Annotated in this window: 37 protein-coding genes; 11 read left to right on the top strand and 26 right to left on the bottom strand. The window is 67.3% G+C overall.

What is annotated here, in order from left to right:
- Positions 1-11: 11 nt before the first annotated feature.
- The 7 genes from FFS49_RS12745 to FFS49_RS12710 all read right to left on the bottom strand — a co-directional run bounded on the left by FFS49_RS12745 (position 12) and on the right by FFS49_RS12710 (position 16,127).
- Positions 12-1,700 carry a c-type cytochrome gene (locus tag FFS49_RS12745; protein WP_105816235.1) on the bottom strand — a complete coding sequence of 563 codons (1,689 nt, stop codon included), beginning with the start codon at positions 1,698-1,700 and terminating at the stop codon, positions 12-14.
- A complete protein-coding gene (locus FFS49_RS12740) occupies positions 1,697-2,527 on the bottom strand; it encodes a hypothetical protein (protein WP_039348198.1) in 831 nt (276 codons plus the stop codon). Before FFS49_RS12740 ends, FFS49_RS12745 begins: the two co-directional genes overlap by 4 nt.
- A 5-nt stretch (positions 2,528-2,532) precedes the next feature.
- Positions 2,533-3,372, bottom strand: a complete 840-nt coding sequence (locus FFS49_RS12735) for an outer membrane lipoprotein-sorting protein (RefSeq protein ID WP_105816234.1) — start codon at positions 3,370-3,372, stop codon at positions 2,533-2,535.
- A 63-nt stretch (positions 3,373-3,435) separates the two neighbouring features.
- Positions 3,436-3,939, bottom strand: a complete 504-nt coding sequence (locus FFS49_RS12730) for a hypothetical protein (RefSeq protein ID WP_137909907.1) — start codon at positions 3,937-3,939, stop codon at positions 3,436-3,438.
- A complete protein-coding gene (locus FFS49_RS12720; RefSeq protein WP_226285434.1) occupies positions 3,936-12,809 on the bottom strand; it encodes a choice-of-anchor Q domain-containing protein in 8,874 nt (2,957 codons plus the stop codon). Before FFS49_RS12720 ends, FFS49_RS12730 begins: the two co-directional genes overlap by 4 nt.
- Positions 12,810-12,826: 17 nt before the next feature.
- Positions 12,827-14,476 carry a multicopper oxidase family protein gene (locus FFS49_RS12715; protein ID WP_039348207.1) on the bottom strand — a complete coding sequence of 550 codons (1,650 nt, stop codon included), beginning with the start codon at positions 14,474-14,476 and terminating at the stop codon, positions 12,827-12,829.
- Positions 14,477-14,543: 67 nt separating this feature from the next.
- Positions 14,544-16,127, bottom strand: coding sequence for a multicopper oxidase family protein (locus tag FFS49_RS12710; RefSeq protein WP_039348209.1), 1,584 nt, complete (start codon positions 16,125-16,127; stop codon positions 14,544-14,546).
- Positions 16,128-16,895: 768 nt separating this feature from the next.
- Between FFS49_RS12710 and FFS49_RS12705 the strand changes: the two genes are divergently transcribed.
- From FFS49_RS12705 to FFS49_RS12685, 5 genes are all read left to right on the top strand, one after another.
- Complete coding sequence (locus FFS49_RS12705) at positions 16,896-17,720, top strand: IclR family transcriptional regulator (protein WP_039348211.1); 825 nt, start codon at positions 16,896-16,898, stop codon at positions 17,718-17,720.
- 254 nt (positions 17,721-17,974) lie between these two features.
- Positions 17,975-19,345, top strand: coding sequence for an MdtA/MuxA family multidrug efflux RND transporter periplasmic adaptor subunit (locus tag FFS49_RS12700; protein ID WP_039348213.1), 1,371 nt, complete (start codon positions 17,975-17,977; stop codon positions 19,343-19,345).
- A 15-nt stretch (positions 19,346-19,360) separates the two neighbouring features.
- The gene (locus tag FFS49_RS12695) at positions 19,361-22,480 is read left to right on the top strand and encodes an MdtB/MuxB family multidrug efflux RND transporter permease subunit (RefSeq protein ID WP_039348218.1); all 3,120 of its coding nucleotides are present in this window, start codon (positions 19,361-19,363) and stop codon (positions 22,478-22,480) included.
- A gap of 3 nt (positions 22,481-22,483) precedes the next feature.
- Positions 22,484-25,792 (top strand): efflux RND transporter permease subunit, encoded by a 3,309-nt coding sequence (locus FFS49_RS12690; RefSeq protein ID WP_105816232.1) that lies wholly within the window; start codon positions 22,484-22,486, stop codon positions 25,790-25,792.
- Between the two features lie 148 nt (positions 25,793-25,940).
- Positions 25,941-26,324 (top strand): VOC family protein, encoded by a 384-nt coding sequence (locus FFS49_RS12685; RefSeq protein WP_105816231.1) that lies wholly within the window; start codon positions 25,941-25,943, stop codon positions 26,322-26,324.
- 79 nt (positions 26,325-26,403) lie between these two features.
- Here the strand turns inward: FFS49_RS12685 and FFS49_RS12680 are convergent, their stop codons facing one another.
- Positions 26,404-27,897: an NYN domain-containing protein gene (locus FFS49_RS12680; protein WP_105816230.1), complete on the bottom strand. Its 1,494-nt coding sequence runs from the start codon at positions 27,895-27,897 to the stop codon at positions 26,404-26,406.
- 342 nt (positions 27,898-28,239) lie between these two features.
- Here FFS49_RS12680 and FFS49_RS12675 point away from each other — a divergent pair, with 342 nt between their 5' ends.
- Positions 28,240-28,869 carry an NAD(P)H-binding protein gene (locus tag FFS49_RS12675; RefSeq protein ID WP_071334176.1) on the top strand — a complete coding sequence of 210 codons (630 nt, stop codon included), beginning with the start codon at positions 28,240-28,242 and terminating at the stop codon, positions 28,867-28,869.
- A gap of 87 nt (positions 28,870-28,956) precedes the next feature.
- Here FFS49_RS12675 and FFS49_RS12670 read toward each other — a convergent pair whose 3' ends face one another.
- Positions 28,957-29,508: a peroxiredoxin gene (locus tag FFS49_RS12670; protein WP_039348233.1), complete on the bottom strand. Its 552-nt coding sequence runs from the start codon at positions 29,506-29,508 to the stop codon at positions 28,957-28,959.
- Positions 29,509-29,787: 279 nt separating this feature from the next.
- On the opposite strand from FFS49_RS12670, the gene cdpA reads away from it, so the two are divergent.
- Together cdpA and FFS49_RS12660 are read left to right on the top strand one after the other, a co-directional pair.
- A complete protein-coding gene (gene cdpA / locus FFS49_RS12665; RefSeq protein WP_194128506.1) occupies positions 29,788-31,530 on the top strand; it encodes a cyclic di-GMP phosphodiesterase CdpA in 1,743 nt (580 codons plus the stop codon).
- A 27-nt stretch (positions 31,531-31,557) separates the two neighbouring features.
- A complete protein-coding gene (locus FFS49_RS12660) occupies positions 31,558-33,057 on the top strand; it encodes an HDOD domain-containing protein (RefSeq protein WP_046545286.1) in 1,500 nt (499 codons plus the stop codon).
- 118 nt (positions 33,058-33,175) lie between these two features.
- Here FFS49_RS12660 and FFS49_RS12655 read toward each other — a convergent pair whose 3' ends face one another.
- The 16 genes from FFS49_RS12655 to hpnI all read right to left on the bottom strand — a co-directional run bounded on the left by FFS49_RS12655 (position 33,176) and on the right by hpnI (position 51,454).
- On the bottom strand, positions 33,176-33,970 hold the full coding sequence (locus FFS49_RS12655) for an ABC transporter substrate-binding protein (protein WP_039348242.1): 795 nt from the start codon (positions 33,968-33,970) through the stop codon (positions 33,176-33,178).
- A gap of 344 nt (positions 33,971-34,314) precedes the next feature.
- Positions 34,315-35,370, bottom strand: a complete 1,056-nt coding sequence (astE, locus tag FFS49_RS12645) for a succinylglutamate desuccinylase (RefSeq protein WP_105816229.1) — start codon at positions 35,368-35,370, stop codon at positions 34,315-34,317.
- The gene (gene astB, locus FFS49_RS12640; protein ID WP_105816228.1) at positions 35,354-36,694 is read right to left on the bottom strand and encodes an N-succinylarginine dihydrolase; all 1,341 of its coding nucleotides are present in this window, start codon (positions 36,692-36,694) and stop codon (positions 35,354-35,356) included. Before astB ends, astE begins: the two co-directional genes overlap by 17 nt.
- A 14-nt stretch (positions 36,695-36,708) precedes the next feature.
- Positions 36,709-38,172, bottom strand: coding sequence for a succinylglutamate-semialdehyde dehydrogenase (gene astD, locus FFS49_RS12635; protein ID WP_105816227.1), 1,464 nt, complete (start codon positions 38,170-38,172; stop codon positions 36,709-36,711).
- Positions 38,173-38,179: 7 nt separating this feature from the next.
- Positions 38,180-39,211 (bottom strand): arginine N-succinyltransferase, encoded by a 1,032-nt coding sequence (astA, locus tag FFS49_RS12630; protein ID WP_105816226.1) that lies wholly within the window; start codon positions 39,209-39,211, stop codon positions 38,180-38,182.
- The gene (gene aruF / locus FFS49_RS12625) at positions 39,208-40,275 is read right to left on the bottom strand and encodes an arginine/ornithine succinyltransferase subunit alpha (RefSeq protein WP_105816225.1); all 1,068 of its coding nucleotides are present in this window, start codon (positions 40,273-40,275) and stop codon (positions 39,208-39,210) included. Before aruF ends, astA begins: the two co-directional genes overlap by 4 nt.
- 30 nt (positions 40,276-40,305) lie before the next feature.
- Positions 40,306-41,538, bottom strand: a complete 1,233-nt coding sequence (locus tag FFS49_RS12620; RefSeq protein WP_071334170.1) for an aspartate aminotransferase family protein — start codon at positions 41,536-41,538, stop codon at positions 40,306-40,308.
- 1,020 nt (positions 41,539-42,558) lie between these two features.
- Entirely contained in the window at positions 42,559-43,602 is a 1,044-nt protein-coding gene (locus tag FFS49_RS12605) for a GlxA family transcriptional regulator (RefSeq protein ID WP_039348267.1), read from the bottom strand.
- A gap of 21 nt (positions 43,603-43,623) precedes the next feature.
- Complete coding sequence (locus tag FFS49_RS12600; RefSeq protein WP_039348269.1) at positions 43,624-44,424, bottom strand: ABC transporter ATP-binding protein; 801 nt, start codon at positions 44,422-44,424, stop codon at positions 43,624-43,626.
- 20 nt (positions 44,425-44,444) lie between these two features.
- The gene (locus FFS49_RS12595) at positions 44,445-45,158 is read right to left on the bottom strand and encodes an ABC transporter permease (protein WP_011351456.1); all 714 of its coding nucleotides are present in this window, start codon (positions 45,156-45,158) and stop codon (positions 44,445-44,447) included.
- A complete protein-coding gene (gene hisQ, locus FFS49_RS12590) occupies positions 45,155-45,844 on the bottom strand; it encodes a histidine ABC transporter permease HisQ (protein ID WP_039348273.1) in 690 nt (229 codons plus the stop codon). The genes FFS49_RS12595 and hisQ overlap by 4 nt, the downstream gene beginning before the upstream one ends.
- 276 nt (positions 45,845-46,120) lie before the next feature.
- Positions 46,121-46,678 (bottom strand): hypothetical protein, encoded by a 558-nt coding sequence (locus FFS49_RS12585; protein ID WP_011351454.1) that lies wholly within the window; start codon positions 46,676-46,678, stop codon positions 46,121-46,123.
- An 87-nt stretch (positions 46,679-46,765) separates the two neighbouring features.
- A complete protein-coding gene (locus tag FFS49_RS12580) occupies positions 46,766-47,815 on the bottom strand; it encodes a lysylphosphatidylglycerol synthase domain-containing protein (RefSeq protein WP_105816224.1) in 1,050 nt (349 codons plus the stop codon).
- Positions 47,812-48,696, bottom strand: a complete 885-nt coding sequence (gene hpnK / locus FFS49_RS12575) for a hopanoid biosynthesis-associated protein HpnK (protein ID WP_105816223.1) — start codon at positions 48,694-48,696, stop codon at positions 47,812-47,814. Before hpnK ends, FFS49_RS12580 begins: the two co-directional genes overlap by 4 nt.
- 3 nt (positions 48,697-48,699) lie before the next feature.
- The gene (gene hpnJ, locus FFS49_RS12570) at positions 48,700-50,142 is read right to left on the bottom strand and encodes a hopanoid biosynthesis associated radical SAM protein HpnJ (protein WP_306453768.1); all 1,443 of its coding nucleotides are present in this window, start codon (positions 50,140-50,142) and stop codon (positions 48,700-48,702) included.
- A gap of 136 nt (positions 50,143-50,278) precedes the next feature.
- Complete coding sequence (gene hpnI, locus FFS49_RS12565; RefSeq protein WP_039348284.1) at positions 50,279-51,454, bottom strand: bacteriohopanetetrol glucosamine biosynthesis glycosyltransferase HpnI; 1,176 nt, start codon at positions 51,452-51,454, stop codon at positions 50,279-50,281.
- A 640-nt stretch (positions 51,455-52,094) separates the two neighbouring features.
- Here hpnI and FFS49_RS12560 point away from each other — a divergent pair.
- Positions 52,095-53,093: an LLM class flavin-dependent oxidoreductase gene (locus FFS49_RS12560; RefSeq protein ID WP_137909906.1), complete on the top strand. Its 999-nt coding sequence runs from the start codon at positions 52,095-52,097 to the stop codon at positions 53,091-53,093.
- A gap of 36 nt (positions 53,094-53,129) precedes the next feature.
- On the opposite strand, the gene FFS49_RS12555 is transcribed toward FFS49_RS12560, so the two are convergent.
- The gene (locus FFS49_RS12555; protein ID WP_039348467.1) at positions 53,130-54,191 is read right to left on the bottom strand and encodes an alpha/beta hydrolase; all 1,062 of its coding nucleotides are present in this window, start codon (positions 54,189-54,191) and stop codon (positions 53,130-53,132) included.
- A 173-nt stretch (positions 54,192-54,364) separates the two neighbouring features.
- Here FFS49_RS12555 and pdxY point away from each other — a divergent pair, with 173 nt between their 5' ends.
- Both pdxY and FFS49_RS12545 read left to right on the top strand, forming a co-directional pair.
- Positions 54,365-55,225 carry a pyridoxal kinase PdxY gene (pdxY, locus tag FFS49_RS12550; protein WP_039348286.1) on the top strand — a complete coding sequence of 287 codons (861 nt, stop codon included), beginning with the start codon at positions 54,365-54,367 and terminating at the stop codon, positions 55,223-55,225.
- Between the two features lie 281 nt (positions 55,226-55,506).
- The coding region (locus FFS49_RS12545) for a phosphocholine-specific phospholipase C (RefSeq protein ID WP_249362357.1) at positions 55,507-57,671 on the top strand (2,165 nt) is incomplete at its 3' end.

Here is a 57,671-nt window from a genome sequence, read left to right as displayed (position 1 = left end):
CGCGCGACTGCTCAGGGAACGATCCAGTCTCCGTCGGCGGAGATCTTCGTGCGGTCCGGCCCGGCGAACCGGACGATATAGCCGCCCTTCGACGCGAAGCGCTGCCCGGTCGCGAGCGTCAGGCGCGGGTAGTAGCCGGTCAGGATGCGGCGTTCGAGCATGTCCTGGATGCGCTCGACGAGATACTCGCGCACGAACGCGTCGACCACGTGGCTCAGCGTCTCGGCGAGCAGGCCGCACGCGAGATAGGTATCCGCCTGCACCTGCGGCGCGACCATCGGAATCTTCCGGATCGTGAACCAGCCGAACGCGTAGTCGACGCGCACGCGCCGCCCTTCGGGCAAGTCGAACGGATAGGCAACGCGCGTGACGGCGCGCCAGCTCGTCGGGAGCGGCGTGCTGTCGAGCCCGCCGAGCAGCCCCGACATGAACACGGTGTCCACCGCCGGCGGCACATGCTCGAGCGCCGCGAGATCGGGCGGCCTCAGCCACAGCACGAGCACATCGTCGCGCGGCATCCCGCGCAACGCGTGCGCGACGCCGTCGTGCGGTGCGAGCGCATGATTCGACACCGCGATGCCGCGCGCCTTCAGCGCGGCGGCCAGCGCCTGTGCGCCACGCTCGCCGTTGTCGCCCGCGCGATAGACTTGCCTGACCGTCTTCACCGGCCGCGCGCCGACTTCGTCCAGCACGCGCTTCGCGATCAGGTCCGACTCGAGCAGCACGCCGCGCGAGAAGTACACCGAGTAGAAATCGTGCTCGGCTTCGACCGGCACCTCGACGTTCGGAAAGAGGCAGGGCACGGCCTGCGCCTCGCAGAAATCGTGAACGGGCGCCCAGTTCCTGCCGCCGAGCCCCGACACCACGGCCAGCACCGGCTGCCGGGCGAGAAACTGCGTCAACTGCGCGCGCCACGTGTCCGGCGGCCCGTTCAGTTCCCACACGTGCAGTTCCCAGCGGCGATTGACCATGAACATCATTTTTCGCGTGGAACGCAGCGGCGGCGTCGTGCCGAACGGAAACGCGTTCTTGTCCGCGAAGTAGTGCTGCAGGACGTCGAGCATGCCCGCCCGCTTCACCGGGTCCGCGTCCGGCGTGACGATCGTCGCGAAATGCAGCACCGTGTCGGTCACGCCCGACGGCGTGCGGCGATCGAGACGCTTCAGATAGCCGGTCAGCGCGGCCATGTCGGCGTCGCCGAGCGCGTATTGCGGCATCAGTCTGCCGAGCGGCCTGCCCTCCGGATCGATTCCGTCACGCACGGCGCGCGCGAGCCGTTCTTCCGTGTACGGCTCGCGATCGGCGCGCATGCCGGGAACGTACGGGATATCGAGATCCTCGGCGGTCTGCGCGCGCGGATGCACCAGGTAGCGCCACGTGATCGGCGGAATGATGTTGTTGCCTTCCTTCGAGCCCAGCCCGCTGCGCCGATGGCAATTGATGCAGGCAGCAGCGGCGCCTTGCAGGCGCACGCCGTCCTGATGCACGGCTTCGAGCGGCGCACCGGAACCGAGGATGCCACGCTGGAAGATGGCTTCTCCCGCGTCCGCGGGCACGACGGGTGCCGCCGGCTCGCCGCCGATCGCGTGGCCCGCGCTTGCGCACAACGCGGCCAGCACCAGCCACCGCGCCAGCCGCCCGCGCGAGGCCGGCGGCCACGCCGCCGCGAGGGCGCGCGCTCGCCCCCGGATGCCGTTCATGGCCGTGCCGTCGGCCGGGCTACGCCCGGCGGGGCCGCCGACACGCGCGCATCGATCGACGCCGCACGGCGTCCGCCCGGCGACACGGGCCGGCCGAAGAGCGCATCGTCGAGCGGCGGATTCAGCGACACCTTGTCGATGATCAGCGTGTCCTTGGTCGGCGAGGCTGCCGTTCCGCTCTCGATCCTGAGCGGGATTTGCAGGCCGTCGATGAGCTTGAAGTTGCCGTAGTTCACCTCCACCGTGAGCGGGCCGCTCGGCCCGCGCACCTGGCGGTCGGCCTTCACGTCCAGGAAACTCCGCCCGTCGATCCACACATGCCGTACCGCGCCGGACGGCAACTTCACCGCCAGGCGGTATGCATCGTGCCCGCCGATCGGGTCGACGCCCTCCAGCGTCACGCCGATGCCCTTCGCATCGTGGTCGAACAGCGGGCCGTCGATCACCTGCTCGTCGCGCGCGGACATCAGCTCGCCCGGCGTATACGGCCGCACGCCGGCGCTGCCGCTCGCGGCCTGTTTCCAGCCTTCGCGGCCATCGAACACGCGCACGGCCTTCTGGTTGAGCACGGTGATCTCGAAGCGCGTCTTGTTCGGGCGCTTCATCGCCAGGATGAACGGCATGCTGCGCACCGGCGCGTTCGGGCTGTCCACATGGCCCGACCAGACCATCGTCTGGACCTTGCGCCACGCGTCGAGCCCGCCTCTCGCCGCGATGTTCTTCTCGACGATCTGGTCCACGCCGAGGCCCTGCCCCGGCAATTGCTCGCACCCGCACAAGGCCGCCATCGCGCAGCCGGCGAGCACCCACGATCCGATCCGTCCCATGGCCGTCACCTCGTCCGGGTCTCGGCCGGGTGACTCGGCGCTTTCGCGAAGGTGAGCGGCGGCTTGCCGAACATCGTGTCGTCGGCCGGCTCGTTGAGCGCGACATGCTCGATCGTGATCCGGTGCGCTCCCTTGACGCCGCTCACTACGGTCTCGAGCGTGTGCGGCATGACGAGGCCGTTCTCCTTCCTGTAATCGCGATAGAACACGGCGACGCTGTGCGTCTTGCCGTCCAGCACGCGCGGCTCGCCGTCGATCTTCAGTTCGAGAAAGCTCGACGCGTCGACCCACAGGCGGCGCGTCGCGCCCTCCTTCGACGTCAGCTTCAGCACATACGCGCGATGCCCTTCCACCTGCTCCGTGCCGAGCGCCTGGATCGTGGTGCCCTTGGCCGCGTAATCGATCAGCGGCCCGTCGAGTTCGGCCGATGACGCGGCGGACTTGAGCTGCGCCGGCGTATACGGCTCGACGTCGTTGCGGCCGAGGTACGGCCTGACCAGCCAGCCCTGCGCGCCGTCGTACACCTGCAGCGCCGTTTGCTGCTCGAACTGGATCTCGAGCCGACTCTTGCGCGGACGCTTCAACGTCAGCGTAAACGGCAGCCTGACGTTCTTCGTGCCGCCCGCATCGAGCTGCCCCGTCATCCTGATCGACGACACCGCCCGCCACGCCTGCAGCCCGCCATGGGCCGCCGCATTGCGCTCGGCGATCTGCGCCGCGTCCATGTGCGACGCCGACGCCTCCTGCGCATTCCCCGCCGCCGAGGCCGCGGATGCGACCTGGCCGCAAGTCAACAAGCCGGCGGCACACGCCGCCGAAATCGACTTGAAAAGAAACCGGTTCATGACTGCTCTCCCCGCATGCAGGCCGCCCGTTGCCGATGCGCGACGGCATGCGCATGTATGTGATTACTCGACCACCAGCCCGTCGATGTGCAGCGAATCGATCAGGATGCTGACCCGTTCGCCGCGCTTGATCGGCCCTCCCTTGTTGGAAAACACCATCCAGTATTCGTGTCCGGTCTCGAGCTGACCGGTCTGGCGCAGCGCGCCGATCTGGTCCATCACCGGAATCGCGAGCATCGCGTGGCTCGTTTCGCCGTACAGGTAGACGGTCGCTTTCGTGTCGCCGAGCAGCCGCGCCTTGTCGGGATCGGTCACGCGGTAGCTGAAACGGATCAGGTTGCCGGACGCGGTGCTGCGCACGTGCAAGTTGTCGATGCCCTTCGCCATCTGGTAATAGGCCTTCGCCTGCCGCGGCAGGCTCACCGGCAGGTAAGGCGAGTGCCGGGCGGCCACGGGGCCGGCCGGCGCATCCTGCCCGGCCGCGGCCGGCTGCGGCCGGACCGCGGCGAGGCAGGCAGCGCCCGCGAGCAGCAGCATCGATGCCGCACGGACGGCCGCCCGTTTCATTGCATCGCTCCCGTGAGCGGCGCGGGCAGCGCCTGCGCCGGGGTCGGCGCCGGCAGCCGCACGGGCGGCAGCGCGCGGGTCTGCGCAGGCGTTTGCCCAGGCGTCTGCGTGCGGGCGCGCGGCGTCGTCCGGGTCGGGGCCTGCAGCAGCGCACCCGATTGCGGCCGCGCCAGCGCCGGAGACTGCGCCAACGCGCCGGCCGGCAGCGGCCGGGTCACCGGCGAAGCCAGCCGCGCCCCTGCAAGCGGCCGCCTCAGCGCTGGCGCCGTGATCGGCGGCAGCGGCGCATTACGGCTGAAGATCGCCGGGATTCCGCCGATGCCCGGGATGCCGCCGACACCCGGGATGCCACCGACGCCCGGAATTCCGCCGACACCCGGAATTCCGCCGACACCCGGAATGCCACCGACGCCCGGAATTCCACCGACGCCCGGAATTCCACCGACACCCGGAATGCCACCGCCACCCGGAATTCCGCCGACACCCGGGATGCCACCGCCGCCCGGGATGCCGCCGACACCCGGAATTCCGCCGCCTCCAGGGATAAGCGCGGCCAGGCCGGTCGGCTGGCTCCCCAATGCGAGCGGGTCGATCGGCGTACCGCCACTGAGCAGGCCGCCGAGCAGGCCGGGCGCCACGTACTCGACCGCGCCGATGTCGTAGCCGTTGCCTTGCGGCCGCGGCGTGCCGAAGAAGTCGTGGTTCGGCGCGCCGGATGCCGTGGCCGCCCCGATCGCCGGCGACGTGCCCTTGATCGAGTAGTTGCCCATCATCACGTTGTAGCCGGCACTGCCCGGCTGGAGCGCCTCGTTGAACAGCGACAGCGGCCCGTACGACATGTTGATCCACTGGTTGCCTTCATCGGGCGTGGCCGACGGCATCAGCCCGAACAACGGGTTCGGCAACACCGCGTCGGCGATCCCGGGCGGCACGGCAAAGCCGTTCCCACCGGCTTCCGGCGGCACGCGCGAGCCGTTGCAGTACTGGCTGATCGTCTGCGGGTCCGTTGCCTTGTTGGTCGCGGCGTAGCCCGCCGTGCTGGTCATGATCGAGTACTGCGGATTCATGGTCAGCCCGGACTGGTGATTGGCCGGCCCGGTGTCGCCGTACGCGCCGATGTCCCAGTAGAACGGCGGAGTCGTGCCGCCCGTCACGCAGAAGCCGGTCGATTGCCCTTTCTGGTTCAGGATCGGGTTCAGCGTGACCGCGTTCTGCACACCGGGGATGTTCGGGTTCGGCTGCGAACTCACCGAGATGTAGAACGAGCGGTTTTGCCAGAACAGGTTGTTGCTCAGCACCGGATTCGAGAACTTCGTGCAGTTCGGCGCGTTCGCGGGACAGGTGACTTGCCCCGTGAAACCCGCGGGCGGGACGAACGCCGCCATCAGGTTCTGCGTATGCGTCGTCGTCTCCAGTCCGGCCGGCTGCTGCGTCGATGTCTCGATGAAACTCGTACAGGTCGATTCCGCGCTGTTCGGGCTGCTCGTGCATCCCGGCGGCGCGACGTTCGACTGCGCCGCGGCCGGCGTATTGAAGAGCACGCCCGCCGACGCCGTCGCATCGTTCGCGATCACCGTGTTGTTGATGAAGCTGACGCGCACCGCATCCTGCAGCGACACGCCGCCGCCCGACCAGCCGGCCACGTTGTCCGCGATGATGTTGTTGATGACGCGCACCTGGTACCAGTTGTTCGGGTTCCCGAGATTGCGTTGCACGTCCGTGCCGTTGACGTTCTGCAGCCGCAGCCCGCCGCCCTTCCCGCTTTCCGCCGTATTGCCCATGATCAGGTTGCCGTCGATCACGAGATTCGGGCCGATGCCGTCGGACAGTTGCGGCGCGCAATCGACGTCGACGGTCGCGTTCTCGCAGAACGTGCCGTCGGGCGGCACCCCCTGCGCGATGATCCCGCCGCCGTACGTCGGCAACGTCGGGTTGTTGCTCTGGTTGAACAACACCACGTTGTGCGACAGGTCGCCGTTGTAGCTGAACCCGAAATGCGCGACGCCGCCGCCGTCACCGCTGCTCATGTTGCCGCAGACCCAGTTGTAGTTGAAGCGGTAGTAGTCGGCGCCCGAGCACAGGGTCACGCCGCCGGCCGAAGACGGCGTGGTCGAGTTGATCTCGTCGCCATACGACGCGTTTGCCGTGACGGCGTTGTGGTGAACGTTGACGAACGTGTTGTACATGAACGGCAACTGCGTCACGCCGTCCGCGGCGATGTTGCCGTCCGGCACTTCCACCAGGCCGACCGTGATGCCGCCCGACAGCGTGCCGGCATTGCCGGTCACGCGGTTGTTCGATACCTCCGTGTAATGGTTCCAGCCGTGCAGGAAGATCCCGCCGCCGCCCTGCGAGCTGTTGGTGACCGTGACCCCGTCGATGCGCGACGGGTTGCACAGGAAGTTGCCGTAGTTCAGGTTGTTCGGGTCCGTCGTGCAGTCGTGCGCGGTGAGCATCGTGCAGACGCCGTTCGCGGTGCAGTTCGTGCTCGGCTGCACGCCCTTGGCCAGCACCGTGATGCCGGCGCCTTCATACGCGCCCAGCAGTGACGGCTCGATCAGCAGCTCGCCCAGGTTGCCGTTCTGACTGCTGTCCCAGCCGACGGTCGGCTCGAACGGAATCGGATCCACGTGCCCCTGCATCTGCGCCGGGCACTGGTAGGCGCCTGACGGATCGTACGGGTTGTTGGTCGACGAGATCGGCTTCGTCGGGTCGTACGTGGCCGAAATCATCCCGCCGTTCAGCGACGTGCCGAACAGGCACGCGATCAGCCTGCGCCACGGATCGAGCTTGCCGGACGGATGCGTATTCGCATTGATCGTCACCGACGCGGCGCCCACGCCTTGCAGCCGCACCGGCTTCCACATCACCAGCATCTCGTTGTACGTACCCGGACCGACGACGATCATGTCGCCCGCGCTCGCATTGTTGATCGCCGTCTGCAGCGCATTGCTCGCGCCGTTCTCGCCGCTCACGTAGGTCGGCGCCTTGCCGCCGATCGTCACCGTGACCGCGTCGATCGACCGCTTGCCGTTGCCGGCCGTGATCACGAGTTCGCCGCACTGCGTCGCGGGCGCGCCCATCTGCTGGATCGTGCAGGTCGACGGCACCTTCAGCGACGGGAGCAACGGAAGGCTCAGGTCGGGCGCGAGCACCACGATCTTCGAGTCGCTCCACGACACGACCGGCGCAGTGACGCCCGCGATCGTGACCGAGCCGGTACCCTGCGACGCGCCGAAGCCGTAATGGCGCGTGACGTACTTCTGGTTGAACGGCGCCGTGGTCTGGCTCGGCCCCGTGTACGCGTGGTTCACCACCTGCTGGTCGCCCAGCGCGTTGATCGTCAGCTGCTTGCCGGGCGCGCTGACCCACGGGCCCGCACCGGTGCCGATCGCATCGCCGGTCACACTCGAGATCGCCGGCGTCGCATCCGGATACGCGCAGTCGGGCTGGTTATAGCCGTCCGCGAAGGACTGCACCGGCACCACCGGCGTATCCATGTACTGCGTCTGTCCGGGCATGAACGGAATCTCGTAACAGAACTGGCTGTATGCCGGGTTGTACAGCGGATCGGTCATCGTCTTGCCGGGGTGCAGCGGATCGGGGATCGGGCCCGGATCGTTCATGCACGTGACCATCATCGTCGGCGCATAGCCGGTCGGGTTCGGCGGGTTCACTTCCCAGGTCGAGAACGTCAGTCCGTTATAGATGCCCCATTGATCCGTATAGGTGCGCGAGGTTTCGTTGCCGGAGAAATCCTTGAACGAGATCGGCACGTTCGGCACGGCGAACTTCTCGCCGAACTGCGGCGAATACGGGTCGAACTCCGACGAGAAGTCGTCGAGCATGAAGCCCGTGTAGTGCGCCGCGACGTGCGTCGAGCTGAAAATCCAGAACTTCGCGAGCACCGATTCCTCGTCGGTCAGCATCACCTCCTTGCGGTCGCACAGATGCCGGGAAGCGCCCGCGAACGGTGCGACTTCCTTCGATCCCGGGAACAGGCTGATGTAGTCCGGCACGATGCGCAACTCGCCGACGCACGGCCAGAACCGCTCGACGCTGCCGGTGTCGCCTTCGGCATGCGGCGTCGAACCGAGGTTCGTGGTCGGGTTCTGCGGGTTGTTCTTGTTGTACGTCGAATTCACCGCGGCCTGGTCGGGCAGGATGAAGACCGCGCCGATGCCGGCGAACTGCTGCGTCACCGGAGCGATGTAGTTGTCGCCGATCAGGATGTTCTTGTCTTCCTCCTTCACCAGTTCGTAGCCCGGCGGCACGATGATTTCCACCACGTACTTGCCGGCAGGCAGCATCGGCGTGCCGTCGACGGGGTTCTTCCCGACACAGATCGTGCAGTTCGACGCGACCGGCTTGCCGTTCGCATCCGTCGCGGTCACGCTCGGGAACTTGTACATCCCGTCATACGGCGCCGGCTGGATCTGGTTGAACGCATGCATGCCGTCGTAGCACTTGTACTGCGCGTTCGCGGGCAGCTGGCGATGTTGCGGATCGAGCCAGTTGGTGCTGTTCTTCAGCGTGAAGTAGAACGGGTCGTTCGGATCCTGGCCCGGGCAGTTCATGTTCGGCGTCACGCCGTCCGCGCGGAAGCCCTGCGCCCAGTCGTCCCAGCTCGCCGTCTTGGTCGTGTCCACCAGCGTCAGGTTGGTCGTGCCGTCCGTGGCCGTGCCCTCCTGGTACAGGTTGACCGTGACGTTCGGCACGTTGGGTGTCCACTTCGTGTGGATCAGCAGCGTCGGATCGTCGAACGGCCGCGTCGACGCGTAGATCACCTCGCCGCGTATCCCGCCGTTCTCGCCCTTCGCGAACGGCGTCTTGCCGTACTCGATGAACGAGTTCTGGCCGGAGAAGCCCTGCCATGCCTCCGTGGTCACCCAGGGCGGATCGACCCGCCCGGTCGAACCGCTGCCGGTCGACGCGCAATCCGCGTCCGCACAATACCGGGCGCCCGGCACATGCAGGTTCGCCGGCAGCGGCAGGGTTTCTGCCGTGTTCGCGAAGTTCGCGGCCAGCGTCGAGTGCCCGCTGCCGGCAGAGTTGGTGCCGTCCACCGGGCCGCCCGCGTCATACACCACGTGCGTGCCGGTCGGCTTGAAGCGCGTCAGGTCGTCGTCGACCACATACCAGTTGAACAGCGGAAACACTTCGTTGAACGGCGCGTAACCATTGCCGTCGGTCGCATTGAAGTTCGAGAAGCTGCCGTCGCGGAACCGCATGTTGACCGACGCCAGCGCGATGCCGGGGTCGTCCGGATGCGAGACGCCGTCGCCGTGCAGGTCGATGAAGGTCCGCGTATAGAGGTTCGTATGCCACTGCAGCACCGCCAGGTCGCCGATGTCGACCGTCGTGCTCCCGTTGGCCGCGGGCAACTGGACCGCCTTGGCCAGCCCGTCGACGATCTGGTCGTTCCATTGATCGAACACGGTGATGCGCGTCGTGCCGCTCGGCAGCCCGCTGATCGTGAACCGCCCCTGGCTGTCGCATTTCGTGAAGCCGTAATCCTCGCTGTCCGGATCGCCGACGCTCACATAGCATTGCGAGAACGCCAGCGAATCGCGCGAACCGCTGCTGTACAGGTTCTCGTTCGGCGGGCGGCTGTAGTGCAGGTTCGTCACGCGGCCCGTGAGCGTGTTCGGGCACGGGCCGGTGTCGCATATCCCGGTCTTGGCCGCGTTGGTCCTGCGCGCGTTGATGATCTTCGGATTCGCGAAGCCGATCGACACGTGGTAGCCGGCCGGCCCGAACTCCTGGAAGTAAGCGGGGCCGCCGACCTTGATGAACGCGTCGTGCGCCTTCTGTCCGTCGAGCGTGTTGGTCTGCAGCCATTCCTCGCCGCGGCCGATACGGTCGGCCGCCGGTGTCGCGATCACGCCGTAGCGGCCCGGCATCAGGTTGGCGATGATGGCCTGGCCGACGAGCGGCGACAGCGTCTTGCCGTCCGATTCGTATTTCGGGCAGGTCGGAATCATGCCGACCAGGCCGTCGGTCGCCGTCGAGATCGGGCATGCATTGAGCCCGGTGAGCGGATCGATGGTGCCCTGCAGCGAATTCGACAGCGGCATGTTGAACATGTCGTAGGTCATCTGTCCGGTCGGGTCGCCGGTGCCGCCCGCATCGTCCCAGAGCTTGATCTCGAATCCGCCGAGGCCCGGCTCGCGCGCGGTGCCGAATCCGTCGGACCCGCCGCTGACGTCCACTTCGCCGTTCAGCGGCGCGTCGTCCTCGAACACGAACACCGACAGCTTCGCGGTCTGGTACGGCGTTTCCGTCAGCAGCACGTTGAGCTGTCCGGCCTGTCCCGCACCGGTCTGTCCGGCCTTCGCCGCCGCGATCTGCGCGGGCGCGATCGGCGCCCCCCCCATGCTGTGGCCGCACTTGCCGGTGCCCGGCGCGAAGTCCGCGCCGCTCGGGCCCGACGGGCAGTCGAGCGCGATGCTGAATTGCCGCTTGCCGTCGGGCGACACGCCGCCGCCGTTCGTGAACGTGTTGCCGGCATCGCCCGGCAGGATCGAGATGTAGTAGTGCTTGGCCGGATCGAGCGCCACGTACTTCGGATCGACCGGCGTCTGTTGCGATACGTTCGTGCCCGTGCGGCACGCGCCGTTGCCGACGTCGCACACGGTCGGCAGGTGCGTGTTGGACACCGGGTCGTACACGGTCTGCCCGGATTCACATGCGACGGTGCCGACGCAGCCCGACGCCACCACCGGCATGTAGCTCGTATGGAAGTTCGTGCCGAGGCTCGGGACCGGCAGCGGCGGGCAGTTCGCCGGCCTTCCCGTCGCGGAATTCACCTGGCAGGCCGGATCGATCTGCATCGTGCGGTCTTCCTCGATGATCCAGCGATAGTCGGTGAGCTTGACCGCCTTGTTCGGCGCAGTCGCATCCGGCGCCATGCTCGGCGCGTCCATCACGTTCACGACCAGCCCGCTGCCGGGATTGAACGTCACGGTCACCGTCCCCGCATTCGCGCTCGTCTGCATCTGCGTGTTGGTGACCTTGTACTGGAACGTCATCGTCTGCGCGGCCGCGCCGCTGCCGACCCGCGGCGTCGCCGGCACCGCGGTAAACGAGCCGTCCGGATTCAGCGTCACGGTGCCGTTCGTCGCGCTCGACGCGACGATTTGCGCGGTGAGCGGCAACCCGGCCGGATCGCTCGCGCTGGCGAGCACGCCGGGCGCGCCGACCTGGATCTGCGACGCGATGTTGCTCGCGAAACTCGCATTGCCGGCCGTCGGGACCGACAGGCACTTGTTGCTCGTGGTGCAGGCGGTCAACGTCACCTTCGCCGTGACCGGCGGCGTGCCGTTGGTCGATTGATAGACGAAGCTGTCGTTCGCCGTGCTGCTCGACAGATACGTGAACGTACCGTCCGTGTTCAACGTGAGCGTGCCGCTCGCGGGCGGCGTCTGGACCTTCACGCCGTACACGCCGGAGTCGTTCGCGATCACGCCCTTGGCCGGATCCGACACGCTCAGCGTCGTGCCCGGCACGAAGTAATAGTTCGCGCCCGCGGCGGTCGGCGTTTCGCCGATGCCGGCGGTCGCCGACGGTTGGGCGTTGTTCACCGCGATGTAGCCTTGCATCCCGCCATCGCGCATGTTGTTGGTCGACAGGCTCAACTGCCGGTCGTACACCGGCATCGCCCCCGCGGCCGGCGCGTTCAGCATCAGGTCGTAGGTCTTGCCGGCCGCCATGAACACGGCATTCTGGATGCGCGCGGCGCCGGGAATCACGTTGCCGTCCTCGGCGATCAGCGTGAAGCCGGGAACGGACGGATTGCCCGTTTGCGCGCCGACCACGGCCGGAACGTGCATGCGCAGCCCGGCATTCACCAGGCGCACGAGCACCTGCCCGGTCGACGGCGGCACCGTCGCGCTCGGCGGGAAGGCCGACGCGTTCGGGTTGGTGCGATCGAAGGCCACGCCGTTGATCAGGTAGTAGCGCGGATCGTAGTTCACCACCGGCGGATAGCAGGTGCCGAACGTGACCGACTTCGAGTCGCCGCAGCCGCCGGGCTGGCCCGACCACGCGGCGGTTTCGCTGAAGCCCTTGGTCGCGACGGCCGCGGCGACCGCGGCGTTCTGCACCGGATCGATCTCGCTCATCACGAGCGGCACGTCGGCGTCATAGCAGGACACCGAATTCGGATAGGCCTGTTTCGTCGATGCGCACGTCGAGCTGGGGACGCTCGGGCTCGTCACCACCAGCACCCCGTAGAGGCCCATCGGCCCCTGGATCGACGGGTGCGTGCCCGACTCGAGCAGGTACGTGCCGGGCTTGAGATTGGTCCACGTGAGCGTCGTGTGCGATTTCGGATCGGTCGACGGCGCCACCTCGGTCCCGAACGACTGCACGCGCGGCCCCTGCGCGGGCGGCACGAACGATGCCATCGGCGCGGTCGAGGTCGCCGTGACGGTCGGCCAGCTCGTGGCCGTCTGCGTCGGATGGACCGGGCTCGGCGTGGTCGTCGGCTTGTCGCCCAGACCGCCGCCCAGCTGGCCGACGATGACGAGCGAGGTCGGCACGGGCGCAGGCAGGTTGTTCGTCAGGTTGATCTGCAGCTGCCCGGCCGGCACGGTGACGACCACCGGCGACCAGTTCGCGCCGGCGGCCGGATTCGCCGCCGCGCAGGTCGCATTCGCGGCCGGCACCGTCGCCACGGCAGCCGGCGTGCAGCTGTAGCCCCACATCGGCACGGCCTGCCCGTCCGGCATCATCGCCGTGGACGCCTTCGCCGTCAGATTGACGACCGCTTGCGCGAAACAGGCTTCGCCTGCCGTCAGCAAGATGGATGCCGCGACCCCCGCCTTGAACAGATCAAGGAGCGTCGCCGTGAGCTTGGTGGATCTCATCGTCTTTCTCCCCACCCCTAATTGGATTCGTCGATCGGAAATACCGGAGGATCAACGAGCATCATCATCATCATTCCGCCCGGGAAGATGTTGTTCGTCGTGATCTCGCGCTCGTTATGCGAGTGCCACATGAACGCGAAGCCTGCTTCCGTCGCCGGCGGGTTCAGGATCGTGTTGCTGGGCGGCGACGTGCCGGTCGGCGCCGTCGCACGCACGGTCGCGTCCGGCCCGAGATACGGACTGCCGCCATACCAGAAACCGTTCGTCAGGATGTTCGAGTCCGGCAGCGTGACCGGGCCGCCGCTGGCGACCTTGCCGAACGGCGCCTTCTCGAGCGCCTTGCCGTGGTCCTGGCACCACTCGTAGTAGTTCGGCGCGCTGCGCGGCGCCGGCGGGTTCGACGCCGTCGTGTAGTAGCCGTTCGCGTCAGGCACGCACACCGAACCGTCGCCCGGATAGTGCGCGTAGACGTCCCAGTTCAGGCCCTTGCCGGTCCAGTAGAAGATCCCGTCCAGCGTGGTGCCCGGCGTCGTGGTGGTCGTGAACAGCAGCGGGCCGGCCGGCAGCCGCGGGTTCGCCGGGTGGCTCGGGTCGACCGGGCTGAGCAACAGGTTGCCGTCGCGCGCGAGCACGCGCACGTGATTGCCGTGCTCGTGGAACGGATGCTGCCAGCGGCCGGTGCCGATGATTCGCAGCAGCACCAGTTCGCCCGGATGCATGTGCGGGTTGCCGTTGTACGGCTGGTGCGGGTACTGCGGCGCGTAGTTCGGATCCATGTCGTCCGGCATCGAGCGGCCGTTGACCATGAAATACGCCGGATGATAAGGCTCGGTCTCGACCGTCATGCAACCGGTCGGCTTCGTGCACGACGTATTGGCCGCGACCTGCTGCTCCGCCTGTTGATGGATGCGCGGATCCATTTCGGAGAACTGAAAAAGATACTCACGGTCATAGCACGCGGCGCTGTTGTCGAATGCCGCCACTGCGTTGCGGAAATCGCGCTGGCCGAACGGCCTGCCCGAATCCGGCAGCGCCATGCAGCCCGCCGTGTTGGCTGCCGTGTTCGGCAGCACGATGATCGCGCCGTACAGCCCCATCTCGATCTGCAGGTCGCCCTGCGTGCCGCTGTAGTACGTATGCGTGCCGGGCGTCGCTGCAACGAACGTGTAGGTGACCGTCGCGCCGTGCTGCGCTTCCTGCGCCAGCAGCCCCGCCACGCCGGAGGTGCCGGTGCAGGTCTTGCCGTCCGGGCTCAGTGTGCCCGTGCACACGACGAAGCCGGGAAACAGCATCGACGTGTTGCCGGCCGCCGCCGGCAGGTTGTTGGTCAGGGTCACCGTGATGATGTCGCCCTGCCTGACGATCAGCGTCGGACCGGGAATCTGCATCGTCGGACAGGTCGCGCCGGTAATCGTCGACGGCGAGAAGACGAGCGGCGTCGCGCTGGTCGCCGCGCAGCCGTAGCCCCACGAATAGACGCTCGTGCCGTCGGGCTGGGTGATGCGCGCTTCCTGGGCCGTGAGGTTGAAGACCTTGCCGGTGATGCCCGGCGCGGCGGCGTGCGCGTGCACCGACAGCAACGCGGCGAGCGTCGCGACACCGACGCGTGCGAGCCGTCCGAGACGGGCGAGCGTCGCGGTCCAGGCATGATGAGTGATGTGTCCCACGGCTTTTCTCCTCAGGGCAGGACTTCCCGGCCGGGGCCCGCCCGATGATGCGGGCGGCCCCTGGTCATCAAAGAGTGCAATGCTTCGTGACCGGATCCACCGCGCTGCAGATGTGGACCTCGGTCATCAGGCCGCCGAAGTTCTCCTGATCGTTCGACAGGTGATCGAGGTTCGGCGTGTACAGATAGAAAATCTGGCCCGAGTGGTACTTCGTCTTGTCGCTCGCGTCGAGAATCAGGTCGAGCGACTCGCCGCCTCCGAGCGTGATCGAGTTCGTGTCGTAGGCCATGTTGTTGCCGGCCATGTCGCGCAACATGCGGGCGTTGAGCGCGATCACGTGCATCGGGATGCCGAGCGACGCCAGCGTCTGGTATTCGGTCACGTCGAGATCCGAGATCCGCAACAGCGCGCGGCCGCCGGCCGGAATGTTGACCAGCGTCGGCAGCGGTTGCGACGGATGCATCGCACTGTCGGACGCGGGCGTCGACATCGCCCCTGCGGTCACCGTGTCCGGATAGCTGCGGCCGTTCAGCAGGAAGAACTTGTCCTTCATGTCGGTGAACGGCTCGGGATTGAACGTCATGCCGACGAAGTGGAAGTTCGGATCGAAGCCATGGATCTGGATCGGATACTCGACGTCGTACGCGGTCGAGCCGTCGCCGTCGTTGTACGCGTAGAGCGACAGCGTCTCGGGCGTGGTCGCCGGAATGTTGGCGTTGGCCGCCCGCACGAGGCCGTTGTTCTGCGGCGGCAGCGGCGTCGAGCACAGGATGTCGTTGCCGCAGCGCGTGCGCAGGTCCGACTGCTGCGTCACCAGCGCCTCGTACAGCGACACGCCCTTCGGCACCCGGTCCTGGCGCGGCCGCACGTAGATCTGGCCGACCATGCCCATCTGCAGGTGCTCCGGCGGCGTGATGTGGCAGTGCCAGAAATAGGTGCCCGCATCCGGCGCGAGATAGTAGTACGTGAAGCTCGCGCCGATGTTGATCGCGACCGACGCGTCCGGCACGCCGTCATAGAACGACGACGCGTTCGGATAGCCGTGGAAGTGCACCGTATGCTTCTCGAACAGGTCCGGGCGCATGATCATCCCGACGTTCGTGAGCGTGAGGAAGAACTCGTCGTCCTCGTCGATCGCCATCATCGGCGCGGGCTGGTTGCCGTTCATCACGCCGATGTCCATGATCGGGCGCGGATCGACGTGGCCGGTCAGCGCGCCGCCGGCATCCGGATCGGGCGCGAGGCCGACCGCGCCGTTGTAGGTCGGGTCCGTCCTGGGGTCGCCGACGGTGTTGAACACCGACGCGAGCTCCGTGCCCGGCAGCCCGGCCTTCACGTCCGCGAGCCCGGACAGCGGGCCGAACGCGAACAGGTAGGTCTGCACGCCGTTGGCCATCGTCGCGTAGCCGTCGCCGCCCGAGATCTGCTGGCACTTGATCGCGCCGTTCACCGCGCCGGTCGACGTGGAATTCTGGCCGGTATAGGTCGGCTTCGTGTAAGCGGGTTCGCCGACACCGGGCGCCAGCGCGGTCGGGTGCGACGGCGTGGTGAACGGGCACTGGACCCGGAACGACTGGGCGAACGAGGGAACGGCGCACATCAGGAGCAACAGTGCCGCCACACTGCTGCAACACGCGCGGGTACTGAACATATGACCTCCATCCAAGGGGTCAACCAGCGATACGGGCTGGGCGTCATGCTGTGCTGCGGACGCGGGCCGGCGAAGTCTTCGCATCGGCCCGTATCTGGATTCTGCAGATGTGCGCGTCCGGCCGGGATGGGTCACCCCCCTACTTTTGCATAGGGGGGCTCCGGCACACGCAGGGGCAACATGCTCCGCACGGATGGACGTGCGACGTTCGGGCAGACTCGCCGGGGCACGGGAGGGATCCGATGCAACGGGCACGACGACCGGCGACGTATTGCCGGAATTTTCCCGATAGCAGAAATTAATTAAAATCGCGGGGGCAGGCGGTGGATCGTGCAGGACGCGGCAAGCGGTGCCGGCCCCGATGCAGCGAAGCGGCGGGCTTTCGATCGCGGCAAACCGGGCGGTCGCCGGAAAACGGGCAAAAAAAAGCGCCACGGAGACCGTGGCGCTAAAAAAGTTCTAGCCATTCCGAGGGCCGTGCTAGAACCTGAGAGACTGCGCGAAACATCGTTGCCGGTTAAACTCTTGAAACGATGTTTCGAAAACGTGAGACATTCTTTCCGTTTCCGCCCGACAAGTCAAGCGGTATTTGCACCGATTCATGCACTTTCTGGCAACGCTCAGTTGAGCGTTTTCCTAATAAACCAAGGGTGAACCCGTAAAATATCATCCAATGACCGGTTCACCAGCGGAACATGCATCCTTTGACAATAGTCCTACAATTCCAACAAAATTGAAATCGAGTTTCGGAATTAGAGAGAATCCCTCGTGTCGACAACTGTAACCCCTCCCGCGTCGCGGGACCGTGAATCGTCGCCCGACGAGATCACCGCCCTCGCCCGCGGCCTTGCCGTGCTGCGCCGCATCGCGGCGGCCGACGCGCCCGTCAGCAACCGCGAGCTGACCGAACTGACCGGCATCCCGAAGCCGACCGTTTCGCGCATCACCGCGACGCTCGTCAGCGCCGGCTTCCTGTTCCAGTTGCCCGACAGCGAGCGCTTCGTGCTCACCGCGTCGGTGCTCGAGCTGAGCCACGGCTTCCTGCGCAACTTCGACATCCGCGCGCGTTCGCGGCCGTTCATGATCGAGCTGGCCGAACGCACGTCGCTGTCCGTGCACCTCGCGGTACGCGACCGGCTCGACATGGTCGCGATCGACGTGATCCGTCCACGCTCGGCCGTGCTCGTCACGCGCCTCGAGATCGGCTCGCGGATGGACATCGCGCGCACCGCGGTCGGCCGCGCGTACCTCGCCGCACTCGAGGACGACGAACGCCGCCTGCTGCTCGAGTCGCTGCGCACCACGGCGGGCGACGACTGGCCGCATGTGTCCGCCCGCCTGACCCCCGCGCTGGACGATGCGATGCGCGACGGCCACGCGATCGCGATCGGCGAATGGCGCGAGGGCCTGAATGCCGTCGCGGCCGGTTTCGTCGGTCCGTCGGGCCAACGCTATTCGGTGAATTGCGGAGGCGCGTCGCACCAGTGCCCGCCCGAATGGCTCAACGAACACGTGGTACCCGCGCTGCACGAATGCATCGCGAAAATCACCCGCGAGATCGGCGGCGCACCGGCCCGTCGCATCGGCGTGTAATCGTTTCGTCATCGTACTGTCGCGTTCTGTAACGACCGTAACCCGTTGAAAGATAGACCACTGGACTGTAACGGGGACGGGACGTAGGATCATGCCCATCGTCGCGCCGCACTCGCGGTGCGCACCGCTCTTTTCCCGCGCATACCGGCGGGGGCCCGGACCGAGCCGGGCGCCCCCTCCCCGGCACCGCTCGCCCACGCGCAGCCCAGCAGTCCGATTTCCGGCCCGCCGCGCCGTCTTCCTGACAGATCACGATGGATAACGAACAAAAGCCCACGCCCCCTTCGAAAGACCCTGCGTCGCCCGCCGCGCGGCGCCCGCGCCGCACGCTGATGGCCGGCGCACTCGCGGTCGTCGTCATCGGCGGCCTGCTGTGGTGGCATCCGTGGAACCGCACGCCGGCGTCCGGCAGCAGTGCGGGCGGTGCGGGCGCAAGCGCGGCCAGTGGCGCCGGCGGCCACCGCGGCCGTGGCGGCCCCGCCGCGATGGCGAACGTTCCGCAGCCCGTGCAGGTCGCGACCGCGACCCAGGGCGAGATGCCGATCGTGCTGTCCGCGCTCGGCACCGTCACGCCGCTCGCGAACGTCACGGTCAAGACGCAGCTGTCGGGCTACCTGCAGTCGGTCGCGTTCCAGGAAGGCCAGATCGTCAAGAAGGGCGACCTGCTCGCGCAGATCGACCCGCGCCCGTACCAGGTCGCGCTCGAGAACGCCGAAGGCACGCACGCGCGCGACTCGGCGCTGCTCGCGACGGCCCGCCTCGACCTGAAGCGCTACCAGACGCTGCTGTCGCAGGACTCCATCGCGTCGCAGACCGTCGACACGCAGGCATCCCTCGTCAAGCAATACGAAGGCGCGGTGAAGACCGACCAGGCCGCGATCGATTCCGCGAAGCTGAACCTCACGTATGCGCGCATCACCGCGCCGGTGTCGGGCCGCGTCGGCCTGCGCCAGGTCGACCCCGGCAACTACGTGACGCCGGGCGATACCAACGGCCTCGTCGTGATCACGCAGCTGCAGCCGATGAGCGTGATCTTCACCACGTCGGAAGACAACCTGCCGCAGATCCTCAAGCAGGTGAACGCGGGCCAGAAGCTGTCGGTCACCGCGTACAACCGCAACAACACGGTGCCGCTCGAGACGGGTTCGCTCGCGACGCTCGACAACCAGATCGACACGAGCACGGGTACCGTCAAGCTGCGCGCGAACTTCGATAACAAGGAAGGCATGCTGTTCCCGAATCAGTTCGTGAACACGCGCCTGCTCGTCGACGTGCTGCGCAACGCGACGATCGTGCCGACCTCGGCCGTGCTGACCGGCTCGATCGGCCAGTTCGTCTACGTCGTGAAGCCCGACAACACGGTGACCGTGCGCAAGGTCACGATCGGCCCGGTCGACGGCGAACGCACCAGCATCGTCAGCGGCGTGTCGGTCGGCGAGCGCGTGGTGACCGACGGCTCCGACCGCCTGCGCGAAGGCGCGAAGATCTCGATCCCGGCCGACAAGCCGAAAGGCGCGTCGGGCGCACGCGGCGCCGGTGCGGCGTCGGGCGCATCGGGCGCCGGCGGCCATCGCGGCGAACACAGGCACGGCGCGTCGCAGGCAGCGGCCTCCGCGGCCCAGTAACGCGCGGGCCGCTCGATGAATCCATCCCGCCTCTTCATTCTCCGGCCGGTCGGCACCGCCCTCCTGATGGCGGCGATCATGCTGGCCGGTCTCGTCGCGCTGCGCTTCCTGCCGCTCGCCGCGCTGCCGGAAGTCGACTATCCGACGATCCAGGTCCAGACCTTCTACCCGGGCGCGAGCCCGGAGGTGATGACCTCGTCGGTCACCGCACCGCTCGAACGGCAGTTCGGGCAGATGCCGTCGCTGAACCAGATGTCGTCGCAGAGTTCGGCCGGCTCGTCCGTGATCACGCTGCAGTTCTCGCTCGACCTGCCGCTCGACATCGCCGAACAGGAAGTGCAGGCCGCGATCAACGCGGCCGGCAACCTGCTGCCGTCCGACCTCCCTGCCCCGCCGATCTACGCGAAGGTCAACCCGGCCGACGCACCGGTGCTGACGCTCGCCGTCAAGTCGAAGACGCTGCCGCTCACGCAGGTGCAGGATCTCGCCGACACGCGCCTCGCGATGAAGATCTCGCAGGTCGCGGGCGTCGGTCTCGTCAGCCTGTCGGGCGGCAACCGCCCGGCCGTGCGGATCCAGGCGAACCCGACCGCGCTCGCGAAGTACGGGATGAACCTCGACGACCTGCGCACGACGATCTCGAACCTGAACGTGAACACGCCGAAGGGCAACTTCGACGGCCCGACGCGCTCGTACACGATCAACGCGAACGACCAGCTGACGAGCGCCGACCAGTACAACAGCGCGGTCGTCGCGTACAAGAACGGCCGTCCGGTGATGCTGACCGACGTCGCGACGGTCGTCGCCGGCTCGGAGAACACCAAGCTCGGCGCGTGGGTGAATTCGGACCCGGCCATCATCCTGAACGTGCAGCGCCAGCCGGGCGCGAACGTGATCGCGACCGTCGATGCGATCAAGGCGCAGTTGCCGAAGCTGCAGGAAACGCTGCCGGCCGCGCTCGACGTGGAGATCGTCACCGACCGCACGACGATGATCCGCGCCGCCGTGCGCGACGTGCAGTTCGAACTGCTGCTCGCGGTCGCGCTGGTCGTGCTCGTGATGTACCTGTTCCTCGCGAACGTCTACGCGACGATCATCCCGAGCCTGTCGGTGCCGCTGTCGCTGATCGGCACGCTCGCGGTGATGTACATGGCCGGCTTCTCGCTGAACAACCTGTCGCTGATGGCGCTCACCATCGCGACCGGCTTCGTGGTCGACGACGCGATCGTGATGATCGAGAACATCGCGCGCTACGTCGAGGAAGGCGAATCGGGGCTCGAGGCCGCGCTGAAGGGCTCGAGGCAGATCGGCTTCACGATCATCTCGCTGACCGTGTCGCTGATCGCGGTGCTGATCCCGCTGCTGTTCATGGGCGACGTGGTCGGGCGCCTGTTCCACGAGTTCGCGATCACGCTCGCGGTGACGATCGTGATCTCGGCGATCGTGTCGCTCACGCTCGTGCCGATGCTGTGCGCGAAGCTGCTGCGCCATTCGCCGCCGCCCGAGAGCCATCGCTTCGAGGCGCGCGTGCACCGCGCGATCGACTGGGTGATCGCGCGCTACGCGGTCGCGCTCGAATGGGTGCTGAACCGCCAGCGCTCGACGCTCGTCGTCGCGCTGCTGACGCTCGCGCTGACCGGCCTGCTGTACGTCTACGTGCCGAAGGGCTTCTTCCCCGCGCAGGATACCGGCGTGATCCAGGCGATCACGCAGGCGCCGCAGTCGATCTCGTACGGCGCGATGGCGGAGCGCCAGCAGGCGCTCGCGGCCGAGATCCTGAAGGATCCGAACGTCGAGAGCCTCACGTCGTTCATCGGCGTCGACGGCAGCAACATCACGCTGAACAGCGGCCGGATGCTGATCAACCTGAAGGCGCGCGACGAACGCTCCGAAACCGCCGCGCAGGTCATCCGCGACCTGCAGCACCGCGTCGCGAACATCACCGGCATTTCGCTGTTCATGCAGTCGGTGCAGGACCTGACGATCGACTCGACCGTCAGCCCGACGCAGTACCAGTTCATGCTGACGAGCCCGAACTCGGAAGAGTTCGCGACCTGGGTGCCGAAGCTCGTTGCCCGGCTGCAGCAGGAGCCGTCGCTCGCCGACGTCGCGACCGACCTGCAGAGCAACGGCCAGTCCGTCTACATCGAGATCGACCGCGCGAGCGCCGCGCGCTTCGGCATCACGCCCGCGACCGTCGACAACGCGCTGTACGACGCGTTCGGCCAGCGCATCGTGTCGACGATCTTCACGCAGTCGAACCAGTACCGCGTGATTCTCGAGTCCGAGCCGAAGGACCAGCACTACGCGCAATCGCTGAACGACATCTACCTGCCGTCGGCGGGCGGCGGCCAGGTGCCGCTGACGTCGATCGCGTCGTTCCACGAGCGGCCGTCGCCGCTGCTGGTCGCGCACCTGTCGCAGTTCCCGTCGACCACCATCTCGTTCAACCTCGCGCCGGGCGCGTCGCTCGGCGAGGCGGTCAAGGCGATCGACGCAGCCGAGAAGGACATCGGGCTGCCCGCGTCGTTCCAGACGCGCTTCCAGGGCGCGGCGCTCGCGTTCCAGGCGTCGCTGTCGAACCAGCTGTTCCTGATCCTCGCCGCGGTCGTCACGATGTACATCGTGCTCGGCGTGCTGTACGAGAGCTACATCCACCCGATCACGATCCTGTCGACGCTGCCGTCGGCCGGCGTCGGCGCGCTGCTCGCGCTGATGATCACCGGGCACGACCTCGACATCATCGGGATCATCGGCATCGTGCTCTTGATCGGCATCGTGAAGAAGAACGCGATCATGATGATCGACTTCGCGCTCGAGGCCGAGCGCGTCGAAGGCAAGCCGCCGCGCGAAGCGATCTACCAGGCGTGCCTGCTGCGCTTCCGGCCGATCCTGATGACGACGCTCGCCGCGCTGCTCGGCGCGGTGCCGCTGATCGTCGGCTCCGGCGCGGGCTCCGAGCTGCGCCAGCCGCTCGGGATCGCGATCGCCGGCGGCCTGATCGTGTCGCAGGTGCTGACGCTGTTCACGACGCCCGTGATCTACCTCGGCTTCGACAGCCTCGCGCGCCGCGTGCGCGGCTGGTTCGAGCGGCACGGCCCCGGCGCCGATGCCGGCACGCACCCGGGCGCGTAAGCGATGAACCTGTCGCGCCCCTTCATCACCCGCCCCGTCGCGACGACGCTGCTCGCGATCGGCGTCGCGCTCGCGGGCCTGTTCGCGTTCGTCAAGCTGCCGGTGTCGCCGCTGCCGCAGGTCGACTTCCCGACGATCTCGGTGCAGGCGTCGCTGCCCGGCGCGAGCCCGGAAACGGTTGCGACCAGCGTGACGAGCCCGCTCGAGCGGCACCTCGGCTCGATCGCCGACGTGTCCGAAATGACGTCGACGAGCACGGTCGGCAACGCGCGGATCATCCTGCAGTTCGGGCTGAACCGCGACATCGACGGCGCCGCGCGCGACGTGCAGGCCGCGATCAACGCGGCGCGCGCCGACCTGCCCGCCGCGCTGAAGAGCAACCCGACCTACCGCAAGGTCAACCCGGCCGATTCGCCGATCATGATCGTGTCGCTGACGTCCGAAACGTCATCGGCCGCGAAGCTGTACGACGCCGCGTCGACGGTGCTGCAGCAGTCGCTGTCGCAGATCGACGGGATCGGCCAGGTGTCGGTCAGCGGCTCCGCGAACCCGGCCGTGCGCGTCGAGCTCGAGCCGCAGGCGCTATTCCACTACGGGATCGGCCTCGAGGACGTGCGCGCGGCGCTGGCCTCCGCGAACGCCAACGCGCCGAAAGGCGCGATCGAATTCGGCCCGCAGCGCTACCAGCTCTATACGAACGACCAGGCATCCCAGGCGTCGCAATACCGCGACCTCGTCGTGGCCTACCGCAACGGCTCGGCCGTGCGGCTGTCCGACCTGTCGGACGTCGTCGATTCGGTCGAGGACCTGCGCAACCTCGGCCTGTCGAACGGCAAGCGCGCGGTGCTCGTGATCCTCTACCGCTCGCCCGGCGCGAACATCATCGACACGATCGACCGCGTGCGCGCGGCACTGCCGCAGCTCACCGCGTCGCTGCCGGCCGACATCACCGTCACGCCCGTGCTCGACCGCTCGACCACGATTCGCGCGTCGCTGAAGGACACCGAGCACACGCTGCTGATCGCGGTCAGCCTCGTCGTGATGGTCGTGTTCCTGTTCCTGCGCAACTGGCGCGCGACGCTGATCCCGAGCGTCGCGGTGCCGATCTCGATCATCGGCACGTTCGGCGCGATGTACCTGCTAGGCTTCTCGATCGACAACCTGTCGCTGATGGCGCTGATCGTCGCGACCGGCTTCGTCGTCGACGACGCGATCGTCGTGCTCGAGAACATCTCGCGGCACATCGAGAACGGCAAGTCGCGCATGCAGGCCGCGTTCGACGGCGCGCGCGAGGTCGGCTTCACCGTGTTGTCGATGAGCATTTCGCTCGTCGCGGTGTTCCTGCCGATCCTGCTGATGGGCGGCATCGTCGGGCGGCTGTTCCGCGAGTTCGCGCTGACGCTGTCGCTCGCGATCGCCGTCTCGCTCGCGGTGTCGCTCACGGTCACGCCGATGATGTGCGCGCGCCTGCTGCCCGAGTCGCACGACCCGCAAAACGAAGGCCGCTTCGGGCGCTTCCTGGAACGCTGTTTCAGTCGCATGCAGCGCGGCTACGAACGCTCGCTGACGTGGGCGCTGCGCCGCCCGCTCCTGATCCTGCTCACCCTGTTCGCGACGATCGGGCTGAACGTCTACCTGTACATCGTCGTGCCGAAGGGTTTCTTCCCGCAGCAGGACACCGGGCTGATGATCGGCGGCATTCGGGCCGACCAGTCGACGTCGTTCCAGGCGATGAAGCTGAAGTTCTCCGAGATGATGCGGATCGTGCAGAGCAACCCGAACGTGAAGAGCGTCGCGGGCTTCACCGGCGGCACGCAGACCAACTCGGGCTTCATGTTCGTCACGCTGAAGGATCGCACCGAGCGCAAGCTGTCGGCCGACCAGGTGATCCAGCAACTGCGCGTCCCGCTGTCGGACGTCGCCGGCGCGAGCACGTTCCTGCAGGCGGCGCAGGACATTCGCGTCGGCGGCCGGCAGAGCAACGCGCAGTATCAGTTCACGCTGCTCGGCGATTCGAGCGCCGACCTGTACAAGTGGGGGCCGATCCTCACCGAGGCGCTGCAGAAGCGCCCCGAGCTGACCGACGTGAACTCCGACCAGCAGCAAGGCGGCATGGAGGCAATGGTGACGATCGACCGGGCGACGGCCGCACGGTTCGGCATCAAGCCCGCGCAGATCGACAATACGCTGTACGACGCATTCGGCCAGCGCCAGGTCTCGACGATCTACAACCCGCTGAACCAGTACCACGTGGTGATGGAAGTCGCGCCGAAGTACTGGCAGAGCCCCGAGATGCTGAACCAGGTGTGGATCAGCACGTCGGGCGGCAGCGCGAACGGCTCGCAGACCACCAACGCAGCGGCCGGCACCTACGTCGCGACCTCCGCCGGCACGTCGAGCGCCGGCACGGCCACGCAGAGCGCCGCGGCGATCGCGTCGGACTCCGCGCGCAACCAGGCGCTCAACGCGATCGCGTCGAGCGGCAAGTCGAGCGCGTCGTCGGGTGCGTCGGTGTCGACGTCGAAGTCGACGATGATTCCGCTGTCGGCGATCGCGACCTTCGGGCCGAGCACGACGCCGCTGTCGGTCAACCACCAGGGGCTGTTCGTCGCGACGACGATCTCGTTCAACCTGCCGCCCGGCGTGTCGCTGTCGCAGGCGACGCAGGTGATCTACCAGACGATGGCGCAGGTCGGCGTCCCGCCGACCATCGTCGGCAGCTTCCAGGGCACCGCGCAGGCGTTCCAGCAGTCGACGAACGACCAGCCGATCCTGATCCTCGCGGCGCTGCTGGCCGTCTACATCGTGCTCGGGATCCTGTACGAGAGCTACATCCACCCGATCACGATCCTGTCGACGCTGCCGTCGGCCGGCGTCGGCGCGCTGCTCGCGCTGCTGCTGTTCAAGACCGAGTTCAGCATCATCGCGCTGATCGGCGTGATCCTGCTGATCGGGATCGTGAAGAAGAACGCGATCATGATGGTCGACTTCGCGATCGACCAGACGCGCAACAACCAGAAGTCGTCGTTCGACGCGATCCACGAGGCGTGCCTGCTGCGCTTCCGCCCGATCATGATGACGACGATGGCAGCGCTGCTCGGCGCGCTGCCGCTCGCGTTCGGCAACGGCGACGGCGCCGAGCTGCGCGCGCCGCTCGGGATCGCGATCGCCGGCGGCCTGATCGTGTCGCAGGTGCTGACGCTCTATACGACGCCGGTCGTCTACCTGTACATGGACCGCTTCCGCGTATGGGCCGAGAAGCGGCGCAACCGCCGCGGGAATTCCGGCGGGCCGGCCGTCGCCGGGGAGTGACGACGGGAGGCGGCGGCTCGACGGGCCGCCGCCATGCGCGTGAGCCGCACGTGCGGCCCATTGCGAGCGGCGCGCCGGCTTGAATGCGCGTGCCAATCGACTATCGTGTGTCCATGCGCGTCGCCGCGCGCTGCCTTGAGGACACGCGATGAACGTCCAGTTGAACCACACGATCGTCTGGTGCCGCGACAAGCGCGCGTCGAGCCGCTTCCTGACCGAATTGCTGGAGTTGCCGCCGCCGACGCCGTTCGGCGCGATGCTGGTCGTCGCGCTCGGCAACGGCGTGTCGCTCGATTTTTATGAACGGTCGGGAGAGATCGCGTCGCAACATTACGCGTTCCTGATCGACGAAGCCGGCTTCGATCGCGTGCTCGCGCGCATTCGCGAGCGCGGGCTGCCCCACTGGGCCGATCCGGCGAAGCGGCAACCCGGTGACATCTATCGCCACAACGGCGGCCGCGGCGTGTACTTCGACGATCCGGATGGCCACTTCCTCGAAGTGATGACGCAGCCTTACGCGGTGAACGGCTAGTTCAACGGGCCGGCATTGCACCGGCCGGTGCCATGGCGCGGATGCCGCCCCGCTCGGCGCGGCATCCGGCCGGCCGACGTTACTCGGCAGCGTCCGCCGCCGTCTTGCGCGGACGACGTGCGCGCGGTGCGGCCTTGCGTGCCGGCTTCTTCGGCTTGGCTGCGGCCGGCGCTTGCGCAGCCGCTTCGGCATCGGCTTCAGCCGGCGCCGCGTCGTGCGACGGCTGGGCGGCGGCACGCTCGCCGCCTGCATCGCCTGCCGCCGGCCCGGCGTGCGTCGCCGCGACACGCCGCTCGCCGCCCTGCTCCGCGTCGCGATGCGCGTCGTCGGCATGCTTGCCGTGCGCGTGCTGCTCGCCGCCGTGCTTCGGCCCATGTCCGGCGTCGTCCGGCTTCCCGGCTGCCTGACGGCCTGCGCTCTTCGCGGCGGCGCCCTTCTCCGCGCCAGCCTTTTTCGCCGCGGTCTTGCGCGCGCGCTTGCGGCCATCCTTCGCGTCGCCATGCACGTCGGCCGTGTCGGCCACTTCGACCGCCTCCGCCGGCGGCATCATCGGTACCACTTCGGCAACCTCGGCCACTTCGGCCTCCGCCGCTTCGACCTGTGCGCTTTCGTGCACGACCGCTTCCGCCCGCTGCCCGCGACGTTGCGCATTGCGCCCGGCCCGCGCCGGCTCGGCCGCGCGCGCACCGTGGTGCGCGCCACCGTGGCCGCCGCTTTCACCGCCCGTCGAAACATGCTCCGCGGCCGCCGACTGGCGGGCTCGCGACACGAACGCGCCCGACTTGTCGTCACGCCCCACTTCGAGCAGGCCCCGCGCCTGCGCCTCGTCGAGCAGGTTGCCGAACGCGCGGAACCCGTAGTACGACTCGTTGAAATCCGGCTTGCGGCGCTTGATCGCGCTCTTGAGCACCGACGCCCAGATCTTGCCGACGTCGTCCCGCTCCGACGCGAGCGCATCGAACGTCTCGACCGCCAGCGCGATCGCCTCGGCCTTGCGCGCGTCGAGGTCGTGCTTGCGCGACGGCTCGTCGGGCCGCTTCGCGCCGCCGTTGCCGGCGCGCTGCTGCTGTTCGCGCTTCGCGAGCGTGCGCTGCTGCTCGCGCACCAGGTCGTCGTAGAAAATGAATTCGTCGCAGTTCGCGACCAGCAGGTCGGACGTCGATTTCTTCACGCCGACGCCGATCACCTTTTTCGCGTTCTCGCGCAGTTTCGACACCAGCGGCGAAAAATCCGAGTCGCCGCTGATGATCACGAACGTATCGACGTGCGACTTCGTGTAGCAGAGGTCGAGGGCATCCACGACGAGCCGGATGTCGGCCGAGTTCTTGCCCGACTGGCGCACGTGCGGAATCTCGATCAGCTCGAAGCTCGCCTCGTGCATCGACGCCTTGAAGCCCTTGTAGCGATCCCAGTCGCAATAAGCCTTCTTCACGACGATGCTGCCCTTCAGCAACAGGCGCTCCAGCACGGGCTTGATGTCGAACTTCTCGTACTTCGCGTCGCGCACGCCGAGCGCGACGTTCTCGAAGTCGCAGAACACGGCCATGCTGACGTTGTCCAGGGGTAATGCCATGTGTACTCCAACCAGTGGGCCGATGCGTTGTATGACGTAACGGCGAAAAATGCATCGCGCACATGATAGCCGGTCGGCGCGTCATTCCCGCATCCGTGTGAACGATTGGCGACCGGAATGTCGGTGTCGGCCGCGCGGCCGCAGATCGCGTGCCCGCGCCGGGCCGCCCTGGCCGGCGCCCGGTGCCGGTACGCCCGCAGCCGGTACGCCCGATGCCGGTACGCCCGCAGCCGGTACGCCCCTTAATACACACCCGCCGCATCGGCAAATCGACATTACACTTGAGTTATCGGTCGTCCGTCCCTATCTGGAAGGATGACGCATCGAGCAAGGAGCGGTTTCATGACGACGAAGGTACTGCTGATTGGTGCGACCGGCCGGACGGGCCAGGCCTGCGCGGATCTGCTGCTCAAGCAGCCGGAGTTCGAGGTCACGGCGCTCGTGCGCCGGCACGGCTATGCGCTGGCAGGCGCACGGGTCGTCGAGGCCGACCTGACGAACGATTTCTCGCACGCATTCCAGGGCATCTCGCACGTGATCTACGCGGCCGGCTCGGCCGAATCGGAAGGCGCGGCCGAAGAGGAGCAGGTCGACCGCGACGCGGTCGCCCGCGCGGCCGAATACGCGCTGGCTTACAACGCGCAGAAGCTGGTGGTGATCAGCTCGCTGTCCGCGTACCGGCCCGAACTCGGCCCGGACGCGCTGCGCCACTATTCGCAGATGAAACGCGAAGGCGACGATCGCGTGATCGCGTCGGGCGTCGACTACGTGATCCTGCGCCCGGGCCCGCTCACGGACGATCCGGGCGTCGGCAAGATCGCGCTCACCGACGCATGGTTCGATGGCGCCCCACCCGTGTCGCGCCAGGATGTGGCCTGGGCCGCGATCGAGGCGATCAAGCTGGGCATCTCGCGCAAGATCGTCGGCTTCGTCGGCGGCAGCGTGCCGATCGAGCAGGCATTGCGGGCCTAGCGGCCTCGCACGCGCCGCCCCGCGGCGGCCCGTCGTTCCGTACCGGCGGCCCGCACGACGGGCCGCTTTGCCGTGCGGGGCGCCCGCTTACTGCTTCGGATGCGCGTCGGCCCACGCCTTCACGGCGGCGAGCGTGTTCTCGACGTGCTTGTCGGGCGACAGGCTCGTGTATTCGTAGAGCACCTTCCCTTCCGGCGAAATCACGTAGGACACGCGGTTCGCCTTGTCGATCGCCGGCAGCTTCGCATCGTATTCCCGGATGATCTTCGCGTCCGGATCGGCCGCGACCGGGAACTTGCTCCGGCACTCGCTCACCGAGAACTTCGTCAGCGTGTCGATCTTGTCAGCCGACACGCCGATCACCGTCGCACCGTAAGCCTTGTAACGGTCGACCGCGTCCGCGAACGCATGCGCCTCGATCGTGCAGCCCTTCGTGAACGCGGCCGGGTAGAAATACAGCACGACCGGCCCCTGCTTCAGCGCGTCCGCGAGCGAGTACGTGTAAGTCTTGCCGCCCAGCGACGCCTGCGTCGTGAAATCGGGCGCCGCGGCGCCCGGCTTCAATTCCGCCTGCGCCGTCAGCGCATGGCCGGCCACCAGCGCCGCCACGGCGGCGCCCAGCAACAGTTTTCGCTTCATCTGCGTCCTCATTTCTTATAAAGTCAGCCTCAATGTAGGCCCCGCCGGCGTTCGCCTGTCGAACACCCGCGTGACCAATCCGGTCCAGCGGCAACGCCGTCCGCGGCCGGTCCGTTAAAGATTCCGCACAGTCTGCCGTTATTCCTTCCGGACAACCGGTTCCAGCCCTTCACGTCAGCGAGAAACATGGAAGCCAACAGGAAACAGACGTCACGCAAGGGCTCCTGGCGCAGCGCCTTGCATACGCTGCGCCGCTTCGCCTGGTCGGGCGGCGCGCTGATGCCCGCGCGCGCCGGCGCGCCGCGACGCGACGACTCCGTGCGCAACTGGCTGGAACAGACGGTCGGCACGGTGGATTTCCTCGCCCATGTCGACCGCGAGCTGCGCTTTCTGTACGTGTCCGACGCGAGCCTGCGCTTCATCGGCTACCACCGCGACTACCTGCACACGCTGACGCTGCGCGACCTGATCGCCGAACAGGATACCGCGACGCTCGAAGGCCTGCTTGCACGCGCCGCGCGTTCCGGCCAGGTCGAGAAGGCGACGATGTGCATCGTCAAGTCGCTCACCTATCCGCTGGACGTCGAGATCCGCGCGTTCAAGAGCCGCCACCACGGGGTCGACGGGTTCGCGATCGCGGCATTCGACGTGTCGTCGTGGCGCGCGCTCGAGGCGCGCCTGACCTACGAAATGCACCACGACCCGATGACGGGGCTCGACAACCTGTCCGCGCTCGTGCCCGCGCTGATGCGCGCGCAGCAGACCGCCGACGGGGACGGCTCCTGCGCGGCGCTGCTGCTGCTCGACCTCGACGACTACCAGCGGATCAACCGCGCGCTCGGCTACGACGCGGGCGACACGCTGCTGCGCGAGACCGCGCAGCGGTTGAAGGCGCTCGTCACGCCGAACGAGCAGCTCGCGCGCGTCGCGAGCGACAAGTTCGCGGTCGTGCTCGGCGCACCGGACCGCACGCAGGCGAGCAATGCGGCCGACGCACTCGCACGCCGGCTGCAGGCCGCGGTGCGCGAGCCCTACGTGTACCAGGGGCAGACCGTGCACCTGTCCGCGAGCATCGGCATCGCGCTCTACCCCGACGAGCGCTCGGCGCCGCATCGCGCGCAGCACCACAGCCCGCTGCTGCGCCGCGCCGACCACGCGCTCGCGCAGGCGAAGGCGTCGGGCGGCAATGCGCTCGCGTTCCACGCCCCCGTCGACGATCCGGCCGACGCCGAACGGCTGAAGCTCGAAGCCGACCTGTACGACGGCGTGCGCAACGGCGAGTTTTCGCTCCATTTCCAGCCGATCACGCGCAGCCAGTCGGGCGCAGTGGTCGGGGTCGAGGCGCTGATCCGCTGGCGCCATCCGGTGCACGGGCTCGTGCCGCCGGCGACCTTCATTCCGCTCGCCGAATCGATCGGCCTGATCAACTATCTCGGCAACTGGGTGCTCAAGGCCGCGTGCATGCAGCTCGTTGCCTGGGACCGCCAGGGGCTCGCGCTGCAGTACGTGGCGGTCAACGTGTCGCCGCAGCAGTTCCGCGACCCGCGCTTCACGCAGAGCGTGCGCGAGGCGATCGCGCTGACGGGCATCGACCCGCGCCGCATCGTGCTCGAGATCACCGAAAGCCTGCTGATGCACGATCCCGCGCAGGCGAAGGGGCTGCTCGAGGAGCTGACCGATCTCGGCATCCGCTTCGCGATCGACGATTTCGGCACCGGCTATTCGAGCCTCGCGTACCTGCAGCGCTTCCCGCTCGCGAAGCTGAAGATCGACCGCAGTTTCGTCGAGAACCTGCTGACCTCGCGCAACGACCGCGCGATCGTGTCGGCGGTGGTCGGCCTCGCGCAGACGCTCGATCTCGAACTCGTCGCCGAAGGCGTCGAGACCGAGGCGCAGCGCGAATTGCTGACGGAGATGGGCTGCAACCATATCCAGGGCTGGCTCGTCTGCCAGGCGCTGCCGTCCGAGGAGCTCGCGCGGCGCTTCGAGGCGCAGCAGTTGCACCTGCACGCCGCCGCCTGACGCGCGCGGCGAACCGGACAGATCCGTATGTCAATCACCGAACACCTGCCCCGCACAGCATTGCTCGACAAGCTGTGGGCCCGGATGAACGAACGGGGCGATTTCCCGCTGCTGTCGGAATCGCTGCGCGCGACGATGGCCGCGATGAAGAACGACGACCTCGACTTCACCGCACTCGTGCGCGTCGTGCTGTCGGACTTCGCGCTCACGCAGAAAGTGCTGCGTCTCGCGAACTCCGCAATGTACATGGCGTTCGGCGGCAACATCACGACCGTGACCCGCGCCCTGATGGTGCTCGGCATGGACGCCGTCGGCCACCTGGTCGTCGGGCTCAAGCTCGTCGATCATTTCCACCACAGCACGCCGCGGCGCATCGACGCGAAGCTCGAGCTGAACCGCGCGCTGCTGTCCGGCTGCGTCGCGCGCAAGCTCACGGAGCGCGCCGAGCTGCGCTCGGGCGAGGAAGCCGTCGTCTGCACGCTGATGCGCCAGGTCGGCAAGCTGCTCGTGGTCTGCTATCTCGACAGCGAATGGGACCGGATCCGCCGTCGCGCGGCCGAGCTGAACGGCGACGAAACGGCCGCCTGCATCGACGTGCTCGGCGTCGGCTTCGACGAGATCGGGCTCGAGGCGGCCGCGCGCTGGCGCTTGCCCGACGTGATCCGCGCGGGGATGGCCGATCACGACCACATGGTCCATGCCGACGCGTTCGGCAACGAGATTGACGACCACGATGCGGGCCATGCGGCCGATGACGGCCCGGCCGACCGCGTGCGCTGGCTGCGCGCGGTCAGCCGCTGCTCGACCGACGTCGCGGGCGCACTGGTGATGCCCGCAAGCCCGCAGCGCGACGCGCGCATCGCGGCGCTCGCGCAGCACTACGGCGCGGAACTCGACATGGAATCCGACGCGCTCGTCGAGATCGCCGAGCGGCTCGCGCGCGAGGAAGCGAGCGACACCGTGATGCGCGAGATCGTCGAGCTGCGCGCGAACGCCGATGCGATCGCGCGCGCCCAGGCCGCGCCCGAGGCATGCCTCGAAGCCGGTCTCGCGGACCTGCGTGCGCTGCCGTCCGAGCACGTGCTGACGCCGGTGCTCGCGCTGGCGTCGGAAAGCCTGCTGGCCGGCCTCGCGTTCACGCGCACCGTGATGTTCGTGCGTCACGACGACGGCATGTTCGCCGCGCGCCTCGGCTTCGGCCCCGGTGTCGATACGACGCTCGACCGGCTGCGCTTCGACGAGCGCTTCGAGCCGGACGTGTTTCATCTCGCGATCTCGAACTCGGTCGGCATCTTCATCGAGCAGGCGCAGGAGCCGAAGATGCTCAAGCGCCTGCCCGCGTGGTATCTCGATGCGTTCGACGACACGCGCGCGTTCGTGCTGCTGCCGGTGCGCGTCGGCACGACGACCGTCGCGCTGCTGTACGGCGACTGGGCAGGCGCCCAGCCCGCGCGCAAGATCACGCAGCAGGAGATGGCCGTGCTCAACGAGCTGGCGCGCGAACTGGGCCGGTTCTTTCCGTCCTGACGCCACCGCCGGCCGCTGCTCCGCGGTTTCCCGGCAATCCCCGCCAATTCCCGCTCCCAAAAGCAAACCGGCCGCATCAGCGGCCGGTTTGCTTGCATCGTGCGATCGAACGCAACGCTTACTTGAGCGTCACGGGCACGCTGAAGTACTTCTTCGCGAGGTTGTCGATCGTGCCGTCGGCCTTCAGTTCCTTCAGCGCCTGATCGAGCGCGGTCTTCAGCGCCGCGTCGTTCTTGCGCAGGCCGAAGCCGACGCCCGAGCCGAGGATTTCGGCGTCGCTCACGGTACCGCCCGCGAACGCGAAGCCCTGGCCTTGCGGCTTCGTCAGGAAGCCCTTCGAACCGGCTTCCGCGTCCTGGAACGTCGCGTCGAGACGGCCCGACTTCAGGTCGGCGTAGGCCAGGTCCTGCGTCTGGTACGGCACGACTTCGACGCCTGCCGGCGCCCACTTCTTCTTCGCGTACGCTTCCTGGATCGTGCCCTGCAGCACGCCCACGCGCTTGCCCTTCAGCGATTGCGGCGTCGGCAGCAGGCCGCTGCCCTGCTTCGCGATCAGTTGGTTCGGGATCGTGTAGATCGCGTCGGTGAACGCGATCGCGTGCTTGCGCTGGTCGGTGATCGTCATGTCCGAGTTGATCGCGTCGAACTTGCGCGCCTGCAGCGCCGGGATCAGGCCGTCGAAGTCGTTCTCGACCCACACGCACTTCGTCTTCAGCTTCGCGCACACCGCGTTGCCGATGTCGATGTCGAAGCCGGTCAGCTTGCCGTCGGGCGTCTTGTATTCGAACGGCGCGTACGAGGCTTCGACGCCGAAACGGAGCTCTTTCAGATCCGCTGCCATCGCGCTGCCTGCCGCCACGGCAGATGCCGCCACCACCGCGTGCGCGGCCACTTTACGCCAATCCAACTTCATCAGGTGTTCTCCTCGATACTCGAATGTTCCGGAACTACGGGCGCTTGCATCATTGCAGGGTCGGATGACCACGGCAATGCCGCCACCACGCCGTGATGCGGCGCAACAGCCGCAAGGCCGCGATTGTACCAATCCGCGCGGCCCGATACGGCAAAGCAGCCGCCGGCACGTGATGCTGCGCTGCGGCTGCCGGGCGGCCCGTCGAACTTGCAAGACGATGTCGCAAATACGCAAGCGCGACCCGCGGGCGTTCTGCGCGGCGGGCGTGTGTTATCTCGCAAATGGAATGTCGGCCGGACGATGCGCGGGCCGCGGTCGCCGCGGCCACGCGCAACCGGTCACCGTCAGACGAGCGCCGCGACTGTCTCGCGGGTCGTGTCGACGACGAGCAGGCCCGCGCGCAAACCCGGCTTCACCGACGGATTCGGGAACACGATGCGCTCCTCGTCGTGCGCCACCGTGTAGCGGTAATCGCCATCCTGCGCGAGCACCGTGCCGCGTGCGAACGCGGTGAAGTTCGCGACGTCGGCCGCGACGAACAGCTCGAGCGCATCGCTCTGCTTCGTGATCTGGTCGATCACCGTGAAGACGCGCGGCAACGGAACGTCGGCCTCGCAAGCGGCGCCCGACACGAGCTTGCGCACCGCGCGGTCGGCCGGCGCGAAGCGCGCCAGGTCGTTCTGGCCGAACGGGCGCACCTTGCCGAGTTCCAGCGTGCACGCGAGCGCGCCGCAGTGCTCGGCCGTGAAATGCGAGTACGTGTTGCCCTTCGCGGTATGCAGCAGCACGGCCGCGATCCGCGCGTCGCCGAGCCATTCGAACATCGTGCGCGTCGGCGGCATGCCCGTGTGCGGCAGCAGCGCGAACTGCTCGAACACCGATGCGCGGATCGCCGTGTGCATGTCGATGTGCCAGCGCGCGCTGCCGGCCGGCGCGGCCGCGAAGAACGCGGCGGCAGCGGCTTCGAGCTGCATCGCGCGCGGCGCTTCGCGGCTGGCGGGCACCTGCGCGTGACGGCCGCTGAACAGGCGGTTCAGGTCGTCGTCGAGATAGCGTTCGCCGGCGCGCATCGCCGGCACGTTGCCGAGCACGACGAGCAGCCGGCACGCGAGCGGCAGCGCGCCCGATGCGAGATCGCGCACGAGCATCGACAGCAGCTCGATCGGCGCCGTCTCGTCGCCGTGCACGCCGGCCGACACGAGCACGCTCGCGCGCGCCGTGCCGGCGGCCTCGGCCGCCGCCGGTTCGAGCGCGAGCAGCCCGTCGCCGCGCCATTGCCAGCGCACGGCGCCGGCGGCGCAGGTGCCGTCCGTCGCGGACGGTGCGCCGCCGGTCAGCGTGAACGCGAGGAAGTCGTCGAGCAGCGCGTCGGCCATGCGGGAATCAGCGCTGGAAGTCATACAGCGAACCGACGCGCAGGATCTGCGTGAGCTCGTCGAGCGCGGTGCGCGATTCGTCGAGCAGCGCCGGATCGGCGAGGTCTTCCGGTGCGAGGCGATCGCGATAGTGCCGGTCGATCCACGTGTCGAGCGACGCGAACAGCGTGTCGTTGATCCACACGTTCGACGTGACGGCCGCGCGCTCCGCTTCGTTCAGCACGACGCGCAGGCGCAGGCACGCCGGGCCGCCGCCGTTCTTCATGCTTTCGCGCAGGTCGAACACCAGCACGTCGTGAATCGGGCCGTTGCCGGCCGCGAGTTCGTCGAGATAGGCCGCGACGTTGCCGTTCTCGCGGCATTCCTGCGGCACGACGAGCACCTGCGAGCCGTCCGCGCGCGACAGCAGCTGGCTGTTGAACAGGTACGACGTCACCGCGTCGTTCACGCTCACGGCGGCCTCGGGCACCTCGATCACGTTCAGGCGCGCACCGCGTGCGTCGAGCGCAGCGGTCAGCGTGTCGTAGATCGCCTGCTTGTTGACGAACGCGCGCTCGTGCGTGAACAGCGTGTCGCGGTTGCCGACCGAGATCACGTCGTTGTGGAACACGCCCGCGTCGATCACGTCCGGATCCTGCTGCGCATAGACCGTCGCTTCTTCGGCGAGGCCGTGGCGATGCGCGACCGCGCGGCTCGCCTCGAAGGTCTGGCGCGCCGGGAAGCGCTTCGGCTCGGGCCCGCGGCGGTATTCCGCGCGGCCGTACACGAAGAACTCGACGCCCGGCTTGCCGTATTCGGCGCAGAAGCGCGTGTGGTTCGCCGCGCCTTCGTCGCCGAGTGCCGGCGTGCCGGTCAGCGCTTCGTGCACCGCGAAATGCGCGGGATCGGCGAACAGCGTCGACAGCGTGCGGCGCGTCGCTTCGTGCTCGATCGCACGATGCAGCTTGCTGCACAGGTTCGCCGGCGTGAAGTGCACGCGGCCGTCGCTCGTGTCGGCCGACGGGCTGACGGTGGCCGCGTTCGCGGTCCACATCGCCGATGCCGAGCTCGCCGCGGCGAGCAGTTCGGGCGCCTGTTTCGCGGCCTTCGCGATCACGTCCGCGTCCTTGCCGGAGAAGCCGAGCTCTCGCAGCAGGCGCAGCGACGGCCGCTCCTGCGGCGGCAGCACGCCTTGCGCGAAGCCGAGATCCGCGAGCTGCTTCATCTTGCGCAGCCCCTGTTTCGCGGCGGCCTTCGGGTTCGCGGCCGACTTCTCGTTGTTGAGCGACGCCACGTTGCCGAACGACAGCCCGGCGTAGTTGTGGGTCGGGCCGACGAGCCCGTCGAAATTGCCTTCTTGTGCGTTCATCGTCGTTCCCTCGATCAGAAATGCAGGCCCGGCGACAGGCTCGCGGGTAAGGTCAGTTGCGTGCTTTCCACCGACGCCATCGGATACGCGCAATAGTCGGCCGCGTAGTACGCGCTCGGGCGATGGTTGCCCGAGCGGCCGGTGCCGCCGAACGGCGCGGCGGACGATGCGCCGTTGGTCGGCCGGTTCCAGTTGACGATCCCGGCGCGAATCGTGCGGCGGAAGTGTTCCCATGCCTTCGCGTCGTCGGCCAGCAGGCCGGCGGACAGGCCGAACGCCGTGTCGTTCGCGCGCTCGATCGCTTCGTCGAATGTCGCGTAGCGGACGATCTGCGCGAGCGGGCCGAAGTGTTCTTCGTCCGGCAGGTTCGCGACGCCCGTCACGTCGACGATCGCCGCGTTCACGAAGCCGAGGCGCGGATCGCGCTGCGTCATCGCGACGATCGGCTTCGCGCCCTGCTCGATCAGGCGCGACTGCGCGTCGACGAGCTTCGCGGCCGCGCGTGCCGAGATCACCGCGCCCATGAACGGTTGCGGATCGGCGTCGAACACGTCGGCCGTGATCTTCGACGTGACGTCGGCGAAGCGTGCGAGGAAGCGGTCGCCGAACGCGCCCTGCGGCACGAAGATGCGGCGTGCGCACGTGCAGCGCTGGCCGGCCGACAGGAACGCCGACTGGATCGTGTGGTGGACGGCCGCGTCGATATCCTCGACTTCGCCGATCACGAGCGGATTGTTGCCGCCCATCTCGAGCGCGAGCACGATTTCCGGACGGCCGCCGAACTGCTTGTGCAGCAGCGTGCCCGTATCCGAGCTGCCGGTGAAGAACAGCCCGTCGATCTGCCGATGATTCGCGAGCGCGATGCCCGTATCCTTCTCGCCCTGCACCAGGTTCAGCACGCCGTCCGGCAGCCCCGCTTCCTTCCACACTTCGACCGTCGCACGCGCGACGCCCGGTGCGAGTTCCGACGGCTTGAACACGACTGCGTTGCCGGCGATCAGCGCGGGCACGATATGGCCGTTCGGCAAGTGGCCTGGGAAGTTGTACGGGCCGAACACCGCGACGACGCCATGCGGGCGGTGACGCAGCACCGCGACGCCGTCGGCCATGTCCTGGCGCTTCTCGCCGGTGCGTTCCTGGTAGGCCTGGATCGAGATGCCGACCTTCGCGGCCATCGACGCGACTTCGGTGCGTGCTTCCCACAGCGGCTTGCCCGTCTCGCGGCCGATCGCGGTCGCGATGGCTTCCTTGCGTTCGTTGAGCAATGCGGCGAAACGCTTGGCGATCGCGCAGCGCGATTCGAAGTCGAGCGCCGACCAGCCGGCGAATGCGCGGCGCGCGCTTGCGACCGCGCGATCGACGTCGGCCGCCGACGCGCTTTCACCCTGCCATGCGATCTCGTCGGTGCCGGGGTTGCGTGAAGCGAACACGGGGCCCGAGCCTGCGACCCAGGCGCCGTCGATGAAGAGTTCCGTCATGATTCGTTTATCCCTGTTTGACTTTGAGCGGCAGCACGCGCACCGGATCGCCGGCCTTCACGTCGAGCGCGACGGCGTCGTCGGCCGACAGCACGAACGCGCCGTTCGCGACCACGCCCGGCGCGACGCCGACGCGGAAATCGGTGAGCGACGTGTTCGACACGAGCGACCTTGGCGCGTCTTCCCGTGCATCGGGCACGCCGATCGCAACCGGTACGACGACGCTCTCGCGCACCGTGCGCAAGTCGTTGACGTGGCATTCGAGCACGGGGCCCGCGTCGAAGATGTCGACGTGATTCTGGTAACGCAGCCCTTCCGCCTCGAGCATCTTGCGGGCCGGCAGCGTGTCGCGGTGCGTGAGGCCGACCGCGTCCTGCGCATCCTGCGGCAGCAGGTCGACGTACACCGGGTAGCGCGGCATCAGTTCCGCGAGGAACGACTTGCGGCCGTGCGAGCTGAGATAGTCGGCTGCGTTGAAATCGATCTGGTAGAAGTGCGAACCGACTGCGCGCCAGAACGGCGACGTGCCGTCCTCGTCGAAGTGGCCGCGCAATTCCGCGCAGATGCGTTCCGGAAAGCGTTCGCGGAACTGCGCGATGAACATGAAGCGCGAGCGCGACAGCAGGCCGCCCACGCCGCCCGTGCGATAGCGCGGGCTCAGGAACAGCGAGCACACTTCCGCGTAACCGGTCAGGTCGTGCGAAATGTTCAGCGCGGACATCCGCGTCCACACGCCGAGCTCCTGGCTCGCATGCACGACCGTGCTCACGCGGTAGTTGTAGAACGGCTGTTCGAGGCCGACCTGCGTCTCGATCCCGCACACGCCCGCGATGTCGCCCGTCTTCGATTCTTCCATCACGAAGAAGTAGCCGGCCTCGCCGGCCGCCGCCTCGCCCGCGAGCGTGCGGCGCGTGCGCTCGATGCGCGCGGCGAGCGCGTCGCGGTCGGGCTTGAACGTGGTCAGGCCCGGCCCGGTTTCCTTCGCGAGCGACACGAGCGCGTCGACGTCGCCCGTTTGTACGACCCGAACGACGATCATGCTGCGTCTCCCTTCAAATCTTCATCGTCGCGGCGGTGCAGCGGCACGCAGCGCACGACATCGCCATCCTTCACATCGAGCACCGCGCGCACGTCGCCGGCCAGCGGTGCATGGGCGCCCCGCGCATCGTCCGCATCGCCCGGCAGGTCGGCCAGCACGCAGCGGAACGATTCGCCGCTGCCCGTCGACACCATGTACGCCACATCGCCCTGCTGGTGCGCGGCCTCGTGCACGATGCGCTCGGCGCCCTGCTTCACGCACGCGGTACGGTCGACCTGCGCGGTCAGCACCGGGCCCGCGTCGAAGATGTCGACGAAGCGGTCGGGCTCGAAGCCTTCCTCGAGATGGATGTCGTAGGCGAGCAGCGCCGATTCGTTCGGCTCGCCGAGCACGCGCTGCGCGGCTTCCGGCAGCAGCGGCACGTAGAGCGGGTATGCCGGCATCACTTCCGCGATAAAGGTCCGGCTGCGGCCGCCCGACGCGATGTCGACGTCGGTGAAGTCGCGGCCGAAGAACTTGCGCCCCACCGCTTCCCAGAACGGCGATGCGCCGTTGCCGTCGCTCACGCCGAGCAGCAGCGTGAACACTTCCGGCGTGAAGCGGCGGCGGTTCGCGGCGATGTACATCATCCGCGCACGCGAGATCAGGTGCGCGGCCGCGTCGCCGCGCAGCGACGGATCGACGTAGAAGCCCGCCAGCCGGCTCTTGCCGGTCAGCTCGTGCGACATCGTGAGCGCGTGGATCTTGCGGTTCACGTGCAGCTCGCGCGACGCGTGGATCAAGGCGTCGTTGCGGAACGCGTAGAACGGTTCCGAGTAGCCGGCCGCGGCCACGATGCTCGCCGTGCCGAGCAGCTTGCCCGTCGACGAATCCTCGAGCACGAAGAGGTAGAACTCCTCGCCGGCGAAGTCGACGTCCGCGCGAAACGAATCCTCGGAGAGCGCCACGCGCGCTTCGAGCGCCGCGCGGTCGTGCGGCAGCGAGTGCAGGACCGGCTGCGCGGTGCGCGCCATGTGCGCGAGCGCATCGAGATCCGTGAGTTTGCCGGGGCGAACAAATAGCATCGTCGTTCCTGTCTGCGATGAGTGCGCCGATCAGCGCGCGGTGGCTTCCTGGGCCGCGAGCACCTGCTCGACTGCCTTCTCGAAGCGCTTCATGCCTTCGTCGAGCTGGTCGAACGGGATCACGAGCGACGGGACGAAGCGCAGCACGTTCGGGCCGGCGATCAGCATGATCAGGCCGTTCTCGGCGGCGGCGGTGACGAAGTCCTTCGCGCGGCCGTCGAATGCGGCGGTGAGTTCGGCGCCGACGAGCAGGCCCTTGCCGCGCACGTCCTTGAAGATGCCGAAGCGCGCGTTGATGCGCTCGAGCGCGCCCTTCAGGCGCACGCTGCGTTCACGAACGCCTTCGAGCAGTGCCGGGTCGCTGATCAGTTCGACGACCTTGTCGGCGATTGCCGATGCGAGCGGGTTGCCGCCGTAAGTCGTGCCGTGCACGCCGACCTTGAAGTGCGCGGCCAGTTCGTTCGTCGTCAGCATCGCGCCGATCGGGAAGCCGTTGCCGAGCGCCTTGGCGGTCGTCAGGATGTCCGGCGTGACGCCGGAATCCATATAGGCGTAGAACTGGCCCGTGCGGCCGACGCCCGTTTGCACTTCGTCGAAAATCAGCAGCGCGCCGTTCGCGTCGCACGCTTCGCGCAGCGCCTTCAGGAAGGCCGGATCGGCCGGGATCACGCCGCCTTCGCCCTGCACCGGCTCGACGATCACCGCGCAGGTTTGCGGGCCGATCGCGGCCTTGGCGGCTTCGATGTCGTTGAACGGCAGGTGCTTGATGCCTTCCGGCACGGGGCCGAAGCCTTCCGAGTACTTCGGCTGGCCGCCGACGCTGACCGTGAAGAACGTGCGGCCGTGGAACGACTGGACGAACGACACGATTTCATATTTGTCGGCGCCGTGGCGGTCGAATGCGACGCGGCGTGCGAGTTTCAGGGCGGCTTCGTTCGCTTCCGCGCCGGAGTTCGCGAAAAACGCGCGGTCGGCGAAGGTCAGCGATTCGAGGCGTTTCGCGAGGCGCAGCACCGGCTCGTTCGTGTAGCCGTTGCCGATGTGCCAGAGCTTGCGGCCTTGTTCGTCCAGGACTTTCAGCAGTTCCGGGTGGCCGTGGCCCAGCGACGTGACCGCGATGCCGCACGCGAAGTCGATGTACTCGCGGCCGGCCGTGTCCCACACGCGGGAGCCCTCTGCACGGTCCGGCACGAACGGCGCGGGGGAAAATACCGGCACCATCACTTCGTCGAATGTCTGGCGGGTCACGGTCGAGGTCGTCATGGTCGTTCCTTTCGGTTTCGTAAGAGGGTTCAACAGGATCAAGTTTAGGTAAGGGTGACGCAAGCGTCTTGCGGAATTGCGACGGGTTCTATCGGAAGCGGATAGCGCGCTTTGTTTTTGCCCTTTCGGGCGCGGGCTGATTGGTTGGGTGTCGGTATTTTGAGGCTTTTTGGTGGTGCGCTTTTCGTTTTTGCGTGAAGCACCTGTGATCTTGTCGGTCTATTAGCGTCGCCCCTGCGCGGGGCGGCGGTTACTTTTCTTTGTCTTGCCAAAGAAAAGTAACCAAAAGAAAGGCGCCCGGATAACGCATGACTTCCCGGTGCCATGGCACTCGGAGTGGATCGCGCCTAAGTGTCCGCGCCAGTCACGAACGCGGAGTGGTTCGAGCAATGGTTCTGACACCTCCCCCTACCCGACAAAGCGGTATACCGCCCGCTAGCTCCGCCCTCGCTTCGCTCGGCCGACAGGGACACCCCCTCCAGTAGCGCTCCAGGTCAATCAGTTCCAGCAATCACCAACAAGCACCCCGAATTCCACGAATCAAGGCGTGCCATCGTTCGTCAGGAAAAAGGGACGCAGCACTCACGACCTTATCGAACACTCGCCGATGGCAAGCAGTCCGATAGGTATGAATGGTGTGAGCAAAGAGAGAGCCTGGTCCGCTACTGTATTGCGGGCAAAAGCATGAGAGCGCATGCAACGTGACGTGAAGTACCTTTCAGCCGAGCGTAGCGAGGATGGAGCTAGCGGGCGGTATACCGCTCTGTCGGGTAGGGGGAGGTGTCAGAACTATTGCTCGAACCACTCCGCGTTCTGGCCTGGCGCGGACACTTAGGCGCGATCCACTCCGAGTGCCATGGCACCGGGAAGTCATGCGTTCTCCGGGCGCCTTTCTTTTGGTTACTTTTCTTTGGCAAGACAAAGAAAAGTAACCGCCGCCCCGCGCAGGGGCGACGCTAATAGACCGATACGATCACAGGTGCTTCACGTCAAACGCAGACGAACCACCAAGAACCAAAATCAATCCTTCGCCCCGCGCTCGACAAGCGCGCCACCACGTGGCTCACCGCCGCCGCCGGTCTGCTTCTCGAGCCATGCCCGTCGATCTTCCCGAGGCGTCACGCCAAACCGCTCACGGTAGGCATTAGAAAAATGCGCAGCAGAAGAAAACCCGCAAGCGAGAGAAACCTGCACAACCGACTTGCTGGTCCGCTGCAACTGCGTGCGAGCCTTGAGCAACCGAAGATTGAGGTAATACTTGGACGGCATCGCCCCGAGATACTGCCGAAAGAGCCGCTCCAGTTGCCGGCGTGAAACGCCAACGAGCTCGGCGATCTCATCGGTGGTCAGCGGATCCTCGACATTGGCTTCCATCAACAGCAAGGCATCATTCAACCGAGGATGCCGCTCGCCCGGCGCAGTAACAAAAGGAATCCGCTGCCGCTCCTCTCCACTTCGCAAAGTCCCGGCCCCGAGCGCATCGGCGATCCTCTCGGCGAGGTCCGGCCCATGTTCCCGGCCAATCATGGCCAGCATGAAATCAACGGTAGCCTGCCCCCCGGCACAGGTCGCCCGATCGCGATCGATCTCGAAGATCTGCTGCGTGACGATCGACCGCTCGAACTGTTCGGCGAACTGCTGATACGTCTCCCAGTTCACGCTGACGCGATATCCGGAAAGCTGCCCGGCCATCGCAAGCCACCATACGCCATGATGAATCCCGGTGACGACAGGCGTGCGCTGCCCCACCCTCGCGAGGCTCGCGAGAAACAACCGATAGTCGGCAAACTGCTGAAACCGCTCCGACACGACGATCACCCAGTCACACGCGATCGCGTCGTTGAACGCCGCATCGGCGTGCCATTGCGCACCGCCGGCGAGCGGCACGGGCCGCCCGTCCCACGAACACACCTGCCACCGATACAGCAGCCGCCCGTCGATCTCGTTCGCGAGGTTCAGCGCATCGACGATCGGACCCACGCCCGACATCGACACGGGCGGCAATGCAACGATCGCCACCTGCGTCGTGCGGGTGGCGCCTGCGGGACGAGACACCGGTACCACGTTGAAACCTGCCCTGTCGCGTTACTTGAGGCTGCCGGACAGGAACTGCTTCAGCCGCTCGCTCTGCGGGCGCACCAGCACTTCCTTCGGATCGCCCTCTTCCTCGGTCCGTCCCTGGTGCAGGAACATCACGTGGTTCGACACGTTGCGCGCGAAACCCATCTCGTGCGTGACGACGATCATCGTGCGGCCTTCTTCCGCCAGCTTCTGCATCACCTTCAGCACTTCGCCCACGAGCTCCGGGTCGAGCGCCGAGGTCGGCTCGTCGAACAGCATCACGTCCGGATGCATCGCAAGCGCCCGTGCAATCGCCACGCGCTGCTGCTGGCCGCCCGAAAGATGCGACGGATACTGCTTTTCGACGCGCGGCGGCAAGCCGACCTTCTCCAGGTACTCGCGCGCCCGCTCCTCGGCTTCCTTCTTCGAAATGCCGAGCACGTGCACCGGCGCTTCCATCACGTTCTCGAGCACGTTCATGTGCGCCCAGAGGTTGAAGTGCTGGAACACCATCGCGAGCTTGGTGCGAATGCGCTGCAACTGCTTGTGATCGGCGACTTCGAGCGCACCGGCGCGGTCGGTCTTCGTGCGCACGGCCTCGCCGTCGACGACGATCTGCCCCGCATTCGGCCGTTCGAGAAAATTGATGCAGCGCAGGAACGTGCTCTTGCCCGAGCCGCTCGCGCCGATGATGCTGATGACGTCGCCGGCCTTCGCGTTCAGCGATACGCCCTTGAGCACTTCATTGTCACCGTAGCGCTTGTGAATGTCGACCGCGGCAAGCTTGGTGGAAGCGGCAGCGCTCGTTTGAGTGATCTCGGCCAACTGGCTCTCCTCGAAGTGATTCAATGACGGGCGGCTGCGAGATACGCAAGCCAGTGGCGCTCCGCGCGACGAAACGCCGCGACGAGTGCGAACGATACCGCAAGATAGATCAGCGCGGCGATCCCGAACGACTGGAACGCCATGTAGGTCGCGGAATTCGCGTCGCGCGCGACCTTCAAAATGTCCGGCACGGTCGCCGTGAACGCGACGGTCGTCGCGTGCAGCATCAGGATCACCTCGTTGCTGTACAGCGGCAGCGCGCGGCGCAGCGCCGACGGCAGGATCACCCGGCGGTACATCGTGAACGGCGACATCCCGTACGCCCGCGCAGCCTCCACTTCACCGTGCGGAATCGCACGGATCGCACCCGCGAAGATCTCCGTGGTGTACGCGCAGGTGTTCAGCGCGAACGCGAGAATCGCGCAGTTGAAGCCGCTGCGGAAGAACGCGTCGAGCAGCGAGTGCGAACGCACGAACTCGAGGCTGTACATGCCCGTGTACAGCAGCAGCAACTGCACGTAGAGCGGCGTACCGCGAAACACGTACGTGTAGAACCGCACCGGCGTCGATACCCACTTGTTCTTCGACACGCGCGCAACCGCGAGCGGCACCGCGCACACGAAGCCGAGCGAAATCGACGCGACGAGCAGCCACAGCGTCACCGCGAGGCCGGAGAGGCGCTGGCCGTCCCAGTAAAGGAACGCCTGGCCGAATTCCTGGAGAATCTCGATCATAGTTCTGCGTGCCGCACGCCCATGGAATAACGCTTCTCGAGCTGGATCAGCACGAGGTTGGAAACGGTCGTGATCGCGAGATAGATCAGCGCCGCGACGAGGATGAAGAAGAACATGTTGAACGTGCTCTTGCCGGCGTCCTGCGCGGCCTTCACGACGTCCGCGAGGCCGATGATCGACACCAGCGCGGTGGCCTTCACGAGCACCTGCCAGTTGTTCCCGATCCCGGGCAGCGCAAAGCGCATCATCTGAGGAAACATGATCCGCGCGAACACGCGCGCGCCGCTCATCCCGTAAGCCGCACCGGCTTCGAGCTGGCCACGCGGCACCGACAGGAACGCGCCGCGGAACGTCTCGGTGAAGTACGCGCCGTAGATGAAGCCGAGCGTCAGCACGCCGGCCACGAACGGGTCGATGTCGATCTGGTTCCAGCCGACGAAGTCGGTGAACTGGTTCAGCCAGATCTGGATGCTGTAGAACAACAGCAGCATCAGGACGAGATCGGGCACCGAGCGGATCAGCGTCGTATAGCCGGTCGCGATCGCTCGCAGCACCCGGTTGTGCGACAGCTTCGCCACCGCGCCGATCAGCCCCAGCGCCACCGCAGTGGCGAGCGACAGCACCGACAGCTCGATGGTCTGCACGGTGCCGGCCCAGAGGACAGGACCAAAGCCGTAAAGGAACACGCGCGTCTCCAGAGTTGGAATGGATGCCGACGCGTCTGCCTGTCCCGCGCCGGGCTGACGCGGATAGTCGCAAGCGAAATTGATTGTCTCAAATCACCTGATACGCGATTGCTGCGTCGCAACAATCCGTTCCACCATTTGCAACTCCGGCCTACATCGCTGTTTCAAAAGGAAAAAAGCCGCTCCCTGACAACCGGATAACGTGCAGGGAAGCGGACTTTTTGCAATTTTCCGGTCGCTTTTTCGATATAGCGCCGAAGACGGCTGCGGCTGCGCTTACCGCCCTTTCAGGATGTCGGAGCGCGAAGTCGTATAGACAAGCCCGTCCGGGCCGAAATGGACGTTGAAGAATGCGTCGGTGTTGACGCCGTCCTCGAGCCAGCGCCAGCTCCAGACGATCTCGGGCTTGAGCGGATACTGCGCGATGTCGCCGGGCTTGCCGAGCAGGCGCCGAACCTCGTCCTCGTTCATGCCCGGGCGCACCTTCGCGAAATTCTCGGCGGTCAGCACCTGTGTCGCGCCCGTGTAGCGGCCGTTCGCGTCGAGGTCGACGAACCACGTCTGGTTGCCCATCGGGCCGCGCGGGTATTCGAGCCGCTTCGAGCCGTCGGTGAAGTCGCGCTCGGTCTCGGGCTTGCCCATCGTGCCGCGCACGTCGGCCTCGGTCGATTCGCCGACCTTCAGCCCCTTCAGCAGCAGCGGCGCGGGCTTGATCGCGTTGAAGAAATCCCTGATACGTTGCACGTCGAGGTTGCCTTGCTTGTCGTCGCAGCCGGTCAGCGCCAGCGCGGCGGCCAGCATCGTCACGGGAAGCAGCCGGAAACGGAAATTCATCGGAAGAAATGCGCGTCGAGAAAACACGCGGCAAGGATACCCGTGCGACGCCAAAAGCGCGAGACGGGCGCGCGGCCCGTCTCGTGATCAATGCATCGTTTCGGTTTCGGTTTCGGTCTCGGCCACGCGGCGCTGCGCTTGCGGCGCGCGCGGCACGGCCGGCGGCGCACCGACGCGGCGCCGCGTACGCACGAGTTCGGCCAGTTGCCACGAACCGAGCGCCAGGCAGCCGAACAGCACCTCGCGGCCGCGTTTGACCAGCGCGAGCGACAGTGCCGTCTCGCGGTCGACGCCGAACATCTGCGCGAGCAGCACGACGGTCGCCTCCTGCACGCCGAGGCCGCCCGGCACCATGAACGCCGCATGGCGCACGGCCTGCGTCATCGCCTCGATCGCGATCGCGCCGCCGATCGACACCGGATGGCCGAGCAGCGCGAGCGCCCAGTAGATTTCGAGCGCGCCGAGCACGTAGCCGCCCAGTTGCCAGAAGAATGCGCTGAACAGCAGGCCCGTGCGCGACATCAGCCCGTCGATGTCGGCATCGAGCCGCTTGCCGTCGACGCCCTGCAGCAGCCGGTGCGAATCGCCGAGCAGGCGGCCCGCGAAACGCTCGATCGCATGGAAGATCCCGCCGCGGCGCATCAGCACGACGCCGAGCACCGGCAGCGGCAGCGTGAGCAGCAGCGCGAGGCCGATCGTGCCGCCGCCCATGTTGTCCGTCGTCGCGAGCAGCAGCACGAGGCCGAGCGCCGCGAACGCATACTGGACGACGATCGTCACGAGCACCTCGACGATCACCGATGCCGTCACGCGGCTCGCGTCCGGCACCTGCCAGCGCGCGAGCCGGATGCCGACCAGCTCGCCGCCGATCCCGACCACGGGCAGCAGCCGGTTCACCGCTTCGCGCACGGTCGCGATCCACCACAGGAACGGCAGCGACGAGCGCTTGTCGAGCAGCAGGTGCCACGCGTAGGCGTCGAGCAGCAGCGGCAGCGCATGGAACGGCACGAGCCACAGCAACGCATAACCGGCGCGCGCGAGCATCTGCGACACGTCGCCGATGCCTTCGTGCAGCCCCAGCGCGAGCAGGATGCCGATGCCGAGCGGCCAGCCGAGCCATTTGATCCACTTGGTCATGACGGCTGCGCTCCCGGTGCGCGCGACGCCGGCGCGCCGCGTCGTGCGGCGGCCTGGCCGAACACGTCGGCAAAGCCGCCGGTCGCGACGCCCGCGGCCTTCAGCGCGGCCGCGACGCGCGGCGACAGCAGCGCATCGAGTTCGTCCACCGGACGGTAGCCGGCCATCGTCGGCGTGATCGGGCCGTCGCCGGCCTCGGCCGGATGGCAGTAGATCTCGCCGACGCCCGGCGGCAGCTTGGCGAGCGCGTCGAGCAGCACGGCCTCGTCCATCGCGCCCGTATGCTCGATGCCGACCACGTAGTCGTTGTGCGCAAGTCCGGCACGGTCGAGCCGTGCGCGCACGAGCGCGATCCACGGCTTGAGCAGCGCGGGCGCGCTGGTCTCGTACGGCAGCCGCACCGCGCGCAGCCCGTAGTCGCGGCCGATCTCGATGATCATCGACAGCACGGTCGGATGCAGATGGAAATGCTTGTGCGCGTTCACGTGGTCGAGCGGCAGCCCGCTCGCCGCGAACGCGTCGAACTGCGCGCGAATCTCGCGGCGCAGCTGCGCCCGCACGTGCGGCAGGAAGAAGAAGCGACAGCCGTCCTTCGCCATCGCATCGCCGAACCGCCCGTCGGGGCCTACGAGCGCGGGAACCTCATGCGCGGGCAGCGTGGCCGGCCCGTCCGCGAGCACCAGATGCAGGCCGACCGCGAGCGACGGCAGCCGCCGCGCGCGGTCGATCGCATCTTGCGCCGCCGGCGCGCCGACCATCAGGCTGGCGGCGTTCAGCACGCCGTCGCGGTGCGCGCGCTCGACCGCCGCGTTGACGCGCGGGTGCAGCCCGAAGTCGTCCGCGGTGAAGATCAGCGCCCGCGCCGCCGGCTGCGTCGCCACGAATCAGGCCTCGTGCGCGCGCAGGAAGCGGAAGAACTCGACGCCTTCGCGCAGACGGCGCTTCATCATGTCCCAGCTCGTCAGCATCTCGCGGACGATTTCCCAGATCTTCGACGGGCGGAAATAGAACTGGCGATAGAACTGCTCGAGATGGTGATAGATCTCGTCGCGCGACAGGTGTTCATAGCCGATCGCGGCGAGCTGCACGCCTTCCTTGCTGACCAGGTTGATGGTCTTGTTCTCTTCCATCCAGCCGTTTTCCACGGCCTGCTTGTAGAGCGTCGTGCCCGGATACGGCGCGGCGAGCGACACCTGGATCGTGTGCGGATTGATTTCCTTCGCGTACTCGATCGTCTTCTTGATGGTCTCCTGCGTCTCGCCCGGCAGGCCGAGGATGAAGGTGCCGTGGATCTTGATGCCGAGCTTCTTGCAGTCCGCGCTGAAGCGGCGCGCGAAATCGGTGCGCACGCCTTTCTTGATGTTCACGAGGATCTGGTCGTCGCCGGATTCGAAGCCGACCAGCAGCAGGCGCAGGCCGTTTTCCTTCATGACCTTCAGCGTCTTGTACGGCACGTTCGCCTTCGCGTTGCACGACCACGTCATGCCGAGCTTGCCCAGGCCGATGGCGATCGCTTCGGCGCGCGGCAGGTCGTCGGTGAAGGTGTCGTCGTCGAACATCAGTTCCTTCACTTCCGGCATGTTGTCGCGGATCCACTTCGCTTCCGCGAGCACGTTCTCGACCGAGCGCGTGCGGTAGCGATGGCCGCTGACCGTCTGCGGCCACAGGCAGAACGTGCAGCGCGACTTGCAGCCGCGGCCCGTGTAGATCGACACGTACGGATAGTTCAGGTAGCCGATGAAGTAGTTGTCGATCTTCAGGTCGCGCTTGTAGACGGGCGCGACGAACGGCAGTTCGTCCATGTTCTCGAGGATCGGACGCGCTTCGTTGTGCTCGATCGAGCCGTCCTTCGCGCGCCAGCTCAAGCCCTTGATCTCCGGGAACGGCTTGCCCTCGGCGATTTCCTTGCAGGTGTAGTCGAATTCCTCGCGGCATACGAAGTCGATTGCCTCGCTCGCCGTGAGCGAGTTGTGCGGATCGACCATCACCTTCGCGCCGACCATGCCGACCAGCATCGACGGCTTCATCTTCTTCAGGTCCTGCGCGAACATCGCGTCGGTCGGGAACGACGGCGTGCTCGTGTGGATGATCACGAGGTCGTAGTCGTTCGCGATCTTCAGCGTTTCCTCGACCGACAGGCCGTCGGCCGGTGCGTCGACGACGCGGCTGCCCGGCACGAGCGCGGCCGGCTGCGCGAGCCACGTCGGATACCAGAAGGAACGGATTTCGCGCTTTGCCTGGTAGCGCGAGCCGGCTCCGCCGTCGAAGCCGTCATACGAAGGGGCCTGCAAGAACAGCGTTTTCATGAATGCTCCGGTAGCCTGCATAGTTCGATTCGTCACAACGATTCAGTCAAAAAACCGCGGGCCGCCCTGCCGGCGCCCGCCTCTCTGTCATGTCGCGCCGCGCGGACTCGCCGCGCAGCGCGTCTCGGCCCTCGGGCCGGGTTCGGTCGGAACGGCCCTAGCGGCCGTCCACTGCTTCCACTGCCGCCGCCGCACGTTCGCCGCCGACGACCGTCATCCTCGCACCGCGCCACACCACATGCGTGCCGAACGCGGCCACGAGCCATTCGAGCGCCAGCAGCGTGTCGCGCACCGCGACGAGCGGCAGGTCGCGCCAGAACGCGCGCCAGCCGTCCTCGCCGCGCGCGTGCAGCACGAGCCGCCCGAACGCGCCCACCACGGCCGCCCAGCCCGCCAGCGAGCCGGCGAAGGTGCCGTCGAGGCGCAGCGCGAGCGTCGCGCCGATTGCGAGCCACGGCACGGTAAACGTAATGAACAGGAACGCGAAGCCGGCCGGGTTCAGCGAGCGGATCGTGCGCAGCCAGCGCGTCTCGCGGTGCCACAGCGGCCCGAACGACGGCTCGATCACGTCGGTCGCGACCTCGACCTCCGACAGCACGGTGCGTCGCCCGAGGCGGCGCGGCAGCTCGGCCAGCCAGAAATCGTCGGCCAGTTCGTCCTTCAGCGCGGGAAAGCCGCCGATCCGGTCGAGCGTGTCGCGCGTCAACGCGAGCGTGGCGCCGAAGCCGAAGCGGCTCGAGCGGCCGAGGTGCGTGATCCGGACCGACGGCGCGAACCATGCGTCGACGAACTGCGCGCCGATCCGCGTCCAGAACCCGCCGACACTGCGCGCATGATACAGGCACGTGACGACACCGACCGACACGTCGGCGAGCGGCGCCGTCACGCGCTCCAGATAGTCGGGCTTCACCGCGATGTCGCTGTCCGCGATCACGATGCGGCCGTACTTCGCGCGCTCGGCGAGGTTGATCAGGTTGCTGACCTTCAGGTTCTTGCCGTGCACGCGCGCATCGACCACGAGCGTGATGTCGCACTCGGGATAATCGGCGCGCAGCCGTTCGACCACGGCAATCGCCGGATCGGCCGCCGATGCGACGCCGAACAGCACTTCATACCGCGGATGGCGCTGCTCGCAGAACGTCGAGAGGTTTTCGTACAGGTGCGGCTCCGCGCCGCACAGCGGCTTGAGCACGCTGACCGGCTCGAAGCCGTCGCGCGCGGCCGTGCGCGGCGTACGCGGCCGCGGCGCGAACGCCGCGACGAGCGCATAGCCGGCCGCAGCCAGCGTGAAGACGATCAGGAGCCAGTCGAGCATCGTTGCGGTTGCCGTCATGCGCGACGCCTCCCGGCGACCTGAACGCCATGGAGAACGCGTGAGCGTGATTGAGCGTGATTCGGTATTCCGGCAACGGCGAACGCGGGCACGACCCGACTCCTTGTTCCAGCAGCGTCTGTGTATGAGGGAGGCTCGACCCATCCTGTGGGTATGGCCATGCCCGGCTTCGCGTGGTGCATTTCCGCGCGACACCCGGACGGGATACGGGAAGACGCGTATGGCTACCTTCGGCACAACATGGGCAGGCGCCGGATTTTAGCAGCCTGCGGCACCCTGCGCTCGGCACTACGAGAAACGGACTGGTGCAATTCCGGCAAAGCTGCGCAGACTGCGAACCATTTGGCTGCATCCGCGTCGACATTAGCGTAAGCGGTTTGCAGGCGTATTGCAGTCTTGAAAATCAAACGTTTCGTGCAAATTTGTACGTCGATGCGGATTCACGCCCAATCGACGTAAAGATCGGTAATTAATCGGCGATTAGATTGATTTTTGCAACGATCACCGAATTCGACCCGGCACCCCTGAAAGGCGCATGGGTATCGGGCCGCCTCCAGCACGTTCCGGAACCCTTTGGCAAAATCCTTGGCATTTGTTGCGTCAGCGCATCACCGCGCGCGCCCCTTTCGAAGGCCATCCGATGACTCCGTTTTCCGTACTCGATCTCGCCCCCATTCCGGCCGGCGCCGACGCTTCCCAGGCATTCCGCAATACCGTCGATCTCGCGCAGCATGCGGAACGCTGGGGTTACCGGCGCTACTGGCTCGCCGAGCATCACAACATGCCCGGCATCGCGAGCGCGGCGACGGCCGTCGTGATCGGCCATGTCGCGGGCGCCACGCGGACGATCCGGGTCGGGTCGGGCGGCATCATGCTGCCCAATCACGCACCGCTCGTGATCGCCGAGCAGTTCGGCACGCTCGCGTCGCTGTATCCGGGGCGCATCGACCTCGGCCTCGGCCGCGCGCCCGGCACCGACCAGACCACGTCGCGCGCGCTGCGCCGCGACCTGATCGGCAGCGCCGATTCGTTTCCGGATGATGTCGCCGAACTGCAGCGCTACTTCGCGGAGCCGGTGCCCGGCCAGCGCGTGCGCGCGGTGCCCGGCGCAGGGCTCGACGTGCCCGTGTGGCTGCTCGGCTCGAGCCTGTTCAGCGCCCAGCTCGCCGCGATGCTCGGGCTGCCGTTCGCGTTCGCTTCGCACTTCGCGCCGGATTACCTGATGCGCGCGCTCGAGATCTATCGTGCGCAGTACCGGCCGTCGGACGCATGGCCGAAGCCGCATGCGATGGTCGGCGTCAACGTGTTCGTCGCCGACACCGACGACGAGGCGCGGCGCCTGTTCACGTCGCTGCAGCAGCAGTTCATCAACCTGCGGCGCGGCACGCCGGGCAAGCTGCCGCCGCCGGTCGACGCGCTCGAGGCGAACGAGCTCGAACTCGCGACGGTTGCGCATTCGCTGTCGTTCGCCGCCGTCGGCTCGCGCGACACGGTGCGCGACAAGCTGCGCGACCGCATCGCGCAGACGGGCGCCGACGAGCTGATCGTCACCGCACAGATCTACGATCACGCGGCACGGCTGCGCTCGTTCGAATTGACCGCGCAGATCCGCGACGAGCTCGCGAGCGAAACGCGCTGACGGCGCACGCCCGGGCCGCCCGCGGCCGGCCCCGCATCACTGCGGGCGCACGGCCTCCAGCCCGTCGAGCAGCGCCTTGTGGAACGCGTCCGGATCCTGGATCTGCGGCGCGTGCCCGAGCGCCGGGAACTCGACGAGTTGCGCGCCGGGAATCGCCGCCTGCGTGCGCTTCGCGAGTTCCGGGTAGCGGCCGAGCTTCGCATGCACGTCGGGCGGCGAAACGTCCTTGCCGATCGCGGTCGTGTCCTTGTCGCCGATCATCAGCAGCGTCGGCACGCGGATCGCGCCGAGTTCATAGACCACCGGCTGCGTGAGGATCATGTCGTAGATCAGCGCGGAGTTCCATGCGACCGCGTCGCGACCGGCGCCACGGTACATCCCGGCCAGCATCTGCACCCAGCGCTCGTACGACGGCGACCACTTGCCCGCGTAGTACGTGCCCTGCTCGTAGCGGCGGATGCCGTCGGCCGTGGTCTTCAGTTCGCGCGCATACCAGTAGTCGACCGGCAGCGGCGGCACGCCGAGCGCCTTCCAGTCCTCGAGGCCGATCGGGTTCACGAGCACGAGCTGGTCGGTCGCCTTCGGATACATCAGTGCGTAGCGCATCGCGAGCATCCCGCCCGTCGAGTGGCCGACGATCGTCGCCGACTTCACCCCCACCGCTTCGAGCAGCGCGTGCGTATTGCGTGCGAGCTGCTGGAAGCTGTACTGGTAGCGATCGGGCTTCGACGACTTGCAGAAGCCGATCTGGTCCGGCGCGATCACGCGATAGCCGGCGCGGCTCAGCACGCCGATCGTGTCCTCCCAGGTCGCCGCGCAGAAGTTCTTCCCGTGCAGCAGCACGACGGTGCGGCCGTTCGGGTGTGCCGGCTGCACGTCGAGGTAGGCCATCTCGAGGGTTTCGCGCTGTGACACGAACGTGTAGAGATGCACGGGCGCCGGATAGGTGAACCCTTCCAGGCGCGGGCCATACACGGGCCCGTCGTTGCCGGCGGGCGATGCGGCGGCGGCCATGGCAGGCAGGGCGCACGCAACGGCGACACCCGCGCCGAGCACGGCAGCGCGCGCGACGAACAACATCTTGCGAATCGAAAGCATGGCGATCACGGTGATTGGAGACGCACGCGGGCGGCCGGGCCGCCTCGCGCCCCGCGATTCTACGCGGTCGCGCTGACGACGGCGCGCAACACTCCGGGGCCGCGCGACTTCCGCGCGCGCGACGAACTCGGGTATCGTGTGACGTGACCCTGAAACGCGTGCAGGCGATTCCCATGAAAAACGTCCTCAGCATTCAGTCGCACGTCATCTACGGCCATGCCGGCAACAGTGCGGCCGTGTTCCCGATGCAGCGCCTCGGCGTCAACGTCTGGCCGCTCAATACCGTGCAGTTGTCGAATCACATGCAGTACGGTCACTGGGCCGGCAGCGCGATCGATGCCGCGAAGATGGAGCAGCTCGTCGACGGCATCGCCGCGATCGGCGCACTCAAGCGCTGCGACGCCGTGCTGTCCGGGTTCCTCGGCTCGCCGCCGCAGGCGCGTGCGGCTGTCGAGATCGTCCGCTCGGTGAAGGCGATGAACCCGAACGCGTGGTACTTCTGCGATCCGGCGATGGGCCAGACGGGCGGCATCCGGCCCGAGCCCGGCGTCGAGGAGTTCATCGTCCAGGAAATGCCGGCGCTCGCGGACGGCATGTCACCGAACCACACCGAACTGCAGAAGCTCGCCGGGCGGCGCATCGAAACCGTCGCCGAAGCCGTCGAAGCTTGCCGCTCGCTGATCCGCCGCGGCCCGCAGATCATCCTCGTCAAGCACCTGCACGACCGCAACAGCCCCGCCGATCGTTTCAACATGCTCGCGGTCACCGAAACCGAAGCGTGGATCGGCCAGCGCCCGCTGTATGCGTTTCCGCGCCATCCGGTCGGCGTCGGCGACCTGACCAGCGCGATCTTCGTCGCATGCCGGCTGCGCGGCGACTCCGTGCGCGCGGCGTTCGAGCACACGCTCGCGGCCGTGCATGCGGTCGTGAAGGCCACCTACGATGCGCGCCGCTACGAGCTCGAACTCGTCGCCGCGCAGGACGAAATCGCGCGCCCGAGCGAATGGTTCGGCGCGTGGGTCACGGACGCCTGACACGCCGGCATCTCCCCTCCGCTTCACCGGTGCGCCTCCCGCGCCGCACCGCATTCCCGCCTCATCCCTGCCGCACCGCGACTGCTGCGAATGGATGTCCTCACGCCGCTTCGATATCGCTTCGACACGAATGCAAACGTTTCCGGACTTCACATGAATGACACCGATTCCTCGCTATGCTCGCGGCGGCACCATCCGGCGCAGCCGCATCCTGCGACCCGGGCGCGCCCTTCCAGCAGGTCCTGCCAATCGGCTCCCCCCTTTATCACACGATAACGACCATGACCCGATCGAACCGTCGTGACTTCCTGCGCGTCGCTGCCGGCACCGCCGGCGCCGCCGCGCTGAACCTGTTCCCCCCGGTGATTCGCGATGCGCTTGCGATTCCCGCGAACCGCCGCACCGGCACCATCCGCGATATCGAACACATCGTGATCCTGATGCAGGAGAACCGCTCGTTCGACCACTACTTCGGCACGATGCGCGGTGTCCGCGGCTTTGGTGACCCGCGTCCACTGCGCCTCGCGAACGGCAAGTCGGTGTTCCACCAGCCGGTCGGCCCGGCCGAACTGCTGCCGTTCCACCCGGGCGCGGACAAGCTCGGCCTGCAGTTCCTGCAGGACCTGCCGCACGGCTGGCAGGACATGCACGCCGCCTGGAACAAGGGCCGCTACGACCAGTGGGTGCCGAACAAGGGCACCACGACGATGGCGTACCTGAAGCGCGACGACATCCCGTTCCACTACCAGCTCGCCGACGCGTTCACGATCTGCGACGCGTACCACTGCGCGATCCCGAGCTCGACCGACCCGAACCGCTACTACATGTGGACCGGCTACGTCGGCAACGACGGCACGGGCGGCGGCCCGGTGCTCGGCAACGAGGAAGTGGGCTACGGCTGGACGACCTATCCGGAAGTGCTGGAGAACGCCGGCGTGTCGTGGAAGATCTACCAGGACGTCGGCACCGGCCTGAACGCCGCCGGGTCGTGGGGCTGGACGCAGAATCCGTACATCGGCAACTACGGCGACAACTCGCTGCTCTACTTCAACCAGTACCGCAACGCGCTGCCCGGCACGCCGCTGTACGACAAGGCGCGCACCGGCACCAACATCAGCGCGGGCGGCACGCTGTTCGACGTGCTGCAGCAGGACGTGAAGAACGGCACGCTGCCGCAGGTGTCGTGGATCTGCGCGCCGGAAGCGTATTCCGAGCATCCGAACTGGCCGGCGAACTACGGCGCGTGGTACATCGAACAGGTACTGCAAGTGCTCGTGTCGAATCCGGAGGTGTGGAGCAAGACCGCGCTCTTCATCACGTACGACGAAAACGACGGCTTCTTCGACCACGTGCCGCCGCCGTTCGCGCCGCAGTCGCGCGACAACGGGCTGTCGACGGTCGCGACGACCAACGAGGTGTTCCCCGGCGACGCATCGCACATGGCCGGCCCGTACGGGCTCGGGCCGCGCGTGCCGATGCTCGTCGTGTCGCCGTGGACGAAGGGCGGCTGGGTCTGCTCGCAGACCTACGATCACACGTCGCTGCTGCAATTCATCGAAGCGCGTTTCGGCGCGCAATACCCGGTCAAGGCCGGCAACATCTCGCCGTGGCGCCGCACGGTGTGCGGCGACCTGACCGCTGCGTTCGATTTCGCGACGGCCGATGCCGGCTGGCCGACGCTGCCGGACACGAGCGGCTATGCGCCGCCTGACCGGCTGCGCCATCCCGACTACATCCCGGTGCCGCCAGTGCTGCAGAAGCTGCCGAAGCAGGAGGCCGGGCTGCGTCCGGCGCGCGCGCTGCCGTACGAGCTGTTCGTGCATGGCCGCGTCGAATCGGTGAACGGCCTGTTCCGGCTGACCTTCGCGAACACGGGCCGGGCAGGCGCCGCGTTCCAGGTACAGTCGCGCAATCGCCTCGACGGCCCGTGGGCGTACACGGTCGAAGCCGGCAAGCGGATCGCCGACACGTGGAGCGCCGCAGCGTCGCTCGGCCTGTACGACCTCGACGTGTACGGCCCGAACGGCTTCTACTGCCATTTCCGCGGCCCGTTCGCGACCGGCGTCGGCAGCGCGAACGTGAATCCCGAGGTGATCTACGGCTACGACGTCGCGAACGGCAACATCACGCTGCGCCTGATGAACCGCGGCCACAAGGCCGTGCGGCTCAAGGTCACGAACGCGTACGACCACGGCCGCGCGCGCACGTTCGACCTCGCGCCGGGCCAGCAGGTCGACGACTACTGGGATCTGCGCGGCAGCCACGGCTGGTACGACCTGACCGTCAGCGACGGCCGCCTGCTCGGCTTCCTGCGCCGCTTCGCGGGCCACGTCGAAACCGGCCGCCCGAGCACCAGTGATCCGCTGATCCGCACGCACGCATCGCACGACGATGCCGTCAGTCGGACAGGGCGTCCGATGCGGCTTCGGCATCGTCGTGCGATGCG

It is taken from the genome of Burkholderia sp. 4NA327C6 (genome assembly GCF_005502655.1).
In the GTDB taxonomy this organism is placed as follows: Bacteria; Pseudomonadota; Gammaproteobacteria; order Burkholderiales; family Burkholderiaceae; genus Burkholderia; species Burkholderia contaminans.
Note: the sequence above shows the minus strand (reverse complement) of the source record. Positions and strands in the feature narration are given on the sequence as shown.

What these genes read in the sequence shown, in the direction of transcription:
- astE (WP_105816229.1), bottom strand. Translation starts at nt 35,370, where the DNA reads ATGACTTCCAGCGCTGATTCCCGCATGGCCGACGCGCTGCTCGACGAC.
- FFS49_RS12720 (WP_226285434.1), bottom strand. Translation starts at nt 12,809, where the DNA reads ATGAGATCCACCAAGCTCACGGCGACGCTCCTTGATCTGTTCAAGGCG.
- hpnI (WP_039348284.1), bottom strand. Translation starts at nt 51,454, where the DNA reads ATGACGGCAACCGCAACGATGCTCGACTGGCTCCTGATCGTCTTCACG.
- FFS49_RS12585 (WP_011351454.1), bottom strand. Translation starts at nt 46,678, where the DNA reads ATGAATTTCCGTTTCCGGCTGCTTCCCGTGACGATGCTGGCCGCCGCG.
- FFS49_RS12555 (WP_039348467.1), bottom strand. Translation starts at nt 54,191, where the DNA reads ATGCTTTCGATTCGCAAGATGTTGTTCGTCGCGCGCGCTGCCGTGCTC.
- astD (WP_105816227.1), bottom strand. Translation starts at nt 38,172, where the DNA reads ATGACGGAACTCTTCATCGACGGCGCCTGGGTCGCAGGCTCGGGCCCC.
- FFS49_RS12685 (WP_105816231.1), top strand. Translation starts at nt 25,941, where the DNA reads ATGAACGTCCAGTTGAACCACACGATCGTCTGGTGCCGCGACAAGCGC.
- FFS49_RS12700 (WP_039348213.1), top strand. Translation starts at nt 17,975, where the DNA reads ATGGATAACGAACAAAAGCCCACGCCCCCTTCGAAAGACCCTGCGTCG.
- FFS49_RS12560 (WP_137909906.1), top strand. Translation starts at nt 52,095, where the DNA reads ATGACTCCGTTTTCCGTACTCGATCTCGCCCCCATTCCGGCCGGCGCC.
- FFS49_RS12695 (WP_039348218.1), top strand. Translation starts at nt 19,361, where the DNA reads ATGAATCCATCCCGCCTCTTCATTCTCCGGCCGGTCGGCACCGCCCTC.
- FFS49_RS12690 (WP_105816232.1), top strand. Translation starts at nt 22,484, where the DNA reads ATGAACCTGTCGCGCCCCTTCATCACCCGCCCCGTCGCGACGACGCTG.
- pdxY (WP_039348286.1), top strand. Translation starts at nt 54,365, where the DNA reads ATGAAAAACGTCCTCAGCATTCAGTCGCACGTCATCTACGGCCATGCC.
- astA (WP_105816226.1), bottom strand. Translation starts at nt 39,211, where the DNA reads ATGATCGTCGTTCGGGTCGTACAAACGGGCGACGTCGACGCGCTCGTG.
- FFS49_RS12620 (WP_071334170.1), bottom strand. Translation starts at nt 41,538, where the DNA reads ATGACGACCTCGACCGTGACCCGCCAGACATTCGACGAAGTGATGGTG.
- astB (WP_105816228.1), bottom strand. Translation starts at nt 36,694, where the DNA reads ATGAACGCACAAGAAGGCAATTTCGACGGGCTCGTCGGCCCGACCCAC.
- FFS49_RS12680 (WP_105816230.1), bottom strand. Translation starts at nt 27,897, where the DNA reads ATGGCATTACCCCTGGACAACGTCAGCATGGCCGTGTTCTGCGACTTC.
- hpnJ (WP_306453768.1), bottom strand. Translation starts at nt 50,142, where the DNA reads ATGCAGGCTACCGGAGCATTCATGAAAACGCTGTTCTTGCAGGCCCCT.
- FFS49_RS12710 (WP_039348209.1), bottom strand. Translation starts at nt 16,127, where the DNA reads ATGTTCAGTACCCGCGCGTGTTGCAGCAGTGTGGCGGCACTGTTGCTC.
- aruF (WP_105816225.1), bottom strand. Translation starts at nt 40,275, where the DNA reads ATGCTATTTGTTCGCCCCGGCAAACTCACGGATCTCGATGCGCTCGCG.
- FFS49_RS12730 (WP_137909907.1), bottom strand. Translation starts at nt 3,939, where the DNA reads ATGAAACGGGCGGCCGTCCGTGCGGCATCGATGCTGCTGCTCGCGGGC.
- FFS49_RS12675 (WP_071334176.1), top strand. Translation starts at nt 28,240, where the DNA reads ATGACGACGAAGGTACTGCTGATTGGTGCGACCGGCCGGACGGGCCAG.
- FFS49_RS12740 (WP_039348198.1), bottom strand. Translation starts at nt 2,527, where the DNA reads ATGGGACGGATCGGATCGTGGGTGCTCGCCGGCTGCGCGATGGCGGCC.
- cdpA (WP_194128506.1), top strand. Translation starts at nt 29,788, where the DNA reads ATGCCCGCGCGCGCCGGCGCGCCGCGACGCGACGACTCCGTGCGCAAC.
- FFS49_RS12660 (WP_046545286.1), top strand. Translation starts at nt 31,558, where the DNA reads ATGTCAATCACCGAACACCTGCCCCGCACAGCATTGCTCGACAAGCTG.
- FFS49_RS12670 (WP_039348233.1), bottom strand. Translation starts at nt 29,508, where the DNA reads ATGAAGCGAAAACTGTTGCTGGGCGCCGCCGTGGCGGCGCTGGTGGCC.
- FFS49_RS12580 (WP_105816224.1), bottom strand. Translation starts at nt 47,815, where the DNA reads ATGACCAAGTGGATCAAATGGCTCGGCTGGCCGCTCGGCATCGGCATC.
- FFS49_RS12735 (WP_105816234.1), bottom strand. Translation starts at nt 3,372, where the DNA reads ATGAACCGGTTTCTTTTCAAGTCGATTTCGGCGGCGTGTGCCGCCGGC.
- FFS49_RS12655 (WP_039348242.1), bottom strand. Translation starts at nt 33,970, where the DNA reads ATGAAGTTGGATTGGCGTAAAGTGGCCGCGCACGCGGTGGTGGCGGCA.
- FFS49_RS12745 (WP_105816235.1), bottom strand. Translation starts at nt 1,700, where the DNA reads ATGAACGGCATCCGGGGGCGAGCGCGCGCCCTCGCGGCGGCGTGGCCG.
- FFS49_RS12595 (WP_011351456.1), bottom strand. Translation starts at nt 45,158, where the DNA reads ATGATCGAGATTCTCCAGGAATTCGGCCAGGCGTTCCTTTACTGGGAC.